Genomic DNA, 57127 nt, shown 5'->3' with positions numbered 1-57127 from the left:
CTCCCGTCTCGGCCACACCGACGAAAACAAGCCATGTGATTACGGGGAGTGCTCCGGCGCGTTCGGTCCGTATTCGATCGTGGTGAGTGCGTCACAGGACGTTGATTGGCCGGTTTCCGGTACAGGCCAATGGGGCATCCACACCGTGGCGTGGGGTGAAGGAGGTCTCGGGGGTGGCGTTGGTGGTGGCACAGGAGGTGCCCACGTCGTCGAGCATGGCCGTACCCCATGGCCCGGCGGGCGTGGGGAAAGCAAGGCATCGGATGCGTTCACAGTTGCGCAGCGGTGGCGTAGCGGATTCGGTCATCGACGACGCCGTTCTGATCCTTTCCGAACTTTTGAGCAACGCGTGCAAACACGGCCGACCGCTCGGCGACGCTCTGTCCGGTGACGGCGACGTCCTCGCCGCGTGGTGCGTGGACCCGGCCGGCCGGCTCATCGTCGAGGTCACGGACGGCGGTGGCCCGACCCGCCCCGCCCCGGCGACCCCGTCGGTCACGGCGCACGGCGGCCGCGGGCTGAACATCATCACCGCGCTGGCCGACGACTGGGGTGTCCGCGACGACATCGGCGGCGAGGTCACGGTGTGGGTCATCGTCCACGACGACGTGTACGACCCGGACGCCGGCCACCGCCGCGACGACTTCGTGACGCGCGTCGCCGCCCCGGCGGTGTCCCAGATACCGGGGCTCGACTTCGCGGACGCCTTCGACGACATGGACTGAAAACCGGACCGGGCGCGGGGACCGAGCGCCCGTACGCCGCGCTGGACCGAGTGTTGTCCACAGGATCCCGTCGCCCGAGGCCCGAACGGCTAGGCTCGCGACCGTACGAGACGAGCCGTAACCGGGAGACCATCGATGGCCAAGAAGCGACCCCAGACGAAGGCCAAGCGCCCGCAGATCACGGATGGCGAGGTCCCGGTTGTAGGCGCCCGCGAGCCCTGCCCCTGCGGCAGCGGCCGCCGCTACAAGGCCTGTCACGGCCGGGCCGCGTCCCACGCCGCGACCGAGCTGGTGCACCGCCCCTTCGAGGGCCTGCCCGGCGAGTGCGACTGGGTGGCCCTGCGCGAGCTGGTCCCGGCGGCCACGGTCGAACTGCCCCTCAAGGACGGCCTGCCCGAGGGCGTCCCCGCGGTCACGCTGGCCACGGTCCTGCCGATGGCCTGGCCCGCCCTGCGCCGTGACGACGGCTCGGTCCTGCTCGGCCTGCAGAACGACACCTCGTCGGGCGACATCAGCCGCGACCTCGCCGACACCCTCCAGCGCGCCCTGGAGGCCCAGCCCGGTACGCCCGTGCAGGGCCGCCGCGCCCCGGCCGACGGTCCGCGGCTGCAGGATCTGCTCGACCCGGAGGGCACCTTCGCGCCAGAAGTGCACAGCGGATTCGAGTTCTGGGTCCCGGACACGGAGAACGCCACGCCGGAGGTGACCGCCTCCCTGGAGCGGGCCAACGCCGCGGCCATCCCGACCGTCAAGCTCCAGAGCGTGGACGCCGCCTACTGGTGCGAGACGCCGGAGAAGAACCATTTGCGGTGGGTCATGCCGCACGCCGAGGAGCAGCTTCTGGACGCTCTCGCGCGGCTGCACGCGGCGGGCGGCTCCAGCCTCGGCGAGGGCACCCGCCTGGTGGGTTCCTTCCGCGCTCACGGGCTCACGGTGCCGGTGTGGGACCTGCCGAGCGGGGTCACCGCCGAGGACGTGGAGAAGCCGGCGGCGGAGTTCGCCGAGCGCCTCGCCACCGCCCTGGCCACGGAGACTCCGCTCACCCCGGACGAGCGCCGCGCCCGCGGCGGCCTCACCAACCGGCAGGTCACGCTCAGCTGACATTCGCCGACGGGTCCGGCCGGCCGCCACACCCCGGCCGGCCGGACCCGCGCGTCCCGGGACGGGTGACTGCCCTCACAACTCCCGCTGGAGACAAGCCAGTCGGTGACTGGAAAGGGCGAGATCGAATTTGCGAACCGCCGATCTCTTGTTACCGTTCCTGTAGCCCGGTTGCTGGTGCATCCCCCGTCGCCAGCAACCGGGTCTTTTCGTGCCCGCGACCGTTCACCGAACGCGGCCGTTCGTCAACTGCCTGTCCACGCCGGTGAGTTGCTTCCCGAGCGCAGCAGCAGCGGCCCCTGTCCCGCCCGCCGGGCGAACTCCGCGACCGCCGTGTACGCCGCCAGATTCCCCCGCACCGGCTCCCGGGGCGTCTCGCACGTCCGCGGCTCGTCCTCGGCGCTCACCGCGCACGTCATCCGCACGGTCCGGGCGCCGGGCTCCATCAGGGTCAGTACGGCGTCCAGCGCCTCGCCGGTCGCGTTGCGGTAGTAGGTCCGCGCCCAGGTCCGCGCACCCTGCGTCACGACACAGGTCTGCGCCTCGATGCCGTCGGGGGAGGAGACTTCGGGACCGCAGCGCACGGCGGTCGCCAGGCCCTGGCCGAGCGTGGGCAGGGTGGGAACGGCGGAGGGCGCGCTCTTCGACGCCCCGAGCGCCTTGTCGTCGGCGCCCGGGGAGGAGCCGCCCGGGGAGGGACCGCCCGGCAAGGGGCGTACCTCGTCCTGTGAAGGCCGATCGGAATGTACGGATCCCGCGGACGCCACCGCCAGCGGCAGTGCGACCGCACATACCGCCACGACGCCCGCGAGGGCGAGCAGTCTGGTCTTTCGGGGGTCCCGGGAGCGCCCCCGGGCATGACGCGGCATGAACCCGGAACTTAATGCCCCGGGGCCGACGCCGGGCCCGGCGCGCCCGACGCTCCTAGAACTCGGGCGCGCTCACACCCGTACGAGTGAGGGCTTCGACCACGGCGTCCACCACGGCCTCGACATCGGGCACCCACGGAGAGGCGGAGCCGGGCAGCGGCGCCCGCTCCCAGCGGATCTCGCCCTGGCCCGTCTCGGACGGCGGCAGGGCCAGATAGCCGCCCTCGCTGTGGAAGCGGAGGGAGCCGGGCACGAAGTCCTTGGCGTAGAGCAGTTCGCCGAGCTGCTCCATGGAGTACGGCTTCACGAGGATCGCCCAGCGGGCGGGGGAGGCGACGACCGGGCCGAGCCGCATGCCCATCCGGTCGAGCGCCTCGAGGGCGCGGGCGGCCGGCAGGGCGGGCAGCGACACCGCGCAGGGTGCCTTGCCGCCGGTGGCCATCACGATCGGCGCCGTCGGCCGGTTGCCCCACCACCAGCGGACCATGCGTCCGTCCGTGGTGGCCGCGAGGAGGCCGGGGTCGAAGGGGTGCGCGCCGGGCACCGTGCACTCGGGGTCGGGGCAGCCGCAACGGCCCGTCCCCTGCGGGTCCGCCGCCACGCCCGGGAGTACGGGCCACTGCCATTCCGTCGCGTAGGTCAGGGCCGCGCCGATCAGCTCAGGCGTCCCGTCACCGCGCTTGGACAGGAGCCTGCGTCGCCTTCCGAGGATCTCGCGCATGAGCGCTCGTTCCTTTCCGTTGCACGCCTGGCAACACCGTGGTCCACATCACAACATGTGTCGATCACTTCACTGTGCGTACCTGTTGGCGCATCACACCCCTGCCGTGAGCAGGGGGAACCCCTATGGGTCGAGCTTTGGCTGCCTCCGCGGCCGTCCCGCCCATACTGCGTGTATCAAAAGCACGGGCGTGGCGTAGGGGTGGCGAAGTATGGCGTTTGCCGTCGCGCGTATTTCTCTCCGCCTCCGCCACGGGAGGATGGGGCACGGTCGTCGGTGGATAGGACGCCCGGGTCCGTCGCCAGGTTCCGGGTGATTCCCAACCACCCCTGGCCTTCACCGAGTACGTACCCATCACGACCGTCGTGACGCTCCGTCGAGCAAGCCCAGTCGACCGCAATAAGCCGTCCAGTGCGGCAGTTTTAAGCCAACTTTGCATTTCAGCAAGAGGAAGGGGAGTTGTTCCCTCGGGGCTCACGGACACCAGGAATCCCGGCAGGACAATGCTGGACATCTCCTCACGAGTGCGTGTACATGTGGAGACACTGCTGGCGGCGCAGAATGACATGGGGGTTTGCGATGCTTTTGAGCAGTACGCGCCGGTCGGAAGGCCGGAGACCATGAACGCCCCGCACCCTCCGAAAGTGGCCGGAATCGATTCAACGGTTCCGGCACCCGCACACACTGTCGCGCCCAGCGCGTCGGGCACCTCCCCGGCTGTCCCCGCAAACGCCCCGGCCCCGCCCGGCGCGGTACTGCAGGACCGTCTCGCCGGCTGGGTCTCCGACCTCACCACTCTCCACGAACTGACCGAGCGCCTGGCCCGTACGGCCGCGCTCGACGAGGCGCTCCAGGAAGTGCTGCGGGCCGGCGCCGCCCTCGTGGGCGCCCGGCGCGGACTCGTCGTACTGGAACCCGGCGACGGCCTCGGCCCGGACACCACCATCGGCCTGGGCCTGGCCCGCGCCGACCTCGGCCACATCGAGACCGTGCCGCGCAGCGCCCTGTCCTACGGCCGGATCCTCGACGGGCTGCCGGGCGGCGAGGACGGCATCGTCGAGCCCGACCTGTTCGCCGCGGAGGGGCTCGACCCCCGCCACCGCGAGGTCGCGGCCCGTCTCGGCTGGGCCGCCAGCTACGCCCTGCCCCTGTGCACCGGGACCGCGGGCCGCCTCGGGGCCGCCGTCTGGCTCTACGACGAACCCGCCGAGCCGGACGAGCGCCGGCGCCACCTCGTGGGCCTCTACGCCAAGTACGCCGCCGAACACCTCGCCCGGCTCCTCGAGCTGGAGCGCACGCGCACGGCCATGGCGACGATGTCGGACGAGCTGCTCCCCTCACGCCTGCCGCGGGTGTCCGGCGTCCAGCTCGCCGCCCGGCACCGCACCGGCCCGCGCGGCGGCGGCGACTGGTACGACGCGCTGCCGCTGCCCGACGCCGCCCTCGGCCTCGCCGTCGGCTCCGTCACCGGGTCGGGTCCCAGCGCGGTCGCCGCGATGGGACGGCTGCGGGCTTCCCTGCGCGCGTACGCCGTGATGGAGGGGGAGGATCCGGTCGCGGTCCTGTCCGACCTGGAGCTGCTGCTGCGGCTGACCGAGCCGGCCCGCTCGGCCACCGCGCTGTTCGGCTACTGCGAACCGGCCGCCCGCAAGATCACGCTGGCCGGTGCCGGGCACAGTCCGCCACTGCTGATCGGACAGCGCCGCACGGAATTCGTGGAGACCTCGGTCTCCGCCCCGCTGGGCATGCTCGCCTGCTGGGAGGCGCCGAGCGTGGAGATCCTCGCCGAGCGAGGAGAGACGGTTCTGCTGTACACCGACGGGCTGCTGCACCGCACCGGCGAGGCCACCGACCGTGCCTTCGCCCGGCTGCACGCGGCGGCGGCCGGAGTGCCGAGGGCGCTGCGCTGCGACCCGGGCGCGATCGCCGACCACGTCCTGCGGAGCGTGCTGCCGGACGGGCTGGACGCGGCTGACGGTGCGGAGGATGTCGTGCTGCTGGCGGTGCGCTTCGAGTAACGCTCCTCGTCATCGCCCTGAGGCCTCTTCCGCGCCGCCGTACAGTGGAGGACGGTCCAGTGCCGTATCGAGGAGGATGACCGTGGCGGAGGAGCTCAACCCGGCAGTGCCTGATTCTGCTGCTGACGCAGCGGGCCCGGACGAGAGCGAAGAGCCGATCAAGCAGCGGAAGAACGGACTGTACCCCGGCGTGTCCGACGAGCTTGCCGAGAACATGAAGAGCGGCTGGGCCGACACCGAGCTGCGTGACCTCCAGCCCGTCGCCCAGGCCGCCGAGACCGCCGCCCGCCGGGCCGCGCTGTCCGCGCGCTTCCCGGGCGAGCGTCTGGTGATCCCCGCGGGCAACCTGAAGACCCGCTCGAACGACACCGAGTACGCCTTCCGCGCCTCCGTCGAGTACGCCTACCTCACCGGCAACCAGACGGAGGACGGCGTCCTCGTCCTGGAGCCCAAGGACGAGGGGCACGAGGCGACGATCTACCTCCTGCCGCGTTCCGACCGGGAGAACGGCGAGTTCTGGCTGGACGGCCAGGGCGAGCTGTGGGTCGGCCGCAGGCACTCCCTCACCGAGGCGGAGCAGCTGTACGGCATCCCCGCCTCCGATGTGCGCGAGCTGGCCGGGGCGCTGGGCGAGGCCACCGGTCCGGTGCGGGTCGTACGCGGGTACGACGCCGGGATCGAGGCCGCGCTGACCGACAAGGTCACCGCGGAGCGCGACGAGGAGCTGCGGGTCTTCCTCTCCGAGGCGCGGCTGGTCAAGGACGACTTCGAGGTCGGCGAGCTGCAGAAGGCGGTCGACTCGACCGTGCGCGGCTTCGAGGACGTGGTGAAGGTCCTCGACAAGGCCGAGGCGACCTCCGAGCGGTACATCGAGGGCACGTTCTTCCTCCGCGCGCGCGTGGAGGGCAACGACGTCGGCTACGGCACGATCGCCGCGGCCGGGCCGCACGCCTGCACGCTGCACTGGGTGCGCAACGACGGGCCCGTGCGCTCGGGCGATCTGCTGCTGCTCGACGCGGGTGTGGAGACGCACACGTACTACACCGCCGACGTCACGCGCACGCTGCCGGTCAACGGGCGGTTCAGCGAGCTCCAGAAGAAGATCTACGACGCGGTGTACGAGGCGCAGGAGGCCGGCATCGCGGCCGTGCAGCCGGGCGCGAAGTACCGGGACTTCCACGATGCCGCGCAGCGGGTGCTGGCGGAGAAGCTGGTCGAGTGGGGGCTCGTCGAGGGGCCGGTGGAGCGAGTCCTGGAGCTGGGGCTGCAGCGGCGGTGGACGCTGCACGGCACGGGGCACATGCTCGGGATGGACGTGCACGACTGCGCTGCCGCGCGGACCGAGACGTATGTCGACGGTGTGCTGGAGCCGGGGATGTGCCTGACCGTCGAGCCCGGGTTGTACTTCCAGGCCGACGATCTGACCGTGCCGGAGGAGTACCGGGGGATCGGGGTGCGGATCGAGGACGACATCCTCGTGACCGAGAGCGGTAACCGGAACCTGAGCGCGGCGCTGCCCCGGCGGTCGGACGAGGTGGAGGCTTGGATGGCCTCCTTGAAGACCGACTAGAGCAGACGGTCCAGGAACAGCGCGCCTGCAAGTAGAGGGGCGCTGCCCCTGGGAGTCCAGGCGCGTGCCTGAAGGTCTGTATCCAGGGCTGTCAGGGCCTCAGTGCCCTGCCTCGTCGCCGTGCCGCCCGCCTCCAGCACACCCCGCGCTCCCGCCTGGACATGGCGCAGGCCGATCGGTCCCGCCGTGTGGAGCAGTTCGGTGTCCTGGAGCGTGGACATCACCGTGAGCAGGGCGTTCAGGCGGGCCTCGGGCTCGTCGGCGCCCTGGGCGCGGGATGTGGCGAGGGTGGTCAGGGCGCGGCGGACGTGGGGGAAGCCGGCCCTGGCCTCTCCCCTCGCGCCGGCCGCGCCGTAGCGGGCCGACACCGTGGAGCCGCGTGAGGGGCGGCGCGGGGCGCGGCGGTCCGGGTGGGCGGCGATCTGCTTGGCCAGGGCCGTCGTGTCGGCCGGTCGCACCCCCGGCTTCAGGGCCGCCGCCGCGACCAGCAGGCCGAGTGTCCACAGGGCGCCCCGGTGGCCGCCGCCCGTCAGCCCCACGGTGTGTTCGGTGGAGCGGCCGATCGCGCCCAGTTCCGCGCGGAGCCGGGCACTGGGCTCGCCCGTGCGGCGGGCCGCCGCGGCCATCGCCGTGAGGCCGGGCAGCAGCGCCCTGGCCGACCAGCGCAGGGCGCTGTGGTCCCGGCGGGTGGCCCGGGCGGTCAGATCGCGCGGGTCGGGCAGGCCCGGCTTGGGGGCCAGGGCCAGTTGGCCGACCAGCGCGTCCACGGCGGCCTGCGCGAGCGCCTCGTCCTCACGGCTGTTCATCGCCGTACCTCAGGAAGAGGCGGAGGACGAAGGGCTGGGGGCGCCCGTCGGCGGCTCGCCCGTGGGGGCGCCGCTCGGGGGTGTGCCGCCGCCTCCGCCGCCGCTGCCCGCACCCGTGCTCTCCGCGTCGGGATCGATGCCCAGGGTGAGGAAGCCCTTGTAGCCCTTGGACGGGTCCTTCTTGTGCACCGCTTTGAGCGTGAGCAGACCGCTGGAAGCGCCGCCGCCGTCGTAGACCATGTCGTCGGCGAGCTTGGTGTAGCTGCCGGTGTGCTTGCTGTACGGCTCCAGGGCGAAGATCGACTCGGCGATCTCGTCGTCGAAGAACAACTGGCCGGTGTAGTTGACCTTGCCGCCCTCGTAGGTGCCGTCCTCCTTCGCGCCGCCGGTGTGGACCTTCAGGTGGATATGGCAGGTGCGCGGGGTGTACCAGCCCGGCACGATCGTCTCGAACTTGACGACCCCGTTGGCGTTGGCGACCTGGTAGCCGCGCAGATAGGTCTTGTCGTTCGCGGTGGAGCCGTCCTCGCTCTCGGCGGGGGCCGAGCCGCCGGGGTTGGCCGTGGTGTAACCGGAGTAGTAGCCCCAGGCGTCGCAGTGCCAGATCTCCACGGCCGCGCCGGGGACCGGGGTGCAGCCGTCGGTGGCGTCCACGACGGTCAGGCGCAGGGTCAGCGGGACGCCGCTCTTGCCCTCGGTGATGTTCTTGCGGACCAGCGCGCCGTCGAGGTAGTACGGCCCCTCCGTGACACTCGACATCAGCTCCATGCAGGTGCCGGAGCTCATGGAGGAGCCGGCCGTCGCCTCGGTCGTGGACGACGTCGTGTCCGCGAAGGCCGACTGGTAGCCGGCCGCGGCCAGGCCGCCCGCGGCGACCGTGCCGCCCGCGACCGCGAGGGCGCGGCGCCGGGTGATGGTGGTGTTCTTGTGGTTTCCCGTCATGGACGTGGAACCTAAGGACGCCGGCCGTCAGGTTCATGAGGCTGGGCTGAGAGCCCGCTGTGAATCGACCGGAGGCATCCGGCCAACGAGGCCGCAGGTCAAAAAGGACCAGGTCAGAGGTAGTTGGCTTATGAGATCATGGCCGACCTTGCCGGGCCGACTCGGGGAACAGGCGATTCGATCATGAAGAACGTCCAGACGGCGCTGACCATGCAGGACGCCGTCCTCACCCTGCAGAAGTACTGGAGCGACAACGGCTGCATGATCACGCAGCCGTTGAACACCGAGGTCGGAGCCGGTACGGCCAACCCGGCCACGGCGCTGCGCGTGCTCGGTCCCGAGCCCTGGAGCGTGGCCTATGTGGAGCCGAGCGTGCGGCCGGACGACTCGCGCTACGGCGAGAACCCCAACCGGCTCCAGACGCACACCCAGTTCCAGGTCATCCTCAAGCCCGACCCCGGCAACCCTCAGGAGCTGTATCTGGGCAGCCTGCGGGCGCTCGGCGTCGACCTCGGCGCGCACGACGTGCGGTTCGTCGAGGACAACTGGGCCTCACCCGCGCTCGGCGCCTGGGGGCTGGGCTGGGAGGTCTGGCTGGACGGCATGGAGATCACCCAGTTCACCTACTTCCAGCAGGTCGGCGGTGTCGCCCTGGACCCGGTGTCGGTGGAGATCACGTACGGCCTCGAACGCATCCTGATGAACCTTCAGGGCGTGTCCCACTTCAAGGACATCGTCTACGCGCCGGGCATCACGTACGGCGAGGTGTTCGGCCAGAACGAGTACGAGATGAGCCGCTACTACCTCGACGACGCCGACCTCGACACCAACCACCGGCTCTTCGAGGCGTACGCGGCCGAGGCCCGGCGCCTGCTCGACCTGGAGCTGCCGGTGCCGGCGTACCTGTACGTGCTCAAGTGCAGCCACACCTTCAACGTGCTCGACGCGCGCGGCGCCATCAGCACCACCGAGCGGGCCAAGGCGTTCTCCCTGATGCGCTCGCTGACGCACGAGTCGGCGAAGCTGTGGGAGCGGCGGCGGGCCTCGCTGGAGTATCCGCTCGGCGTGGCGGCCGCACCGGCCCCGGCCGAACGACCGGCACTGCCCAAGGTGCCCGGCGTCGAGACACTGCTGTTCGAGATCGGCGTGGAGGAACTGCCGTACGCCGACGTGCCCGCAACCACCGAGGCGGTGCGCGAGTCGGTCACCGCCAAGCTGGCCGCGACCCGGCTGGGGCACGGCGCGATCACCGTGATGGCCACACCGCGCCGGATCGTCATCACGGTCGACGGTGTGCAGCCGCGCGAGCGGGACACCATGCGGACCGTACGCGGCCCCAAGGCCGCCGCCGCCTACAAGGACGGCGCCCCCACCCCCGCGCTGCTGGGCTTCGCCCGCAGCCAGGGCGCCGAACCGGCGGACGTGCGGGCCGTCGACGTCAACGGCGTCGAGTATGTTGCGGTCACCCGTCACGAGGAGGGGCGCACGGCCGTCGAGGTGCTCAGCGAGCTGCTGGCCGAGGTCGTGTCCGGGCTGCGGGCCGGGCGCAACATGCGCTGGAGCGACCCGGGGCTGTCGTTCTCGCGTCCTGTGCGCTGGCTGCTCGCCCTGCTGGGGCGCACTCCCCTGCCCGTGGTGGTCTCCTCCCTCTCCGCGGGCGACACGACCCGGGTACAGCGTCAGGCCCCGTATCCGGAAGTACGCGTGACCGCCGCCGAGGGCTACCCGCACTTCCTGCACATGCACGGCATCCTGCTCGACCGCGATTCCCGGCGCGGCGCGGTGGTCCGCGGTGCCGTGGAAGCGGCGGCCGAGGTCGGCGGGCGGATCGACGTGGAGGGCCAGGCCGGTCTGATCGACGAGATCACCGACATCCTGGAGTTCCCGTACGCCGTGCGGGGGTCGTTCGACGAGCGCTATCTCGAACTGCCCGCGAGCGTCCTGACCACCGTGATGCGCAAGCACCAGCGCTATCTGCCGGTGCTGGACGGCGACCGCCTCATGCCGCACTTCGTCACCTTCGCCAACGCCCTGTGCGACGACGACGTGGTGCGGGCGGGCAACGAGGCGGTGCTGCGGGCCCGTTATGAGGACGCCGCGTTCTTCTGGCGGGCGGACCTGAAGGTGCCGCCGGCGGAGTTCCGGAGCCGGCTGGACAAGCTGACCTTCGAGGACCGGCTCGGTACCGTCGCCGACCGCGCCGAGCGTCTCGCCGTCCTTTCCCTCGATCTCGCCGCGCGGGCCGGGCTGGCTCAGGAGGCGGTGGACGTCGTCCGGCGCGCCGGTGCGCTGGCGAAGTTCGATCTGGCGTCCCAGATGGTGATCGAGTTCTCGGGACTGGCCGGGGTGATGGCCGAGGAGTACGCCCGCCGGGCCGGTGAGTCCGCGGAGGTCGCCCGGGCCCTCGCCGAGATGGAGTTGCCGCGCTCCGCCGGCGGTGCCCTTCCCGCCGGGGACGCGGGTGCCGTGCTGTCGCTCGCCGACCGGTTCGACCTGGTGACGGGCATGTTCATCATCGGGGCCGCACCGACCGGGAGTTCCGATCCGTACGGGGTGCGCCGGGCCGCGATCGGGCTGCTCAACGTGCTGCGGAGCCTGCCCGCCGTGGCCGGGATCCGGGTGCGCGACGGCCTGCGCGCGGCGGCCGTACGGTACGCCGCGCAGGGCGTCGAGGTGCCCGCCGAGCGGGTCGCCGAGGCCGCCGAACTGATCACCCGGCGCTATGAGCAGCAGCTCACCGACGCCGGGCACGAACACCGGCTCGTCCAGGCCGTCCTGGTGTGGGCCGACCGGCCCGCCCACGGCGACCGGACGCTGGCCACGCTGGAGCGGCACATCGACACGGAGGCGTTCGAGGCACTCGCCGCCGCGTTCCAGCGGGTCGTACGCATCCTCCCCGAGGGCGGCGTCGAGGCGGCGGACCTGTCCCTGCTGACCGCGCCCGCCGAACTGCGCCTCGCCGAGAGCGCCGAGGCCGTACGCCAAGCGCTGCACGGCCGCGAGGACGACCTCGGGGCACTGATCGAGGTCTCCGGGTCGCTGGTCGAGGCGATCAGCGCCTTCTTCGACGAGGTTCTGGTGATGGACCCCGACCCGGCGGTCCGTGCGGCGCGGCTGGCGCTGCTCACGCAGGTGGCGGGGCTGGCGCGGACGACGCTGGACTGGGGTGCGCTGTAGGGGCGGCCGACACGGCAGCAGACGTTTCACGTGAAACACGGCGGTGGTGTTTCACACGGCGGTGGTGTTTCACGTGAAACACCACCGCGGGGTCAGACCGCCATCAGCGGAGCGGCGCCCTCGCGCCACTTGAGGACCTTGTCGAAGCTCACCACGGCCCCGCCCCGGCCCGGCTTGTTGCCGATGTGAACGTGGTCGGCGAGCTCCTGGATGAGGCACAGTCCTCTGCCGTCCTCCGCGTCGGAATGCGCGTGCCGGATCGGCGGGCGGGACCGGGAGACGGAGGACACGGGGAAACCCGGGCCCGCGTCGGCGACCTCGATCCGGCACTTCTCGCCGTCGAGGTAGGCCGTGACCCGGTACGCCTCGGAACCAGGGCCGCGTGCCATGTCCCCGCCGTGCTCCACGGCGTTCGCGCAGGCCTCACTGAGGGCCACGGAGAGGTCGTAGGAGATGTCCGGGTCGACGCCCGCTGATTCCATCGTGCCGATCAGCAGGCGCCTGGCGAGGGGCACGCTGGCAGCTTCGCGCCGCAGATGGAGTGACCACCAGATGCTCATGCTCCAGCCTCCTGGCTGCGGCTCGACATACCGTTACGTATTGCCCCGAGCCCCCGCATGTAAGCGTGAAGTTGACGTGATGCCGCCCATACGGCGGATGCGCGCTGGTCCTGATCGGTGTATGCGGGAGCGAACATCGGTGCAAGTGGGGGCGGGCGGGGCCAGAGGGTGACGTTCCGGTCGTACGGCATCTTGCGGACCTGCCGCACGAGGCCCGCGGGGCCAGTGCGATGATGAGCCCGCCATGACTGCCCCCCACGCGCGCGTGACGCGCTCCGGACACCCGGTCCGGGTCCTGCGGGCCGCGGTGTTCGCCGCGGTCTGCGTCGTGCTGGCCGGGGCAGGTCACGCGCTGGCGTCGTGCGAGGGCATTCCGCTGTGGACGCTGGGCGCCGGGTTCCTCGGGGTGGTCGCGGTGGCGGCCCCGCTCGCGGGACGCGTGCGCTCGCTGCCGGGCATCGCGGCTTTGCTCGCCCTCGGCCAGACGGTGCTGCACACCCTGTTCGGACTGGGCCAGCACGGTACGGCCGCGGCCACCACGTCCTCGGTGCCGGCGGGCGCGAGCGACGCCGCGCTGGTCCAGCAGGCCGCGCGGCTCCTGTGCGGCACCACGGCGGCGGCGATCAGCCCGGCGCAGGCCCACAAGATCCTCACCGACGCCCGGCTCCAGCCGGCGGGCGGCGCCCACACGCATGTGGCCACCGACGCCGCACCGGCCTCGCTGTGGCCGTCCCTGCCGATGCTGCTCGGCCATGTCCTCGCGGCGATCGCCGCCGGCTGGCTGCTGCGCCACGGCGACCTGGCGCTGCTGCGGCTCACCGAACTGTCGGCGCAGGGCGTCACCGAAGGGGCGCTGATGCGCTCCCTGCGGGCGGCGTTCGCGCTGGTGCGCGCCCTGCGGGCCGGCCTTCCGGGAGCGCCGGAGGCACGTCCGTGCCCCGCGCCCGCCGTGCGGCCCGTGCCGGAGACGCCGTGCACCACCGCACTGCAGCACACGGTGATCCGGCGCGGCCCGCCCTCCGTCACGTCTCCCGCATCCGCACTCGCCCTCGCCGCCTGACGCGACGCGACCGCCACTCCGCTTCTTCGGATTCGAGGAGGGGCCGCCGTCGTGCGGCACGCGCGTGTGCGTGTATCCCTCTTCCTCATCCCGACCCGACTCACAGCGGAGTGCCCCTTCCATGAAGGCTTCCCGTATCGCCGCGGCCGGTGCCGCCGCCGGCGTCGCCGTTCTCGCCCTGTCCGCCCCCGCCTTCGCGCACGTCACCGTGCAGCCGGAAGGGGAGGCCGCCAAGGGCGGCTACGCGGTCGTGGACTTCAAGGTCCCCAACGAGCGCGACGACGCCTCGACCACCAAGCTCGAGGTCAACTTCCCCACCGACCACCCGCTGGCCTCCGTCATGCCGGAGCCGGTGCCCGGCTGGGACATCAAGGTCACCAAGTCCAAGCTGGACAAGCCGCTGGAGATGCACGGCGAGAAGATCTCCGAGGCCGTCACCAAGGTGACCTGGACCGCCGACGGCGACGGCATCAAGGCCGGCTTCTTCCAGAAGTTCCCGGTCTCCATCGGCACCCTGCCCGAGGACGCCGACGAACTCGTCTTCAAGGCCCTGCAGACGTACTCCAACAAGGAGGTCGTCCGCTGGATCGAGGTGCCGCAGGAGGGCAAGGAGGAGCCCGACAACCCGGCCCCGGTGCTGGAGCTGTCCGCCGCCTCCGAGGACGGGCACCACGGCTCGTCGGGCGACGAGGCCTCCGACTCCGAGCACGCCGAGAAGGCCTCCGCCAAGACCGCCGCCGCCGACACCGGCTCCTCCGACGGCACCGACACCACCGCCCGCGTCCTGGGCCTCGTCGGCATCGTGGTCGGCGCGGCGGGCGTCGCCTACGGCGTGCTCGCCGGGCGTCGGCGCTCCAACGCCTGACGCTGCTTCCGTTGTACGGCGCGCACCGGGTCCTCGCCCCTCGGGCGGGGGCACTCCGGTGCGCGCCGGGTCACCGACATCTGGGATTCCTTTCTATGCGCACCAAGACCTTCGCCGCGGCCGCTCTGCTCGCCGCCGCTTCTCTGACCCTGACCGCCTGCGGCAGCGGCGGCGACAGCGACCAGCCCGTCGCCGTGGTGTCGGAGGAGGCCGGCACCGAGAAGGCCGCCACCGTCCTCGACAAGCCGTTCGAGAAGCCGGACCTGGTCCTCACCGACACGCAGGGCAAGAAGTACGACCTCCGCAAGGAGACCGAGGGCAAGCCCACCCTGATCTACTTCGGCTACACCCACTGCCCCGACGTGTGCCCGTCGACCATGAGCAACATCGCCGTGGCCAAGAAGCAGCTGCCCAAGTCCGAACAGGACGACCTGCGCGTCGTGTTCGTCACCACCGACCCCGACCGCGACAACCCGGCCGAGCTCGGCAAGTGGCTCAAGGGCATCGACCCCCAGTTCATCGGCCTCACCGGCGACTTCGCGACCATCCAGGCCGGCGCCCGCACCCTCGGCATCTCCCTGGACGCGCCGCGGAAGGACAAGAACGGCAAGATCATCTCCGAGCACGGCACCCAGGTCATCGCGTTCTCGCCGAAGACCGACGGCGGCTATGTGCTCTACGGCGAGAGCGCCTCCGTCGACGACTACACCAAGGACCTCCCCAAGATCGTCAAGGGAGCGAACCCGTGAGGCGTCGACTCGGCCCACCGGCCCTCGTCCTGGCCGGGGCGCTGGCCCTGGCGGGCTGCGGCGGCTCGGACTCCGGCGGTGACTCCGCGGACGGCAAGGCGGAACTCTCCGTCGGCTCCGCGTACATGCCGCAGCCGGTCTCCGACGAGATGGCGGCCGGCTTCTTCACCGTCACCAACAAGGGCGGCGCCGCCGACGAACTGACCTCGGTCACGAGCGATGTCGCCGGGCAGGTCACCGTGCACGAGACCGTCGGCGGAGCCATGCAGGAGGTCAAGGACCTGAAGGTCCCGGCCCACGGTGAACTGGTGCTCAAGAGCGGCGGGGACCACCTGATGTTCGAGCAGCTGAAGCGCAAGCCGAAGGAAGGCCAGACGGTCACCCTCGAGCTGCGCTTCGCCGACTCCGGCCCCGTCAAGGTCGAGATGCCGGTGAAGTCGGCGACCTACAGCCCGAAGACCGGACACTGAGGGAGGGATCCCCGTGACTCAGACCATCGCCCCCCGCGTCCGGACCCTGGTGCTGCTGCTCCTGGCCGCGGCCTGCGCACTCCTCGCGGGAGCCGGGCCGGCCTCCGCGCACGCCGCGGTGACCGGCAGCGACCCCGGGCAGGGGGCGGTGGTCCAGGAGGCCCCGGCCCGGATCTCGCTCACCTTCTCCGAGCAGGTCGCGCTGTCCGACGACTCGCTGCGTGTGCTCGACCCCGACGGCAAGCGCGTCGACACGGCCGAGCCGTCCAACGTCAGCGGCACGACGTATGCCGTGGGACTGAAGCCCGGCCTGCCCGACGGCACGTACACGGTGGCCTACCAGGTCGTCTCCGCCGACAGCCATCCCGTCGCCGGCGCCTACACCTTCTCCATCGGCGCCCCCTCCAAGACCTCCGCGACGGTCTCCCAGCAGGCAACCGACGACGGGGTCGTCGGCTGGCTCTACGGCACCGGTCGGTATGTGTCCTACGCCGGGTTCATCGTGATGGCCGGCGGCGCCGCGTTCGTCCTCGCCTGCTGGCGACGCGGCTCCGGGGTGCGGCCGGTGCAGCGGTTCGTCGTCTCCGGGTGGCTCGCGCTCACCGCCGCGACCCTCGCCCTGCTCCTGCTGCGCGGCTCCTACACCGGCTCCGGGAGGGTCGCCGACGTCTTCGACCTGTCCCTGCTCGGGCAGGTGCTGGAGACCAAGACCGGCGCGGCCCTGGTGTCCCGACTGCTGCTGCTCGCCGCGGCGGCCCTGTTCATCTCCGTGCTGTTCGGGGCGTACGACAAGCGTGAGGACCCCCAGGAGAAGCGCGACCTGACCTTCGGTCTCGCCATCGGCGGCGTCGTCGTGGCGGCCGGACTCGCCGCGAGCTGGGCGATGTCGGAGCACGCCTCGGTCGGGCTCCAGGCGGCCGTCTCCATGCCGGTCGACGTCGTCCATCTGCTGGCGGTCGCCGCGTGGCTCGGCGGACTCGGCGCGCTCCTGGTCGCCCTGTACCGGGCCCCCGCCGACACGCCTGTGGACGCGTCGGCCGTACGCAACTTCTCCCGTGTCGCCTTCGGCAGCGTGCTCGCGCTGATCGCGACCGGGACGTATCAGTCCTGGCGCCAGCTCGGCTCCTGGTCGGCCTTCACCGACACCCGGTACGGGCAGCTGCTCCTGGCCAAGATCGCCCTCGTGGTCGTCCTGGTCGGGGTCGCGTGGATCTCGCGGCGCTGGACCGGGCGGCTGGTGGAGGCGGTTCCGGCATCGGCGGAGCGGGAGTTGGCGCGCGTGGGTGCGGGGGCTGATGCCTCCGGCGCCACAGACGCCGACGCCGACGCCTCCGGCGATGACCGGACCGGCACGGGCACCGGCCGTGACGCCGACGAGCAGCCTGCCCCCGAGCCCGACAGCCCTGGGCCTGACGACACGGAGTCCGACGAAGCCGACCCCGCCGACACCGAGCGCGCCGCGCAGCTCGCCCGGCAGCGGGCCGCTCGGGACACCGCCCGGCAGAAGCAGCTGCGGGACGCCGACCCGAACCGCTTCGGCCTGCGCCGCTCCGTGCTGGCCGAGGCCGGCATCGCGGTCGTCCTGCTCGCCGTCACCACCGTGCTGACGCAGACCGAGCCGGGCCGTACGGAGCAGGAGGCCAAGGCGGCCGCATCGTCCTCCGCAGCCGCCTCCGCCGACGCCGGAGCGTCCGGGGCGCTGACCCTGAACATGCCGTTCGACACCGGCGGCGAGGACGGCAAGGGCATCGTCACGGTCGACCTCGACCCCGCGCGCGTGGGCGACAACGAGATGCACGTCTACGTGGAACGGCCCAACGGCCGGGCCTTCGACATCCCCGAGGTGAAGGTCGACTTCACCCTGAAAGCCAAGGACATCGGGCCCCTGCCCGTCACCCCCGACCACATCGCTACCGGACACTGGTCGGCGAACGGAGTGCAGATCCCCATGGCCGGCGACTGGCAGGTCGACGTGACCGTGCGGACCTCCGACATCGACGAGGTGACCGTCTCCAAGAACGCTCAGATCGGCTGAACGACCATGGTTGACCATTCCGTTCCGGAGGCCCGCACTCCCGCCACCACCCCGGGGGAGACCGAAGCGGCCTCCTCCGGCGGCATCTCACGGCGCCGGATGCTCGGCACCGCCGGCGCGACCGGGCTCGTGCTCGGTACGGCGGGCGCGGCCGGAGGATACGCCGCCGCCCCCTCCGAGGCCGCCGCACCGCTCACCTCGCTCGGCACCGACCGGGCGATGTTTCACGGGAAACACCAGCCCGGTATCACCGACGCCCTCCAGGCCCGCGGCCACGTCGTCGCCTTCGACCTGGCGGCGGGCGCCGGCCGCAAGGAGGCCGCCGCCCTGCTGCGCCGCTGGTCGGAGACGGCCCGGCGGCTGATGGCGGGCGAGCCGAGCGGGCACGACGACACCGACGTGGCCCGGGACGCCGGACCCTCGTCGCTGACGATCACCTTCGGCTTCGGCCACAGCTTCTTCGCCAGGACGGGCCTGGAGAAGCAGCGCCCGGCCTCCCTCGACCCGCTGCCCGAGTTCTCCTCGGACCACCTCGACAAGAACCGCAGCAACGGCGACCTGTGGGTGCAGATCGGCGCCAACGACTCCCTGGTCGCCTTCCACGCCCTGCGCGCGATCCAGAAGGACACCGGCTCGGCGGCTCGGATCCGCTGGCAGATGAACGGCTTCAACCGCTCGCCGGGCGCCACCGCCCACCCCATGACGGCCCGCAACCTGATGGGCCAGATCGACGGCACCCGCAACCCGAAGCCGGCCGAGTCCGACTTCGACCAGCGGATCTTCGTGCCGGAGAAGGGCGAACCGGCCTGGATGGCGAACGGCTCCTACGCCGTCGTGCGCCGGATCCGCATGCTCCTCGACGACTGGGAGAAGCTCTCCGGCAAGGCGCAGGAGGACGTGATCGGGCGCCGCAAGTCCGACGGGGCGGCACTGTCCGGGGGCACCGAGAAGACCGCGATGGACCTGGAGAAGACGGACGCCAGGGGCAATCTGGTCGTCCCGATCAACGCCCACGCCCGGATCACCCGGCCCGACCAGAACGGCGGCGCGGCGATGCTCCGCCGTCCGTTCTCCTTCCACGACGGCATCGACACCGACGGCGTGCCCGACGCGGGTCTGCTCTTCATCTGCTGGCAGGCCGATCCGCTGCGCGGCTTCGTGCCGGTGCAGCGCAAGCTCGACCGCGGCGACGCCCTGTCGCAGTACATCCGGCACGAGTCGAGCGGGCTGTTCGCGGTGCCGGGTGGGGCCGCGGAGGGCGAGTACGTGGGGCAGAAGTTGCTGGAGGGGTGAGAGTCCGCCTCTGGGGGGTCTTGTGGGGGATGTCGGTTCCGCGCGCCCATTAGGGTGAGGTCATGCCAGCGAGCTATGCGTATCTCGGCCCTGAGGGCACCTTCACCGAAGTCGCCCTGCGCACGCTTCCCGAGGCCGCCACCCGGGAACTCACCCCGTACGTCTCCGTCCAGTCCGCGCTCGACGCCGTACGCACCGGCGAGGCCGAGGCCGCGTTCGTGCCGATCGAGAACTCCGTCGAGGGCGGCATCACCACCACCCTCGACGAGCTGGTCGCCGGCGCCCCGCTGATGATCTACCGCGAGGTGCTGCTGTCGATCACCTTCGCGCTGCTGGTCCGCCCGGGCACCAAGCTGTCGGACATCAAGACGGTCTCCGCACACCCGGCCGCCCAGCCGCAGGTGCGCAACTGGCTGAAGAAGCACCTCCCGGACGCGCACTGGGAGTCGGCCGCCTCGAACGCGGACGCCGCCCGGCTGGTCCAGGAGGGCCAGTACGACGCCGCCTTCGCGGGCGAGTTCGCGGCCGCCCGCTACGGCCTGGAGGCCCTGGAGACGGGGATCCACGACGCGGAGAACGCCCAGACACGGTTCGTGCTGGTCGGCCGGCCCGCCCGGCCCGCGGCGCCGACCGGCGCGGACAAGACGTCCGTCGTGCTGTGGCAGCGCGACGACCACCCCGGCGGTCTGCGCGACCTGCTGGGCGAATTCGCCACGCGCGGCATCAACCTGATGCTGCTCCAGTCCCGGCCCACCGGCGCGGGCATCGGCAATTACTGCTTCTGCATCGACGCCGAGGGCCATATCTCCGACCGCCGGATGGCCGATGCCCTGAAGGGTCTGAAGCGGATCTGCCTCCAGGTGCGTTATCTCGGCTCCTATCCGCGCGCGGACATGGGGCCCGGGGATGTCCAGCCGCCGCGGCTGGGGACGTCGGACGAGGAGTTCGTGGAGGCGGCGGACTGGGTGGCGCGATGCCAGGACGGCCGGTTCTAGGCAGGTTCCAGGCAGGTTCTAGGCTGTCGTACCTGCTGATTGTCGTTATCCACAGAAGTTATCCACAGGTGAGCTTCTCGACCTGGGGACAAGTCGACAACGAAGCGTGAGTCAGTCGACAAATCGCCCTACAGGCCCCTGATGCGTCCATCGACGGGCAGGTCACCCTTCGTCCACCGTTTTCCTTTGCGTAACTCTTCGGGGTGACCTGATTCCACTCGAAAGTGAGGATAGAGCGGGTTTACACCGGGAATTCTGAGGGGCGGGCAGACCTTCCGGAGTGATCAATTCCGAAGTCCACAGATCTTCCACACAGCCTGTGGATAACTCTTCGCCGGGTGTGGATCCCTGTGGACAACTGAACCCCAAGTCCCTTCCCCCGCAAGGGATTCGAGTCAACGCTGCGCCCCGCGGATGCCTCGTTCCGGGGAGAGGTGGGCTTTTTATTGACACTGCGCGCATTTCCCCCATAACGGTACGTAATGCGCAGCCGGAATAGTGAGTCGTGAACGGTCACCCCACACCGGTAGCCTTGGGCGCGTGATTGACCTTCGCCTGCTCCGTGAGGACCCCGACCGTGTGCGCGCCTCCCAGCGCGCCCGTGGAGAGGACGTCGCGCTCGTCGACGCCCTCCTCTCTGCCGACGAGCGGCGCAGGTCGTCCGGCGTCCGCTTCGACGAGCTGCGCGCCGAGCAGAAGGCGCTCGGCAAGCTCATCCCCAAGGCGGCCGGGGACGAGAAGGCCGAGTTGCTGAAGAAGGCGGGCCAGCTCTCCGCCGACGTCAAGGCGGCCGACGCGGACCGCGACGCGGCCGACACCGAGACCCAGGAGCTGCTCCAGAGGCTCGGCAACCTCGTCCACCCGGACGTGCCCGTGGGCGGCGAGGAGGACTTCGTCACGCTGGAGACGCACGGCACCATCCGTGACTTCGGCGCCGAGGGCTTCGAGCCCAAGGACCACCTGGAGCTCGGCCAGATCCTCGGCGCGATCGACGTCGAGCGCGGCGCCAAGGTCTCCGGCTCGCGTTTCTACTTCCTGACGGGCGTGGGCGCGCTCCTGGAGCTCGCCCTGGTGAACGCGGCGATGGCCCAGGCCACCGCGGCCGGCTTCACCCCGATGCTCACCCCGGCCCTGGTCCGCTCCCAGTCCATGGCGGGCACGGGCTTCCTCGGCCAGGCCGCCCAGGACGTCTACCACCTCGCCGACGACGACCTCTACCTGGTCGGCACGTCCGAGGTGGCGCTGGCGGCGTACCACATGGACGAGATCCTCGACGCCGACCGCCTCCCCCTGCGCTACGCGGGCTTCTCGCCCTGCTTCCGCCGCGAGGCCGGTTCACACGGCAAGGACACCCGGGGCATCTTCCGCGTGCACCAGTTCGACAAGGTCGAGATGTTCTCCTACGTCGCTCCGGAGGACTCGCAGGCCGAGCACCAGCGGCTGCTGGAGTGGGAGAAGCAGTGGCTGACCTCGCTCGAGCTGCCGTACCGCGTGATCGACGTGGCCAGCGCCGACCTCGGCTCCTCGGCCGCCCGCAAGTTCGACTGCGAGGCGTGGATCCCGACCCAGGGCAAGTACCGCGAGCTGACCTCGACCTCGGACTGCACCGAGTTCCAGTCCCGCCGGCTGTCGATCCGTGTCCGTGACGGCAAGCAGGTCAAGCCGCTGGCCACGCTCAACGGCACCCTGTGCGCCGTACCGCGCACGATCGTGGCGATCCTGGAGAACCACCAGCAGCCCGACGGCTCGGTGCGCGTGCCCGAGGTGCTGCGCCCGTACCTGGGCGGCCGGGAGGTCCTGGAGCCGGTGGCCAAGTGACCACAGGTTTCCCCTACAAGCTGGTCGCCACCGACCTCGACGGGACGCTGCTGCGTTCCGACGAGTCGGTGTCGCACCGCACCCGTGACGCGCTCGCGGCGGCCACCGCCGCGGGCGCCGCGCACATCGTCGTCACCGGCCGCGCGGTCCCGTGGACCCGGCACATCCTCGACGACCTGGGCTACCAGGGGCTGGCCGTCTGCGGCCAGGGCGCGCAGGTGTACGACGCCGGTGCCCACCGCCTGCTGACGTCGGTGACGCTGGACCGGCAGCTGGCCGGGGTGGCGCTGGCCAAGATCGAGGCGGAGGTCGGCCCGCTGTATCTGGCGGCGAGCCGCGACGGTCTCGACGGAGAGATCCTGGTGGGCCCCGGCTACGCGGTCCAGGGCACCCTCCCCGCGACCCCCTTCACGGACGCGTCGGACCTGTGGACCGCGCCCCTGAACAAGATGTACATCCAGCACCCGACGCTGTCGGACGACGAACTGTGCGAGGTGGCCACGCGCACCGCCGGCGGTTTCGTCACCGTCGTCATGGCGGGCGAGGGCATCGTCGAACTCCTCCCCCTGGGCCTGTCCAAGGCCACCGGCCTGTCCCTGGCGGCCCGTCGGCTCAAGGTGAAGGCGGCCGACACGATCGCCTTCGGCGACATGCCCAACGACATACCGATGTTCGCCTGGTCCTCCTACGGCGTCGCCATGGCGGACGCCCACGAGGAGTTGAAGGCCGTGGCGGACGAGGTGACGTCCTCGAACGAGGAGGACGGGATCGCTGTGGTGCTGGAGCGGTTGCTGGGCTGAGCCTTCGGGGCTTACGTGGGGCGGAGGATGCACGGATCGAACGTGCGCGGGCTCTGAAGCCCGACCGCGACTCGCTTCTGATCAAACACAGCGCAAGCCGGTGCCTTACCGCTCGGCCAATCCTCCGGGTGGGCGGCCCACGCGAGTGCGAATTCGCGTGCTCGAAGCGGCCGCCCCGGGCAGCTCCCCGTATGGGGCGAGCTCTACGGAGTGGGGTAGCGACTACTCCGGAACCCGCCGCGGGCTGCCCTGAAGGGAGCTGGACGTACTGCCGTGCATGGGCATCGTCCCGCTCCTCTCCCAGAACTCGGCGCCGGACTTCCTTGCCCGGCGGGGTGAACACAACCACTCTGCCCGCCGGGCGAATTGGACGCCACCGATTAAATCGCCCGGCCTCAGCGCCTGCGCCACCTGCGCCGCCGGACCTTGCTGAAGAACCAGCCCGCGGGCGGCTCGTCGGAGCGCCAGGGCTGCGGCTCCGGCTCCTCACGGCGCCAGCGCTCGGCGAGCATCCGGGCCCGGGCGGACGGCTCGGAGGTCTCGGCGGAGCGTATGAAGTCGTCGTCCAGAACGAGGTCGTCCCAAGCGTCGTCCTCATGCTGAGCCTTGTCGCCCGCCATCCCGGTCTCCTCCCAGCCGTCCAACTCCCGTGTGGTGCCCCTACATCCCGTTTGCCCAGTGTGCCCCGACCGAGGTGAAGCCCCCGTCAAGGCCCGGGCCCGTCACTCCTCGCCGGCGAGCTTCAGCGAGCGCAGCTTCTGGCCGGCGTACCAGGTGGCCAGGACGGTGACGCCCACCAGCAGCACCGTCGCCGTGGTCAGGCCGACGTCCGAGGTCACCAGGTCCCCGCCGGACACCTTCTGGGCCACGGCCAGCGACCACTGCTGGACGCTCAGCGTGCGGGCGCCCGGCACCAGGGAGCCGAACAGGGCCTCCCAGACCAGCGCGTAGACGAGACCGAACACCACCGCGTGCCGGGAGACCGTGCCGAGCAGCAGGAACATCGCCGCGTACGCGATGGAGGCGACCAGGGCCGCGACCGTGTAGGCCACGGCGATCTGCTGGCCGTTGCCGTTCAGGATGAACCCGGCGATGAGCGTCGGCACCGCGGAGAACACCATCGTCACGGCGACGGCGACGATCAGCTTGGTGAAGATGATGGTCGGCCGCTTGATCGGCTTGGACAGCAGGTACACCACCGAGCCGTCGTCGATCTCCGGGCCGATCGCGCCGGTTCCGGCGATGACGCCGATCAGCGGCACCATCGTGGCGAGGGCGAGGCCGCCCAGCAGGTCCGAGGCCGTCTGGTCGTCCGCCCCGGCGAGACCGCGCACCGCCACGGCGATGGCGATCAACAGCAGGGGCAGGGCACCGAGGATGAGGGCCCGGCGCCTGCCGAGCAGGGCCCGGTAGGTGAGCCGGGCGACTGTGGGGTCATACATCAGGGCCTCCTACGCCGCGACCAGGTACGAGAAGACGGACTCGAGGGACTCGTCGGACGGCGAGACCGTGAGCAGGCGGATGCCGTGCTCGCGCGCCACACGCGGCAGCAGAGCCGTGAAGCGGCCGAAGTCGACGGCCTGGATGCGCAGCGCGCCCTCGGCGTGGTCGACCTCGATCCCGGACGTCGACGGGTCGGCGATCAGCGCGGCCGCGAGGGCGCGGTCGTCGCTGGAACGCACCAGGTAGCGGTGCGGCCGGTCGGTCATCAGGCGCCGGATCTTGCGGAAGTCACCGCTCGCGGCGTGCCGGCCGGCGACGACGACCTCGATGTGCCAGGCGAGTTGCTCGACCTCTTCGAGGATGTGGGACGAGAACAGCACCGTGCGGCCCTCGTCGCCCATGCGGCGCAGCAGGTCCATCAGCTGCATGCGCTGGCGCGGGTCCATGCCGTTGAAGGGTTCGTCCAGCAGGAGCAGGGACGGGTCGTGGACCAGCGCGGAGGCCATCTTCACGCGCTGGCGCATGCCCTTGGAGTACGTCTGGATCTTGCGGTCCTGCGCGTACTCCATCTCGACCGTGGCCAGCGCCTTCTGGGCCGCCTTCGCGCCCAGGCCGTGCAGTTCGGCGTTGGCCAGGACGAACTCCTTCCCGGTGAGGAAGTCGTACATCGCCTCGCGCTCGGGGACGACGCCGATGTGCCGGTAGATCTGCTCGTTGCGCCACACGGGCTGTCCGTCGAGGGTGACCGTGCCGGTGGAGGGGGCCAGGAAGCCGCCCATCATGTTGATGAGGGTGGACTTTCCGGCGCCGTTGGGGCCGAGGAGGCCCGTGACGCCGGGGCCGATGGTCATGGTGATGTCGTTGACGGCGACCACGTTGCCGAACCAGCGGGAGACATGGTCGATGGAGAGCGTGGTCACAGTCCCACCTTCTTGTAGCGGCGCATCAGGAGGCCGTAGCTCGCCGCGATCAGGCCCAGGGCGACGAGGACGAAGACCACGCCCTCGGCGTTGCTCGGGCCCACCCCGCCGGGGAAGGCGGAGGTCGCGCCCAGGAACGCGGACTGCACCCCGTCGACGAGCGTGATCGGCGAGAACAGCCCGATCAGCGGCACGGCGTCGCTGCTGCCCTGGACGTCGGCGATGGCCTGCAGGGTGGAGACCGCGCCGTAGGTGATGGTCAGCACGGCGATCACGGCCGCGATGCCGAAGCCGCGGCGCGGGGTGAAGGACGCGATGACCAGGCCGATGCCGGCGAACAGCAGTGAGAGCAGTGCCACGGAGACGAGCCCCTGTGCGAATCCCTTGGTCTGGTCGGCGAAGTCGAGCTCGGCCAGCAGCGCGCCCACATAGAGCACGAGCAGGGGAGCGGCCGTGAGGACGAACAGCGCCGAGGCCAGCGCCGCGAACTTGGCGCGGACGTAGTCGGCGGTCTCGATGGGCCGCGAGAAGTACAGCGGCACGGTCTTGAAGCGCAGGTCCCGCGAGACGGACTGGGGTGCCTGCGAGGCGACGTACAGGCTGATGACCGCCTGCATGACGATCGCGTAGCGCGTGTAGTCCACGGGCAGGGCGTTGGCCTTGGTGGCGACCGCGACGGCGACCATGATGGCCGCGGGCACGCACATCACCACGAACAGCAGCATCGGCAGCACCTTGGACTTCACCGAGCGGCCGAGGCCGTAGGAGCCGCGCAGGGACTGCGAGTACAGGGAGCGGCGGGCGTAGGCGCGGCCCAGGCGGGGGCCGTCGTAGCTGCGGTAGCCGATGTTGTGGATGCGGGTCTGGTCACCCGGTGCCGGGGCGGATGTCCCCGTGGAGTGCTCAACCGCCATGGCCGACCGCCTCCTTCCGCTGCTCGCGCTCGTCGCTGCTCGTGAAGACCTCGGAGATGTGGTGCCGGCGCTGCTCCATGCGCACCAGGCCGAGTCCGAGGTCGGCGATCACGTCCCGGACCAGGTCGTACGTCTCCTCGCCCTGGGCGGTGAGCAGCAGGACGTGGCCGGCGCCCGGCAGGCCGCTGCCGTCCTCGACGCTCACCCCGCGCGCGTGCAGCGCGTCGCGCACCGCGCGGGTGCCGTCGGGGTGCTCGTCGGTGTCGGTGACCTCGATCGCGAGGGTCGTGGTGATCTGCGTGAAGTCCGTGGTGGAGCTGGAGCGCAGGAGCTTGCCGCCGTCGATGACGACGACGTGGTCGCAGGTGCGCTCCAGTTCGCCCAGCAGGTGCGAGGTGACCAGGACCGAGATGCCGAAGTCGGTGTGGATCCGGCGGATCAGGCCGAGCATCTCGTCGCGGCCGACCGGGTCGAGGCCGTTGGTCGGCTCGTCCAGGAAGACCAGCTGCGGGTCGTGCACCAGGGCCTGGGCGAGCTTGACGCGCTGTTTCATGCCGGTCGAGTAGCCGCCGATGGGGCGGTAGCGCTCCTCGTACAGGCCGACGTGGCGCAGGGTGTCGGCCGTGCGTTCGCGCGCCGCGGTGGGCGGCAGGCCGGACATGCGCGCCATGTGGACGACGAACTCGGTGGCCGAGACGTCCGGCGGCAGGCAGTCGTGCTCGGGCATGTAGCCGACCCGCTCGCGGATGTCGGCACCCTTGGTGGCGACATCCAGGCCGAGCACGTCGGCGCGGCCCTCGGTGGCGGGGGACAGACCCAGCAGGATCTTGATCAGTGTGGACTTGCCGGCTCCGTTGGCTCCGACGAGTCCGGTCACACCGGGCCCGACGTCCACGGAGAGCCGGTCAAGCGCGGTCACCCTCGGGAACCGCTTGCTCAGGCTTTCGGTCGCGATCACAGTCACCCTTCGAAGGTAGGGGCCGCGGGCGTGGCGGTCGTCACTCCGCAGAGCTGTATTCGGGTCACCCTCGAGTAGTACGCGCCCTTAGGGGACCTGCTGCCTGAGAGTTACCACGACCGGGGAGCAGCCCCTCCACGCTATTGACGATTTCTCTAACAACTGTCAGATTCGCCGGATGACGTTGCTCACGGGCGCGCGGGAGCGCTGGGTACGGACCGGCGAAGTCGAGCTGTGCGTGGCCGAGCTGGGCGATCCCCGTCGCCCGACGGTCGTCCTCGTGCACGGCTACCCCGACAGCAAGGAAGTGTGGTCCGAGGTCGCCGCCCGTCTCGCCGGGCGATTCCACGTGGTGGCGTACGACGTCCGCGGCCACGGCCGGTCGACGGCGCCGCGGCCGCTGCGGGGCGGGTTCACGCTGGAGAAGCTGACGGACGACTTCCTGGCCGTCGCGGACGCGGTCAGTCCGGACCGGCCCGTGCACCTGGTCGGGCACGACTGGGGCTCGGTGCAGGCCTGGGAGTTCACCACCGTCCGGCGCACCGAGGGCCGCGTCGCCTCCTTCACCTCCATGTCCGGGCCGTCCCTGGACCACTTCGGACACTGGATCGACCGGCGTATGAAGCGGCCCACCCCGCGCCGGGTCGGCCAGCTCCTCGGGCAGGGCGCGAAATCCTGGTACGTGTACCTGCTGCACACGCCCGTGCTGCCCGAGCTGGCCTGGCGCGGCCCGCTCGGCAAACGTTGGCCGAAGGTCCTGGAGCGGGTCGAGAAGGTCCCGCGCGGCGACTACCCGACCTCGTCCCTGCCGTCGGACGCGGCGCACGGCGCCTGGCTGTACCGGGACAACGTGCGGCCCCGGCTGCGCAGGCCGCGCCCGGACGCGCACGCCCACGCGCCCGTGCAGCTCATCACGCCCCTGGAGGACCGGTTCCTGTCGGAGCAGCTCCACGACGAGCTGGAGCAGTGGGTTCCGCGGCTCACCCGCAGGACGCTCCCGGCGGGGCACTGGATCCCGCGCACCCGTCCGGATCAGCTCGCTTCGTGGATCGGGGATTTCGTGACGTCCGTCGAGGACGGCCGGTCCCCGGCGGTAGCGGACGGGAAGCACGCCGAGCGGTTCGCCGGGCAGCTCGTACTGGTCACCGGGGCGGGCAGCGGCATCGGTCGGGCGACGGCGCTCGCCTTCGCGGAGTCGGGCGCGCGCGTGCTGGCCGTCGACCGGGACGCGGAGGCGGCGGCCCGCACCGCCGAATCGTCCCGTCTCATGGGCGCCGCGGCGGCCTGGGCGGAGACGGCCGACGTCTCCGACGAGCAGGCCATGGAGAAGCTCGCCGAGAAGGTCACCCTCGAGTACGGGGTGGTGGACGTCCTGGTGAACAACGCCGGGATCGGGCTGTCCGGGTCCTTCTTCGACACCACGCCGGAGGACTGGAAGAAGGTCCTCGACGTCAATCTGTGGGGCGTGATCCACGGCTGCCGGCTCTTCGGCCGGCGGATGGCCGACCGCGGGCAGGGCGGCCACATCGTCAACGTGGCCTCTGCGGCGGCGTACCTGCCGTCCCGGGCCCTGCCCGCCTACAGCACCTCCAAGGCGGCCGTGCTGATGCTCAGCGAGTGCCTGCGCGCGGAGCTCGCCGGGCAGGGGATCGGCGTCACGGCGGTCTGTCCCGGCATCGTCAACACCGCCATCACGTCGACGGCGCACTTCGCCGGGGCCGACACCCAGGAGGAGGCGAAGCTCCAGCGGCGCGCCGCCCGTCTGTACGGGCTGCGGAACTATCCGCCGGAGAAGGTGGCCGCCGCGATCCTGCGTGCGGTGGTACGTGACGAGGCGGTGGTTCCGGTCACGCCGGAGGCACGGGGTGCGCGGGTGCTGTCGCGGCTGGCGCCGGGGGTGTTGCGGGGGATCGCGCGGATGAAGCCGCCGATGTGAAAGGCTGCGCGGCGGGACCAAGGCCCTTGTTTTGAGGGCCTGTTGTCCACAGAACCGCCAATTTCCCTGTGGATAACCATACTTGGCTGTGGATCAAACCTCGGAAGCAATACTCGATCGCGTGATTCCCGTCTCTCCCGCACTCTGGTGGGATGGACGAAAGACGCACCGTCAAGGTGTCGAAGTATCTCTCGAAGCATCTGCGCCACCAGCCGGAGCGGATCGGGCTGGCGCTCGACGAGGGCGGCTGGGTGGAGATCGACACACTGATCGCAGCGGCCGCCGCGCACGGCTTCCGGTTCACCCGCGATGAACTGGACCATGTCGTCATCACCAACGACAAGCGCCGTTTCGCCGTCGAGGGCACCCGGATCCGCGCCAGCCAGGGCCACAGCGTCGAGGTCGACCTCGGGCTGCCGCCGGCGACCCCGCCCGCGCACCTCTACCACGGCACCGTCGCCCGCCACCTGGACGCGATCCGGGTCGAGGGGCTCAGGCCGATGAACCGGCACGACGTGCATCTCTCACCCGACCGCGAGACGGCGACGCGCGTCGGTGCCCGGCGGGGCCGGCCGATCGTGCTGACGGTGGACACGGCCGCCATGCACCACGACGGCCATGTCTTTCGCGTGAGCGCGAACGGCGTGTGGCTGACCGCGGCCGTACCGCCGCGCTATCTCCGCTTCCCCGCACCCCACTGACCTGCTGAGCGTGACCAGCCGCCCACCGTGACTTGTTTCACGTGAAACACGGGTGGCCCGCAGGGCTCCTTTAGTCTCGATGCCATGAGTCTGCATCTGAGCACCGTGATCCTCCCGTACCGCCGCTGGAACGAAGGCGGCCGTACGGCCTGGACGCGCGCCGAGCAGCTCGGCTTCCACACCGCCTACACCTACGACCATCTGTCCTGGCGCAGCTTCCGGGACGGCCCGTGGTTCGGTGCCGTGCCGACCCTCACCGCCGCCGCGGCCGTCACCGAGCGGCTTCGGCTCGGCACGCTGGTGACCTCGCCGAACTTCCGGCACCCGGTGACCCTCGCCAAGGAGCTGATCTCCCTGGACGACATCTCCGGCGGACGGGTCACGCTGGGCATCGGCGCGGGCGGCTCCGGCTTCGACGCCACCGCGCTCGGCCAGGACCCGTGGACCCCGCGCGAGCGCGCCGACCGCTTCGCCGAGTTCGTCCCGCTGCTCGACCGGCTGCTCACCGAGGACACGGTGTCGTACGAGGGCGACTTCTACTCGGCTCACGAGGCACGGAACATCCCCGGCTGTGTGCAGCGCCCCCGGCTGCCGTTCGCAGTCGCCGCGACCGGTCCGCGCGGGATGCGGCTCGCCGCCCGGTACGGCCAGGCCTGGGTGACCACCGGCGACCCCAAGCTGTACGAGAACGGCACCCCCGAGCAGTCGATCCAGGCCCTGCGCGGGCAGGCCGAGAAGCTGGCCGACACCTGCGCCGAGGTCGGCCGGGACATGACCGGCCTCGACCGGGTCCTGCTCACCGGGTTCACGCCGGACCGCACCGGCCCGCTCCAGTCGCTGGACGCCTTCGTCGACTTCGCCGGCCGGCACGCGGAACTGGGCTTCACGGAGCTGGTGATCCACTGGCCGATCCCGGACTCGCCCTTCGCGGCGGACGAGAAGGTCTTCGAGCAGATCGCCATGGAGGCACCGGCGCAGTTGCGCTGAGGCCTCTGAGGGCTCCTTCCGGGGCTCCTGCCTCGGGAAAGCCCTGGTGGGAGCGGCATCCACTCACCTGTGCGGAGCCCCGCACGACCGTGCGGGCATCTGCGGGACAATGACCCGGTGACCTCAGCGACCCGACAGCCCGATACCGCGGCCGAGACCCTCCCGCCGCGGCTGATCGCCACCGACCTCGACGGCACCCTGCTGCGCGACGACAAGTCGGTGTCCCCCCGCACGGTGGCCGCGCTGGCCGCCGCCGAGGAGGCGGGCATCGAGGTCTTCTTCGTCACCGGCCGCCCGGCCCGCTGGATGGACGTCGTCAGCGACCATGTGCACGGCCACGGACTGGCGATCTGCGGCAACGGCGCCGCCGTGGTCGACCTGCACGGCGGCCCCGGCACCCACAAGTTCGTGAAGGTCCGGGAGCTGGAGCGGGAGAACGCGCTGGACGCCGTAGGGCTGCTGCGCGAGGCGGCTCCGGGCACGGTGTACGCGGTGGAGCAGACCTACGGCTTCTACCAGGAGCCGGCGTACCCGAAGCTGCACATGGAGATCCCCGACAGCCTCGCCCCGGCGGAGGAACTGCTGGGCCCGGACCACCGGGCGGCCGGGGAGCCGGTGCTGAAGATCCTGGCCTACCACCCGGACATCGACCCCGACGCCTTCCTGACCCTGGCCCGGCTCGCGATCGGCGACCGCGCCAGTGTGACCCGCTCCAGCCCCAGCGCCCTGCTGGAGATCAGCGGCCCGGGGGTGTCCAAGGCCAGCACGCTCGCCCTGTGCTGCGCCGAGCGCGGGATCTCGCACGAGGAGGTCGTCGCCTTCGGCGACATGCCGAACGACGTCGAGATGCTGACCTGGGCCGGCCGGTCGTACGCGATGGGCAACGCCCACCCGGACGTGATCGCCGCGGCCTCGGGACGGACGGTCGCGAACAACGAGGACGGGGTCGCGGTCGTGATCGAGCAGCTGGTGGCCGAGCGGGTGTAGCTGTCGCCCGCTGTTTCGGAAGCGGTCGAGCCGCTCCGTCAGAGCGACACCCCGCGCGCCTCCAGCCAGGACACCGGGTTCACCGCCGAGCCCATCTCCGGTGTGACCCGGGTCTCGAAGTGCAGATGCGGTCCGGTGGAGTTGCCCGTGGTGCCCGACTGGCCGATCCACTGGCCGGGGCTGACCTCCTCCCCCTGGTCGACCGCGACGGACGCGAGATGGGCGTACTGCGTGTAGTAGCCGCCCGCGTGCTTCAGCACGATCTCGATGCCGAAGGGGCCGCCGCAGGACACCCTCACCACCCGGCCCGTACCCACGGAGCGTACGGGCGTGCCGATCGGCACCGCGAAGTCCTGCCCGGTGTGCCGGCTCGACCACCGCGCCCCGCCGCTGCCGTAGGACGCGGACAGCTCGTACGTCTCCACGGGCGCGACCCACGCACTCGTGAACCCGGTCTCCGGCTGGTCGAGCCGGACGGCCCCACGGCACGCCCCGGCGGCGACCGAGGCGTCCGCCTGCCCCTGGAGCTTTGAGCGGGCCTCCTCGAGCTTCTGCTCGATGCCCGCCTTCAGATCGGCCAGTTGGACGTTCCGCTTCTCCAGCGCCTCCCACGCGGCGGCGGCCTTGGCCTCGTCCGCGGTGAGCCGTGCCTCGGCCCGGCGGCTCTTGGAGATCGCGTTGTTCACGGCGAGGTTCGTCTGCGAGAAGGCGTGCTGACCTCGCATCAGGTCGTCGGGGCTGTTCGCGAGGATCATCTGCGCGGCCACCGGCAGACCACCACTGCTCCGGTACTGGGCACGGGCGATCCGGCCCAGGTCCTCGTTCAGGCCCGCGATGTGCCGCCGCTGCGTGTCCAGGAGAGCCTCCGCCCGCTGCGCCTTGGCCCGCTGCCCGTCGGCCTCCTTGCGACCGGCCTCGTACAGCTGCGTCGCCACCGCCGCGTCCTCGTACAACCGCGCCACCTGGGCGCTGATGCCCGTGTCCTCGCCGCCCCCGGGCTCCTTGTCCGCCGCCGTCGGCCGGGCCGCGAGAACCGCCAGCCCGCACAGCAGGACCGGAACCAGCAGGCGATAGCGGCGATATGAGCGCATGTCAGCGATCCTCGCCCAGCATCGCGGGCCCGGTCCTGTTCACGTCGTACGGCTGGGGGACCGGCTGCTCCGAATGGATCAGTGCGCGCCGACGCTTCAGGGTTGACGCCCCTACCGCGCTCCTGCCAGTTCCTCCGACGCCGCCTCCCGCTCCGCCATCTCCCGCAACGGCCCGTCCACCGCCACCAGCTCCGGGTACGAACCGCGCTGCACCACCCGTCCCTGATCCAGCACGAGCACCTCGTCGACCGCCTCCAGGCCCGCCAGCCGGTGTGTGATGAGCAGGGTCGTACGGCCCTCGGTGGCGGCCAGCAGATCGGCGGTGAGCGCGTCCGCCGTGGGCAGGTCGAGGTGCTCGGCGGGCTCGTCGAGCACCAGGACGGGGAAGTCGGCGAGCAGCGCGCGGGCCAGCGCCAGCCGCTGCCGCTGCCCTCCGGACAGCCGCGCCCCGTGCTCGCCGACGAGCGTGTCGAGCCCGTCGGGCAGACCCTCGGCCCAGTCCAGCAGCCGGGCCCGGCCGAGCGCGGCACGCAGCTCGTCCTCGGTGGCGTCCTTCTTGGCGAGCAGCAGGTTCTCGCGCAGCGAGCTGTCGAAGAGGTGCGCGTCCTGCGCGCACAGCCCGACGAGCTTGCGTACGTCGTCGCTGTGCAGCGCGTACGCGTCCACGCCCGCCAGCGTGTACGCACCCGCCCGCGCGTCCAGGAACCGCAGCAGCAGCTGCGCCAGCGTCGTCTTGCCGGAGCCGGACGGTCCGACCACGGCGACCCGACGGCCCTCCTCGAGGGTGAGGTCGAGCCCGGCGAGCGCGTCCCGGTCCTGACCCTCGTACCGCGCGGTCAGCCCCTTGACGGCGACCGGGAACGGCGACGCGGGCGCCTGGCGGCGCCGCTCCGGCTCCCCCACGGGCTCCGGGGCGTCCAGCACCTCGTACACCCGCTCGGCGCTCCGGCGCACCCGCTGCCGGTACTGCACGGCCAGCGGCAGCCCGAGCACGGCCTCGAAGGCGGCCAGCGGGGTGAGGACGACCACGGCCATGGTCACGCCGTCCAGCCGCCCGGCCACGACCGCCTGTGCGCCGACCAGGGCGGCGGTCGTGACGGTCAGGCCGGAGATCAGCGCGGTGAGTCCGTCGCCGAGGGCCGTGGCGGTGGCGGCGCGCGAGGCGATCCGGGTGAGCGCCCCGTCGGCCTCGCGTGCCCGGGCGGTCCGCGCGGGCAGGGCGCCGGCGACGGTCAGCTCCGCGGTGCCGGTGAGCAGATCGGCCACCCGTGTCGCCAGTACGCCGCGGGCGGGGGCCAGCCGGTGCTCGGCCCGCCGCGCCACGGCACCGGTGATCAGCGGCACGCCCACGCCCGCCGCCAGCAGCCCGGCCGCGAGCACGGCCCCGGCCTCCGGCAGCAGCCACGCCGTGAAGCCGACGGACGCGGCCGACACGACGACGGCCGCTCCGGCCGGCAGCAGCCACCGCAGCCAGTAGTCCTGCAGCGCGTCCACGTCCGCGACGAGCCGGGAGAGCAGATCACCCCGGCGGGTCCGGCGCAGCCCGGCGGGCGCCAGCCGCTCCAGCCTGCGGAACACAGCGACCCTGGTGTCCGCCAGCATCCGCAGCACGGCGTCGTGCGAGACCAGCCGCTCGGCATACCGGAACACGGCCCGCCCGATCCCGAAGGCCCGCGTCGCCGTGACGGCCATCATCAGATAGAGCACGGGCGGCTGCTGCGAGGCCCGCGAGATCAGCCACCCGGAGGTGGCCATGAGCCCCACGGCACTCCCGAGCGCGAGACTGCCGAGCAGCAGCGCGAGTCCCAGCCGCCCGCGCCGGGCACCGGACATGGCGCGAACGCGTGTGAGGACGTTGCCCGAGGCCGATTCCCCGGTGGGCTCGGCCGGATCGGCCGGGACGAGCAGCTCGCCCTCGACGGAACCCGGCTTGGGGACCGAGGCCGGCGCGACCGGCACGGCGGCCGTCTCGGGCTCGGCCAGGCGCACCACCCGGTCCGCCACCCCCAGCAACGCCGGCCGGTGCACGACCAGCAGCACCGTCCGCCCGGCCGCCAGCCGCCGTACCGCGGCCACGACCTCGGCCTCGGTGGCCCCGTCCAGCGCGGCCGTCGGCTCGTCGAGCAGCAGCACCGGCCGGTCCGCGAGGAACGCCCGGGCCAGCGCGAGCCGCTGCCGCTGCCCGGCCGACAACCCGGCCCCGTCCTCCCCGAGCACGGTCTCCGCGCCCTGGGGCAGGGCGTCCACGAACTCCAGCGCCCCGGCGTCCCGCAGCGCCCGCCGTACGGCGTCGTCATCGGCCTCGGGCCGCGCCAGCCGTACGTTCTCGGCGATCGTCCCGGCGTACAGATGCGGCCGCTGCGGCACCCACGCGATCCGGGAGCGCCACTGCTCCAGGTCGGCATCAGCCAGGTCGACTCCCCCGGCCCGCACCCGCCCCTCGGCCGGCCGCACGAAGCCCAGCAGCGCACTGAGCAGCGTCGACTTTCCCGCCCCGCTCGGCCCGACGAGCGCGACCGTCTCCCCGGGCTCGACGGTGAAGGAGACGTCCGACACGGCGTCCGCCGAGCGCCCCGGGTACCGGACCGTCACGCCCTCGAACGCCAGCGCACCCGCGGGCACGGCCTCGGACCCGGGCGTCGGAACGGGCGTCTCCATGACCTCGAAGATCTCCTCGGCCGCGGCGAGCCCCTCCGCCGCCGCGTGGTACTGCGCCCCGACCTGCCGCAACGGCAGATACGCCTCCGGAGCCAGGATCAGGATGACCAGGCCGATGTACAGGTCCATCTCGCCGTGCACCAGCCGCATGCCGATCGTCACGGCGACCAGCGCCACCGAGATCGTCGCGAGCAGCTCCAGCGCGAAGGAGGAGATGAAGGCGATCCGCAGCGTCCGCATGGTCGCCTGCCGGTACTCGCCGGTGATCCGCCGGATCGACTCGGCCTGCGCCTTGGCACGGCCGAAGACCTTCAGCGTCGGCAGCCCCGCGACGACGTCCAGGAAGTGCCCGGACAGCCGGGACAGCAGCCGCCACTGACGGTCCATCCGGGACTGGGTGGCCCAGCCGATCAGGACCATGAAGACCGGGATGAGCGGCAGGGTGCCCACGATGATGGCCGCGGAGACCCAGTCCTCGGTGACGATCCGCGCCAGCACCGCCACCGGCACGACCACCGCGAGACCCAGCTGCGGCAGATACCGCGAGAAGTAGTCGTCGAGGGCGTCGACGCCCCGGGTGGCCAGGGCGACCAGCGAACCGGTCCGCTGCCCGCTCAGCCACCCGGGACCGAGCCGCACGGAGCGCTCCAGCAGCCGCCCCCGCAGTTCGGACTTCACCGCCGCGCTCGCCCGGTGCGCGGCGAGTTCGGTGAGCCAGCCGACCAGCGCCCGGCCGGCCGCGACGGCAGCCAGCAGGAGCAGGGGAGTGCCGAGTTCCGACACCGGCATGCGGTGCTGGAAGGCGCCGACCACCACCTCGGCGATGAGCATCGCCTGCGCGATGACCAACCCCGCCCCGACGGCCCCCAGGGCGACGACCGCCCCCAGGAAGACCCGGGTGGCACGGGCGTACCGGAGCAGACGCGGATCGATCGGTTTCACGTGAAACACACCTCAGTGCGCGGGGTCGGCGATGTGCTGCGTACCGATCCGCTTGCGGAACACCCAGTACGTCCAGCCCTGGTAGAGCAGGACGATCGGGGTGGCGATCCCGGCACACCAGGTCATGATCTTCAGTGTGTACGGGCTGGACGAGGCGTTGGTGACCGTCAGGCTCCACTCCGGGTTAAGCGTCGACGGCATGACGTTCGGGAACAGCGTCAGGAAGAGCATCGTCACCGTGGCCACAATGGTGAGCCCCGACAGGGCGAACGCCCAGCCCTCACGCCCGGCCCGTGCCGCGACCAGCGCGACGAGGAGGGACGCGACGGCCACGACGACCGCGACGAGCGACGCCGTGTCGCCGTGGTCGGCCTGCGTCCACAGCAGGAAGGCGAGGGCCAGCAGGGCGGTGACCAGCCCGACGCGCAGCGCCAGCGTCCGTGCCCGCTCCCGGATCTCCCCGACGGTCTTGAGACCGACGAACACCGTCCCGTGGAAGGTGAACAGCGCCAGTGTGAGCAGCCCGCCCAGCAGCGCGTACGGGTTGAGCAGATCCAGGACGCCGCCGGCGTAGTTGAAGTCCTGGTCGATCTTCACGCCCCGCACGATGTTGCCGAAGGCGACACCCCACAGGAACGCGGGGAGCAGCGAGGTCCAGAAGATCGCCGTCTCCCAGTTGCGCTGCCAGCTCTCCTCGGGCCGCTTGACGCGGTACTCGAAGGCCACACCCCGGACGATCAGGCAGACCAGGATGAGCAGCAGGGGCAGATAGAAGCCGGAGAAGAGCGTCGCGTACCACTCGGGGAAGGCGGCGAAGGTGGCACCGCCCGCCGAGAGCAGCCAGACCTCGTTGCCGTCCCAGACGGGCCCGATCGTGTTGATCAGCACCCGCTTCTCGGGCCGGTTGCGGGCGAGCAGCTTCGTGAGCACGCCGACTCCGAAGTCGAAGCCCTCCAGGAAGAAGTAGCCGGTCCACAGGACGGCGATCAGGACGAACCAGACGTCGTGCAGTTCCATGACTGTGCAGCTCCCTCGGCCTAGTACGAGAAGGCCATCGGCTTGTCGGCGTCTCGGGAGTCGCCGCCGATCTTCGTGGGCGGGTTGAGGTCGGCCTCGGTGAGCTCGGGCGGGCCCGCCTTGACGTACTTGACCAGCAGCTTGACCTCGACGACGGCGAGGATCGCGTACAGCGTGGTGAAGACGACCATCGAGGTGATGACCTCGGCCTGGGAGACACCGGGGGAGACCGCGTCACGCGTCTGGAACAGGCCGTAGACGACCCACGGCTGGCGGCCCATCTCGGTGAAGATCCAGCCCCAGGAGCTGGCGATCAGCGGGAACCCCAGGGTGAGGATCGCCATGCGCCAGTACCACTTGGTGAGGGTCGGGCCGAGCGCCTTCTTCGGCAGGAGCACGAGATGCGGCACCTCGGCCTCGCCCACCCTCAGGTGCTGTGGCAGCAGGAACTTCTTCCGGGTCAGCCACAGCCCGGCCAGGCCGATGGCGAACGACGTCATGCCGAAGCCGATCATCCAGCGGAAGCCCCAGTAGGCGACCGGGATGTTGGGCCGGTAATCGCCGGGGCCGTACTTCTCCTGCTCGGCCTTGTTGACGTCGTTGATGCCGGGGACGTACGAGGTGAAGTCGTCCTTGGCGAGGAAGGACAGCAGGCCGGGGATCTCGATGGCGACCTTGTTGTGCCCCTTGTCGACGTCGCCGACGGCGAAGATCGAGAAGGGCGCGGGCTTCTCGCCGTCCCACAGCGCCTCGGCCGCGGCCATCTTCATCGGCTGCTGCTCGTACATGATCTTGCCGAGGACATCGCCGCTGATCGCGGTGAGCATGCCGCCGATGACGACGGTGACCAGGCCCAGCCGCAGCGAAGTCTTCATCACCGGCACGTGCTTCTTGCGGACCAGGTGGAAGGCGGCGATGCCGACCATGAAGGCGCCGCCGGTCAGGAAGGCCGCGGTGAGCGTGTGGAAGACCTGGGCGAGCGCGGTGTTCTGGGTCAGCACCAGCCAGAAGTCGGTGAGCTCGGCGCGCCCCTTCGCCTCGTTGATCCGGTAGCCGACCGGGTGCTGCATCCAGGAGTTGGCCGCGAGGATGAAGTACGCCGACAGGATCGTGCCGATCGAGACCATCCATATGCAGGCCAGGTGGATCTTCTTGGGCAGCTTGTCCCAGCCGAAGATCCACAGGCCGATGAAGGTGGACTCGAAGAAGAAGGCGATCAGTGCCTCGAAGGCGAGTGGCGCGCCGAAGACGTCACCGACGAAGCGCGAGTAGTCGGACCAGTTCATGCCGAACTGGAACTCCTGCACGATGCCGGTGACCACGCCCATCGCGATGTTGATCAGGAAGAGCTTGCCCCAGAACTTCGTCGCCCGGAGGTACTTCTCCTTCTCCGTCCGCACCCAGGCGGTCTGCAGTCCGGCCGTGAGGGCGGCCAGCGAGATCGTCAGGGGGACGAACAGAAAGTGATAGACGGTGGTGATGCCGAACTGCCATCGCGCCAGGGTCTCCGGCGCCAAAGCCAGGTCCACGTCGCCGCTCCTTACATACGCTTGTGAAAGCGTTCACATTCACAAGCCATTATGCAGCACGGACTTTCGAGACCCAAAGGGGGCCCCTCCCGGCGGCCCCAGAGGGGACCCTCCTGGCCCGCTCCGCATCTCACCACGGGCGGCCGTTTCACGTGAAACGGCCGCCCGGCAGGTCGTAGAGCCGCCTGGCTCAAGGCCTGGCTCACGGAGCACTACAGCTCCTTGCGGAACCCTTCCGCCACCTTCAGGAAGATGTCGTTCGCCTCGGTCTCCCCGACCGTGACCCGCACACCCTCACCCGGGAACGGCCGGACCACCACGCCCGCCTGCTCACACGCCTGCGCGAAAGCGACCGTGCGCTCCCCCAGCCGCAGCCACACGAAGTTGGCCTGGGTCTCGGGCACCGTCCAGCCCTGGGCGCGCAGCCCGTCGACCACGCGCGTGCGCTCACACACCAGCGAACCGACCCGACCGAACAGTTCGTCCTCGGCACGCATCGAGGCGATCGCCGCCTCCTGTGCGAGCTGGCTCACCCCGAACGGCACCGCGGTCTTGCGCAGCGCAGCGGCCACCGGCTCGTGGGCGATGGCGAACCCGACACGCAGACCGGCCAGGCCGTACGCCTTGGAGAAGGTCCGCAGGACGCAGACATTGGGCCGGTCGCGGTAGAGCTCGACACCGTCCGGCACCTCGGGGTCACGGATGAACTCGCGGTAGGCCTCGTCGAGCACCACCAGCACGTCGCCCGGCACCCGGTCGAGGAAGCGCTCCAGCTCCGCCCGCCGCACCACCGTGCCGGTCGGGTTGTTGGGGTTGCAGACGAAGATCAGCCGGGTCCGGTCGGTGATCGCGTCGGCCATCGCGTCGAGGTCGTGGACGTCACCGGCGGTCAGCGGCACCTGGACCGAGGTCGCGCCGCTGATCTGCGTGATGATCGGGTACGCCTCGAAGGACCGCCAGGCGTAGATCACCTCGTCGCCGGGGCCGGAGGTGGCCTGGATCAGCTGCTGGGCGACACCGACCGACCCGGTGCCGGTGGCCAGGTGGGTGAGGGGAACGCCGAACCGCTCGGACAGCTCGTTCATCAGCGCCGTACAGGCCATGTCCGGGTAGCGGTTGAAGTTGCCGGCCGCCGCCGTCACGGTCTCCATCACGCCCGGCAGCGGCGGGTACGGGTTCTCGTTGGAGGACAGCTTGTAGGCCACCGGCCCGCCTGCCGCAGCGGGCTTGCCCGGCTTGTAGGTGGGGATTCCCTCCAGCTCGCCGCGCAGCTTGGGGCTCGTCTCGCTCACCGCAGTCCTCCTCGCGAAGACCGGCGGCCCATGACCGCCGCCGACATCCAATACTCCTCACCTTATGAGGATTCGGCGCCGCTGCGTACACCCGCGGCGGAGCGGTGAACGCCGGACTCCCGCGTCCCACCGGCATCAGGGGCATCGCCGCACGAAGGCGTACGAATCCGGGGGCGCGCCCTACATATATCTACGCGCCGGTGGTGTACGCCGTGGCGCGCATCCCCCGTGCAGGTGAGTTGAGACCTCTTCGCAACCTCGCCCCCTTGGCAGGCTCGTGCGGGCCGACAAGCCACGTACTGGCATGAGAGCGCTTAACTCCCTTGGTTTCCTAGGTAATTGGGGGTAAATGATCATGCAGAAACGTACCTGTCAACGTCTGCATATGCGTCCGCACTACCCCACCGCATGAGCCCTACTATCGGCTCGCCATGACAGCAGCAGGGAAGCACCAGGTGAGCCGCGCGGAAACCTCACGTCGAGGCAGTCGGCCGGGTCGGGCGGGTATCAGAGACGTGGCCGCCGCCGCCGGAGTCTCCATCACGACCGTCTCCGACGCCCTCAACGGCAAGGGCAGGCTCCCGGACGCCACCCGGCGCCATGTCCGTGAGGTGGCCGACCGGCTGGGCTACCGGCCCTCGGCCGCCGCCCGGACACTCCGTACCGGCAAGTCGGGACTCATCGGCCTGACCGTGACGACGTACGGGGATGAACCTTTCACCTTCACGGAGTTCGCGTACTTCGCCGAGATGGCCCGGGCCGCCACCTCCGCCGCGCTCGCCCGCGGCTACGCCCTCGTCATCCTGCCCGCGACCTCCCGCCACGACGTGTGGTCGAACGTCGCCCTGGACGGCACGGTCGTCATCGACCCCTCCGACCAGGACCCGGTCGTCAGCGAACTCGTCCGGCAGGGTCTGCCGGTCGTCTCCGACGGCCGCCCGGCCGGCTCCCTGCCGGTCACGGCCTGGGTCGACAACGACCACGAGGCCGCCGTCCTCGGCATCCTCGACCACCTGGCCGACGCCGGCGCCCGCCGCATCGGCCTGCTGACCGGCACGACGACGGACACCTACACCCACCTGTCGACCACCGCCTACCTGCGCTGGTGCGAGCGCGTCGGCCAGGATCCGGTGTACGAGGCCTATCCGGCGCACGATCCGTGCGCGGGCGCCGTCGCCGCCGACCGGCTCCTCGCCCGCCCCGACCGGCCCGACGCGGTCTACGGGCTGTTCGACCCGAACGGCACCGACCTGCTCGCCGCCGCCCGCCGCTACGGCCTGCGCGTACCGGAGGACCTGCTGCTGGTCTGCTGCAGCGAGTCCACCGTGTACGCCAACACCGAGCCCCCCGTCACCACGCTCTCCCTGAAGCCGCGCCGCATCGGCACGGCGGTGGTGCAACTCCTCATCGACGCGATCGAGGGAGTGGAATCCGACCGCCCGGTGGAGCAGGTGATACCGACGGAGCTGATCGTGCGCACCTCGTCCCAGCGACGCCCGCCGCGCACGACGGTCAGCCCGCCGCGATCCCCCGAAGGGGCGTAGTTCCGGTCCCAGGGAATCCCCGGGTCCGGTACCTCGGACCCGGTCCGGAGAAAAGTCCCGCCCCTGAGGAGAAACAGGGCCGGTCCCCCGGAGAGAAGGGATCGTTCTCGCGAAGAGAAGGAAAGCGAGGACGGTCACACGGTGGTCAAAGCCCGGCCCAATCGGGGCGAAAGCCGCGGTGAACTGGACTCTTGCTCTGATTCACCACCCCTGGGTCATCACATGGCGCGATCCGCATTCCTATGATGGGCCCACGACACCGGCGGGCCGCTACGACCAGGCAGTCCGCTGCGGTGCAGATGCGGCTTGATGGTGGAGGGGTCGATGACTCAGGGGGCCGGTCAGGGACCCGAGGTGGAGCGCACGGCGACGTTGCGCGACTTCCGGGTGCCCGCGTACGTCCACGAGACCGGTCCGTACGTCCAGAGCGCGAGCCCCGGCGAGGTCGCTCCGCCGCCCGAGGAGACCTATCCCGAGGGATACACGCCGACCCAGCGCGACCTCCCCGTGGTCAACCGGGGTGACACTGTCCAGGTGACCGTCGACCCGGAAACCGCCGCGGCCCCGCCCCCGAACACCGGACAGGGCCCGCTGTACGTCGTGGGCGACGTACACGGCTATCTCGACCAGCTGGTGGCCGCTCTGCAGGAGAAGGGCCTCCTCGACACCGAAGGCCGCTGGTGCGCGGGCACCGCGCGGCTGTGGTTCCTCGGCGACTTCACCGACCGCGGCCCGGACGGCATCGGCGTCATCGACCTGGTGATGCGGCTGTCCGCGGAGGCCGCGGCGGCCGGCGGCTACTGCAAGGCGCTCATGGGCAACCACGAGCTGCTGCTGCTCGGCGCCAAGCGGTTCGGCGACACCCCCGTCAACTCCGGCGCGGGCACCGCCACCTTCCAGGCGGCCTGGCTGCTCAACGGCGGCCAGAAGACCGACATGGACCGCCTTCAGGACCACCACCTGCAGTGGATGTCCCGGCTTGACGCCGTCGAGGAGGTCGACGGCCATCTGCTCGTCCACTCCGACACCACCGCCTACCTCGACTACGGCCGCTCCATCGAAGAGGTCAACGACACCGTCCGCGAGACGATCACGCGCAACGACGCGGACGAGGTCTGGGACCTGTTCCGCAAGTTCACCAAGCGGTTCTCCTTCCGCGACGAGGGCGGCGCGGACGCCGTGCGCTCCCTGCTCGATACGTACGGGGGCACCCGCATCGTTCACGGGCACAGCCCGATTCCGTATCTGCTGGGCGAGGTCGGCTCCGAGGAGGACGAGGACAGCGGCGACCCGGTGATCGAGGGTCCGCACGTCTACGCCGACGGACTCGCCATCGCGATGGACGGCGGCGTGACCATGGCCGGAAAGCTGCTGGTCCAGCAACTGCCGCTGGATACGTGAACGTTCACCGGGCAGGCGTTTCCCGTCATGGGACCGGACGGGTGAAGGGCCAATTTCGGTAAACCCCCTGTCACCGCCTACCTCCACGGCTCTACCATCGGCTTATCCGTAGCAGGCTCCCCTCCGTTTCTGCCCGACGGCTCGTCAGCATGCCGAGCCCCAAGCCCTACGGAGCATCGGGGGATGCACATGAACAGCGTTCCGCAGCACCTGCTGAGCGAGGACCGCCAGGAATACGAGCGGATCCTCGACGAGGTGCTGCGCTCCGCCCCACACCGTCCGGAACTGACCGCTGTCGGACAGCGGCTGAACTCGGAACAACTGCGCACCATGGCGCTGAACGCCACCGCACTCATCACGGCGGCCGCGTCGACCGAATACCAGCACTACGTCAAGGTCCGTGAGGAACTGCGCCAGCCGGCGTCGTCCAGCACGCCGGCCGTGCGCGAGTCCGGCTCTTCCGAGTCGGGCACGGGCCCGGCGGGGCTGGCCGCCGCCATGGGAGAGGTCGCGGAGACCGCCGGCGCGGGTGCCGTCGCCGTGGTCGCCGTCCTCGCTCCCGTCCTGGCCGGAACCGCCGCCGCGATCTTCCTGCTCGTCGGCTACATCCTGCAGATGCTCGACCCTCAGCAGGCGTTCGCCCGGACCATGCTCACCACGGGCTGGGTGTTCGGCGCCGTGACCGCGGTGGCGATCCTCGTCGCCGCGGTGGGACTGCTGCTCACCGCCCTGCGCAACAAGCCGACGGCCGAAGGCGGTCCGCACGGCGAACTGCAGGGGGAGGTGGCCCTGGCCAGGGACGCCTGGCACGAGGCCCTGCTGGAGCGGGGCATCCTGCCGTTCCTGCGCGAGGCACTCGTCAGCCCGGACACGACCGCCGCGCTGCACCACACCTCCTCGTCCACGCCGATCAGCCGCATCCCGCATCTCGGCTACGACCGCCCGGGTTTCACCAGCCCGGACGAAGGCCATCGCGGCTCGCGGCCGAGCTACAGCAGCCCGGACTACAGCAGCCCGGACTACGGAGGACCGGAACACCAGCCGGAGTAGCCGGACCCCTCAGGCCGAGGGACCAGAGGCCGGGGCCAGGGGACCAGAGGCCGGGGCCGAGGGCCAGGAGCCAGGAACCATGTGTCCCCAGCCCCCGGCCCCCAGTCCTCGGCCCCTCGCGGCCTGTGTGCGTCCGGCCTTGCGGCCTCTGTACGTCCGGATCAGTCCGCGATCGGCAGATACACCCGGTTCCCGCTCGCCGCGAACTCCTTCGACTTCTGAGCCATGCCCTCCTCGATCTCGGTCCGTGTGCCGCCGTGTTCACGGCGGATGTCCTGCGAGATCTTCATGCTGCAGAACTTGGGACCGCACATCGAGCAGAAGTGAGCCGTCTTGGCGGGCTCGGCCGGCAGGGTCTCGTCGTGGAACTCCCGTGCCGTGTCCGGGTCGAGGGCGAGGTTGAACTGGTCCTCCCACCGGAACTCGAAGCGGGCGTCGGACAGCGCGTCGTCCCATTCCTGGGCGCCCGGGTGTCCCTTGGCGACGTCGGCAGCGTGGGCGGCGATCTTGTAGGTGATGACGCCGGTCTTGACGTCGTCACGGTTCGGCAGGCCCAAGTGCTCCTTGGGTGTGACGTAGCACAGCATGGCCGTGCCCCACCAGGCGATCATCGCGGCACCGATGCCGGAGGTGATGTGGTCGTACGCCGGCGCGACGTCCGTGGTCAGCGGGCCGAGCGTATAGAACGGAGCTTCATCGCAGATCTCCTGCTGAAGGTCGATGTTCTCCTTGATCTTGTGCATCGGGACATGGCCCGGGCCTTCGATCATGGTCTGTACGTTGAAACGCTTGGCGATCCGGTTGAGTTCCCCGAGGGTGCGCAGTTCCGCGAACTGCGCCTCGTCGTTGGCGTCCGCGATGGACCCGGGCCGCAGGCCGTCGCCGAGCGAGTACGTGACGTCGTACGCGGCGAGGATCTCGCAGAGCTCCTCGAAGTTCTCGTAAAGGAACGACTCCCGGTGGTGCGCGAGGCACCAGGCGGCCATGATCGAGCCGCCGCGGGAGACGATGCCCGTCTTGCGGTTGGCCGTCAGCGGCACATAGGCCAGGCGCACCCCCGCGTGGACCGTCATGTAGTCCACGCCCTGCTCGGCCTGTTCGATGACCGTGTCCTTGTAGACCTCCCAGGTCAGATCCTCGGCGCGGCCGTCGACCTTCTCCAGGGCCTGGTAGAGCGGCACGGTGCCGATGGGAACGGGGGAGTTGCGCAGCACCCACTCACGCGTGGTGTGGATGTTGCGGCCGGTGGAGAGGTCCATGACCGTGTCGGCGCCCCAGCGGGTCGCCCAAGTCATCTTCTCGACCTCCTCCTCGATGGAGGACGTCACGGCCGAGTTGCCGATGTTGGCGTTGACCTTCACCAGGAACCTCTTGCCGATGATCATCGGCTCGATCTCCGGGTGGTTGACGTTGGCCGGCAACACGGCCCGGCCCGCGGCGATCTCGTCGCGGACCACCTCGGGCGCGACGTTCTCCCGGATGGCCACGTACTCCATCTCGGGCGTGATCTCGCCCCGACGGGCGTACGCGAGCTGCGTGACCGCCTGGCCGTCCCGGCTGCGACGCGGCTGGCGCGGGCGGCCGGGGAAGACGGCGTCGAGGTTGCGGAGGCCGCCGCGGGGCGAGGTGTGCTTGATGCCGTCGTCCTCGGGACGGACGGGACGGCCCGCGTACTCCTCGGTGTCACCGCGGCTGATGATCCAGTTCTCGCGCAAGGGCGGCAGGCCCCTGCGGACGTCGGTGTCGACGAGTGGATCGGTGTACGGGCCCGACGTGTCGTACAGCGTGACCGCCTGGCCATTGGTGAGATGCACCTGACGAACCGGCACGCGCAGGTCGGGGCGGGTGCCCTCGACGTACGCCTTGTGCCAGCCGATGGACTTCCCGGCCTCCTGGGACTGTGCGTCCTGAACGGAGGCAGGCGTGCGTGCGTCCTTGTCGGTCATGAGACCTACTCCCTACGCCGGCATTACCCGGTAACAGGTTCGGCGGTCGACGCAGCGGCTTCCGTCTGCCGACGTTCCGTGTGAAACATCACTCGACTTCGGTGATGTTTCATGTGAAACATCGCTGGGACGGAGGTCAGCGCCCTCTCAGCCCGGTGCTCCGAGCTCCCGCGTGTACAAAAGGTGCCTCCACGCTAGCGGCAATTCTGGCGCGGTGAACAGAGGGCCCCCCTCGTTCTTGCGATGATCGGTCGGTGACCACGACGCAGCGTCCCCCTTACCCACCGCCCGAGCCGCCTCGCGGATCCGGCGCCGGAAACGGCAACGGCCGGGGAGACGGCCACGATTTCGTCCCCGGGGCCGGGTATGGGCCCGGGGCGGGTTACGGGCCCGGCGCCGAGGTCGGCGGTGAGCGTGGTTCAGGCTCTGCCGGGGGATACGGGCCGGGCAACGGCCATGCTGGCGGCTCAGCCGGTGGGTATGGAGCCGGTCCCGGCGACGGGCAGGGTCCGGGCCCCGGAGGCGGCCACGGGCACGGTTCCGGAACCGGCGGAGGCGACGGCCACGGACACGGCCCCGGTCCCGGTCCCGCGCCAGGCGGCGGACACGGGCACTCGCACAGTCACGGTCCGGCCGCGCCCGTCTCCATGCATCTGCGCAAGATCATCGCGGCGATCCTGATCCCGTTCGGCGCGGCCGTGCTGGTCGGTCTCGTCGTGCTGTGGCCGGGCGGCGCCCCGGGGCACGAGCGCACCGGCGTCGGCTTCGACCGGCAGACCGAACAAGCCTCGGTCACCAAGGTCGTGGAGATCAGCTGCAAGGAGGCCGGCGCCTCAGGGGTCCCGCCCACCGGCGACACCTCCACCGCCGAGGGCTCCTCCGCGCAGCAACAGGAGAAGGGCACCTGCAAGCGGGCGACGATCCGGGTCGACAGCGGCAAGGACAAGGGCCGCACCTTCACCGAGATCATCCAGCCGGACCAGTCCCGCCAGTTGCACGATGGCCAGAAGGTCGTGGTCGCCTACGAGCCCTCCGCGCCGAAGGACCTGCAGTACTCGGTCACCGACATCAACCGCCGTCTGCCCCTGGCCCTGCTGGCCGGCATCTTCGCACTCGCCGTCGTGGTCGTCGGGCGGCTGCGAGGGGTCATGGCCCTCGTCGCACTGACCATCAGCTTCCTGGTGCTGACCTTCTTCATCCTGCCCGCGATCCTGCAGGGCTCGAACCCGCTGGTCGTGGCGGTGGTGGGCGCGAGTGCCATCATGCTCATCGCCCTGTACATGTGTCACGGACTGTCCGCACGGACCTCCGTGGCGGTGCTCGGCACCCTCATCTCCCTGCTGCTGATCGGCGTTCTCGGCTCGCTGTTCAACAGCTGGGCCGCACTCACCGGCAACACCGACGACAACACCGGCCTGATCCACGGTCTCTATCCGACGATCGACATGAGCGGTCTGCTGCTCGCCGGCATCATCATCGGTTCGCTCGGTGTGCTCGACGATGTGACGGTCACACAGACCTCGGCGGTCTGGGAGCTGCACGAGGCCAATCCGTCGATGGGCTGGCGCGGGCTCTACCGCGCGGGCATCCGGATCGGCCGCGACCACATCGCCTCGGTCGTCAACACGCTCGTCCTCGCCTACGCGGGTGCCGCCCTGCCGCTGCTGCTGCTGTTCTCCATCGCGCAGAGCGGTGTGGGGACGGTCGCCAACAGCGAGCTGGTCGCGGAGGAGATCGTGCGCACGCTGGTCGGTTCGATCGGACTGGTCGCCTCGGTGCCGGTCACCACCGTTCTGGCCGCGCTCGTGGTCTCGGCCGACCGCACCGGGGAGGAGCGCGCCGTGGAAGCCTCGGCGGTCCCGGCCCCGGCACGCGCAGGGAGGGGCCGGCGGCGTAAGCGCTGACGTCTCTGAGCCAGACGTCCCAGCGCCACAACGCCGAAGCACTCCCGCACGGCCCGGCGGCATCCGGTGAAGCGTTACTCCACCGTGCCGCCCGAGGGGTGTCTCACCCGGCGCCCTGTTCCGCCAGGATGCGGTCCAGCGCCTCGTCGAGGTGGGCGTCGAAGTCGGCGAGCGAGCCTTCCTGGCCCAGCGGCACCAGCTTGTCGGTACGGTCGAGGAAGGCGACGAGCGGTGCCGTGGAGGACCGGAACAACGCCTGGTCGCTGCCCACCTGAAGGCGGATCAGCACCTCGCCCAGCGTGTCCGGTTCGACGGGAGTGACCCGCACATCGCCCTCGCCGCACGGCCGTCCGACGCCGTCGATCAGCAACTCCCGGCCGAAAGCCCACGTCACCGGGGCGTCACCGGGCAGGTGGAACGTCAGCCGGACGGCATAGGGATCACCGGTCTCATAGCGCAGCTCCACCGGAATGCGGAAGGAGAGCTCCTCGGACACGAGGAAGCTCATCATGACCTCTGCTTGTACGGACTCGCGCATCGCTAACCCCGTCATTCGCCGTGACTGGCCGGGAACGAACCTCTGACACTTGATGGAATCTTGCTGAACGTACACAGCAGATCACAAGGAGTGAGTTTTCACATACTGATAGAGAGCGCCAACGTCCCGAGTCGCCGCCCGATCTCGCTCTGCAACTGCCGGGCCGCGGGCAGCAGCCGGTCCTCCTGGTGGGCGGGCAGGGAGATGGCCATCGTCGCGGCCGTGGTGCCCAGAGTGAGCGGAACGGCAGCGCAGACCGCGCCCAGGGCGTACTCCTGACGTTCGGTCACGGGTTCCATCCGCCGCATCCGCTCCAGACGCCGCAGCAGGCTGTGGTTGTCCCGCACCGTGTACGGCGTGAGGGGCTGCACCGGGTAGCGGTCGAGGTGGTCGCGGCGGGCCTCCCCGTCCAGCTGGGACAGCAGGCACTGCCCGATGGCGTGCGCGTGCCCGGTCTCCCGGAAGTCGGCCCACTCCTCGACCGCCGGGGTGCCCGGGGTCTGGGAGACGCACATGACCTCGATCTCACCCTCGCGGTACGCCGCGTAGTAGACGGGGACGCCGAGCAGGTCTCGCCACTGCGCGAGCGTGTCGACCACCGTGCTGCGACGTTTCTGCCGCGCCCCGCTGCTGCTCAGCCGCTCGGCGGCCTCGCCGAGGAAGAACAGGCCCTTGTCCCGGCGCAGATAGCCCTCGTGCACGAGGGTGCGCAGCAGGTGGTAGGTCGTGGGAAGCGCCAGCCCGGTCTCGCGGGCCAGTTGCTTGGCGGGGGCGCCGTAGACGTGCCCGGCGACGGTTTCCAGCAGGCGCATGGCGCGCTGCACGGATCCGATGAGGGTCGCCGGAGGCGGGGGCCCTGCGGGAGGGGGCGGTGTGGTGGGGGGCGGTGATGCGGAGGGTGCCGCCGAGCGCGGTTGCGCGGGAACGCTGCGCAGGTGGGCCGGTGCGGTGTCAGCCGGGGCCAAGGGTCACTCCCGAAGCGCGAGGGGCCGACCCGTGCGGAGGAACACGGGTGGGGGTGTATGCCGCTCGCGGGGATGTCCCCGCGTCGAGCCGGACTCTATTCGCCTGCCACCGCACGCAGACGGCCCGGCCGGGAAACTTCCCCCGCCCGAGGGAACGGGTGATTCCCAGTGTTCCCCGCTACCCCCACCGGTTTCCCACCGGTCTCACCAGTCGCTGCGCGACGAGGAGCTCGACGTGAACTTCCGTACGACGTAGATCAGTCCGCCGACCAGCGCCACGAAGACCAGCACCTTGAAGAGCAGTCCGATGACGAACCCGACCACACTGGCGATCAGCCCGCCGAACACGACCAGGGCGATGACCGGCACCGCGATCCACTTCACCCACCACGGCAGTCCCGTGAAGATCTCTCGCATCGCCCTCGTCCTCATCTCTCCACCCGTTCGAGTGCCGGGTCCTGTCGGTCTCCTGATGTTCTGCACTCGATGCTAGGTCCGGGAGGGGGTCGGGCGGGGGCTTCGCACCCCTTGTCCTCCCCTGACCGAACCCCTAGGGAACCCCGAGGCGATGCGTCAGCTCTCGGGCGGAGAGAACACCACCAGCACCCTGAGGTCCTCGGTGATGTGGTGGAACTTGTGGGCGACGCCCGCCGGCACGTAGACCACGCTGCCGCGTGCCACCTGGGTCGTCTCCAGGCCGACGGTGATCGCGGCACGGCCGCTCACAACGAAGTAGACCTCGTCCTGATTGTGCGGCTTCTGTGGATCCTGCTCGCCCGCGTCCAGGGCGTACAGACCGACCGACATGTTCTGCGCCCGCAGAAACTGCAGGTAGGCGCCCTCGTTGGCGGCGCGCTCCGCCTCCAGTTCATCCAGCCGGAATGCCTTCATCGCCGAGTCCGCCCCTGCCTCTAGTGCCCGTGCCCGATCAGGTCTGCCACGATCAGACACATGAAGAATTTCGTAGTCAAGACGATCGCCAACGCCGGTGCCCTGGCGGTCGCCGTATGGCTGCTCGACAAGATCACCCTGACCGGTGACAGCACGGGCAAGAAGATCGGCACCCTGATAATCGTCGCGCTGATCTTCGGCCTGGTGAACTTCCTGGTCAAGCCGCTCGTCAAGCTGCTCAGCCTCCCGCTGCTGATTCTGACGCTCGGCCTGTTCACCCTGGTCGTCAACGCGCTGATGCTGCTGCTCACCTCGTGGCTTGCCGACCAGTTCGACCTGAGCTTCCAGGTGGACGGCTTCTGGACGGCCGTCCTGGGCGGCCTGATCATCTCTGTCGTCTCCTGGGCCCTGAACGTCGTCCTGCCCGACGGGGACTGAGCGCGTATGACCTACCGAGTCTGCTTCGTCTGCACGGGCAACATCTGCCGTTCCCCGATGGCCGAGGTCGTCTTCCGGGCCCGCGTGGCGGAGGCCGGACTCGACGGCCTGGTCGAGGTCGACAGCGCCGGCACGGGCGGCTGGCACGAGGGCGACGACGCCGACCCGCGCACGGTGGCCGTCCTGGAGGAGAACGGCTACGACACCGGCCACGCGGCCCGGCAGTTCCAGCCGTCGTGGTTCTCCCGCCTCGACCTGGTCATCGCCCTCGACTCCGGCCACCTCCGCGCCCTGCGCCGCCTCGCGCCCACGGAAGAGGACGCGCGGAAGGTGCGGCTGCTCCGCTCGTACGACCCCGCCGCCGGCGACGACCTCGACGTACCGGACCCCTACTACGGGGGCACGGACGGTTTCGAGGAGTGCCTTGAGATGGTGGAGGCGGCGAGCACCGGTCTGCTTGCCGCAGTGCGTGCGGACGTGGAAGGACGAGTGGCATGAGTGAATCCGCGACGGGTGACCAGGGCGGATCGACGGGCGGGACGGCCCGGGCGTCGGGCGAGGCGGCCCTGGTCGCCGCCGATGCCGGTGACGGCACGCGGGCGGTGCGGGCCGGGCTGCCCGAGGCGGTCAAGTACGAGCCCACGCTGCCCGGACCGGTGTTCGCCGCCCACTTCCATCTGCCGGGCGACCCGACCGGCCCGTACACCTACGGCCGTGACGAGAACCCGACCTGGACCCTGCTGGAGCGCGCCGTCGGCGAGCTGGAGGCGCCCGGCCGGGACGATGCCGAGACGCTCGTCTTCGCGTCGGGCATGGCCGCGACCTCGGCGGTGCTCTTCTCCCAGCTGCGCGCCGGCGATGTGTGCGTCCTGCCCGACGACGGCTATCAAGCACTGACCCTGGTCCGCGCCCAGCTGGAGACCTACGGCGTCGAGGTGCGCACCGCGCCGACCCGGGGCGACGCCCAGCTCGACGTCCTGGACGGCGCGAAGCTGCTGTGGATCGAGACGCCGTCGAACCCCGGGCTCGACGTGTGCGACATCAGGCGGCTCGCCGAGGCGGCACACGCGCGTGGTGCCCTGGTGGCCGTCGACAACACCCTCGCGACACCGCTCGGCCAGCGTCCGCTGGAGCTCGGCGCCGACTTCGCGGTGGCCAGCGGCACCAAGCAACTCACGGGGCACGGCGACGTCCTCCTGGGCTATGTCGTCGGCCGTGACGCCGAGGCCATGGCCGCGGTACGCCGCTGGCGCAAGATCGTCGGAGCGATTCCCGGGCCCATGGAGGCCTGGCTCGCGCACCGTTCGATCGCGACGCTGCAGCTGCGGGTCGACCGGCAGAGCACGACCGCCCTGGCGGTCGCCGAAGCGCTGCGCGAGCGTCCCGAGGTGACCGGACTGCGCTATCCCGGGCTCCCCGACGACCCCGCGCACAAGATCGCGGCTCAGCAGATGCGGCGCTACGGGTGCGTGGTGTCGTTCACCCTGCCCACGCGCGAGCGGGCCGACCGTTTCCTCGACGCGCTGCGGCTCGTGGACGACGCGACGAGCTTCGGGGGAGTACGGTCCACGGCCGAACGACGCGGCCGCTGGGGCGGCGACGCGGTCCCGGAGGGCTTCATCCGCCTGTCGGTCGGCGCCGAGGATCCGCAGGACCTGGTGGCGGACGTGCTGCGCGCGCTGGACACGTCGACGGCCTGACCATCCCCCACGGACGGTCCGAGCCTCCCCCCTCGTGGCTCGGACCGTCCTCCGGTTCCGCGCGCAAGAACCGCGCGACCAAGGCTAGTTGACTCTCTGTCAGTGTCCAATCACAGTAGCGACAGAGACCTATCGACTTATTTATAGTTGAGCGCGGCCGGAAGGCCGGGAGCGGGGCCGAAGAGGGGAGAGCGTGCGGTGGATCTGGCCTTGCTGCGGACCTTCGTGACCGTGCACCGGGCCGGCTCGTTCACCCGCGCAGCCGCTCTGCTCGGCCTCTCCCAGCCCGCCGTCACCTCGCAGATACGGACACTGGAACGGCAGCTGGGCCGCCCCCTGTTCCTGCGGCAGGCCCGCGGCGTGACCCCGACGAGCATCGGCGACGAACTCGCCCACAAGGCCGCACCGCATCTCGACGCCCTGGTGGAGATAACGGAGACCGGCCTCGACGACGACTCCTCCTTACGGACGCTGCACCTCGCCGGACCTCCGGAGTTCACCGCCGAACGAGCCCTGCCCGCGCTCACGGAGCTGATCGGCGAGGACGGTCAGGGCTTCGCCCTGCGCGCTTCCTTCGGGAATGCCGAGGAAACGCTGGAAGGACTGTCCGCCGGGCATCACGATCTGGCCATCAGCACGGCCCAGCCCAGGGGCGCCCTGCTCACGGCGACTGCGCTCTGCGACGAGGAGCACGTCCTGGTCGCGGCCCCGCGCTGGGCCGAACAGATCGGCGCCGGGCAGCCGGACCGCAAGCCGGAACCGTCCCTGGAGCAGGTGCCCGTGGTGGAGGTGCACGAGTCCCTGCCCTTCGTCTCCCGCTACTGGGCCTCCGTCTTCGACTCGCGCCCCGCCGCCCCGGGCACGGTCATCGTTCCCGACCTGCGCGCGGTCCTGGCGTGTGCGGTCGCCGGGGCGGGCCTGGCGGTGCTTCCGCGCTATCTGTGCGCGGCCGCGCTGGAGCGGGGTGACGTCGTCGCCCTGCACGAGCCGGCGGTGCCGCCGCTGCGGACATACTTCCTGGTGGTCCGCACCGGGACGCTCGCGATGCCCCATATAGCGCGTGCCCACGAGTGGTTGCAGCGTGCCTCGACCGACTGGTGCTGAGGCGCCCGGGACCGTGTCTCACTCTGAGGGCTCGGCCGGTGACGGTTCGCGATGTTTCACGTGGAACCAGCCGGGCCACATTTCACACATGACCGTCCGACCCGTGGTCAAGCGCACCGCCCGTGCCATTCTGCTGGACGGTGACGACCTGATCTTGATCAAGCGCACCAAGCCGGGCATGGATCCCTACTGGCTGACTCCCGGCGGCGGGGTCGAGCCCGATGACTCGACCGTCGTCGACGCCCTGCACCGAGAGGTGTACGAGGAGCTCGGCGCCAAGATCACCGACGTGGTGCCCTGCTTCGTGGACACCGTGGAGCACATCGGGGAGGACGGCGGCGCGACCGGTGTGAAGGTGCAGCACTTCTTCGTCTGCCACCTGGAGTCCATGGACCCGTCCCTCCGCCACGGCCCCGAGGTGGACGAACCCGTCGGCGAGTACGAGATCGTGCGCGTGCCCTTCACCCGCGTCGGGATCGCCTCCGTCCATCTGGTGCCGCTGGCGCTGCGGCACTACCTGGACGGCAACATCGAGGGCGTACGGGCCATGCACTCCCCCGACCTGGGCTGACACGGGCAGCGGGTCAGGGCCCGGCCGCGACCAGTTCCTCCACGGAGTCGTGCCGAATGCGGTCCGACGGGATACCGACGTCCCTCAGGGCGTGCACACCGCTGCGGATCATCCCGGGCGGGCCCGAGAGATACGCGTCGAACTCGTCCCAGGGTCCGTAGGCGCGGATCGCGTCCGGCAGCTGCTGGTGCGCCTGCTGGTCGATGATCGCGCGGACCGCGAGCCAGGGATGGCTCTGCTGGAGGCGGAGCATGGTGTCGATGTCGTACAGGTCGTGATCGGTGCGGGCCCCGTAGAAGACCTCGACCGACCGGCGGTCCCCGTGCTCGGCGACGTCTTCGACCAGTGCCTTGATGGGCGCGATGCCCGTGCCGCCGCCCACGCAGAGCAGGCCGCTGTCCGTGGTGTGGTCGATGGTCATGGCGCCGGCGGGCGGGCCGAGCCGGATGATGTCGCCGGGGCGAGCGCGGTGCACCAGGGCGTTGGAGACCCAGCCCGCCGGGACGGCCTTGACGTGGAAGGACAGCAGGCCGTCGGAGCGGGGCGCCGAGGCGAAGGAGTAGTGCCGCCAGATCCGGGGCCACCAGGGCGTCTCCACGCTCGTGTACTGCCCGGCGAGGAAGGGGTACGGCTGGTCGGGGCGGACCGTGATGACCGCGACGTCCGGAGTTCTGAGGTCGTGCGTGACGACCTCGGCGTACCACCAGGCCGGGGCACGCAGTTCGTCCGTGGCCGCCGCGTCGATCATGACCTGCGAGATGGTGGTGTACGTCCGGATCCAGGCCGCCTCCATCTCCTCGTTCCAGACTCCGGCGGCGTACTTGCTGAGCGCGCCGATGAGGCATTCGCCGACGGCCGGGTAGTGCTCGGGCCGCGTTCCGTACTTCCGGTGGCCCCGGCCGAGGTTCTGCAGGTAGTCGACGAGGACCTCGGTGTTGTCGATGTGCTCGGCGGCCGTGAGCAGCGCCTTGAGCAGCCGGTCCCGCTGGGTGTCCATCGCGGCCGGGAACAGCGGCCGCAGGTCCGGATGGCGGACGAAGAGCAGGGCGTAGAAGTACGACGTGACCTTCTCGGCCACGGGTGCGACCTCGGCCATGGCGCGGCGGATGAGGATGGCGTCCGGGGACGCTGCCCCGGCCGGGGCGGAGGCGGCTTGGCCCGGCGCCGACACGGGGGCGGGCGGCTGGACGGGAACCCGCGGCTCGTCGGGGCCGGTTGCGGAGGGAGCGGTGGAGGCGAAGGGCGCCGGTGTGAGCGTCGTGGGCGCGGGGCCTGCCGACGAGGCCGCGGCGACGCCTGCGGCCGCGGGAGACGAGGCGTGCTGGGCCGCCATGGGGGCGGGCGTGGATATCGCTTCCGGGGGCTCACGCCGCTGCTCCGGCCCACCGGTGCCCGCGCTGCCGGTCGTCGGAGCGGGCGGCACCGCCGTGCCGTCGGCGGGAGTCTCCGGACCGGCCGCTGGCCTGCCCACGGGGCGTATCGCGGCCGGGCGACGCGCCTCTGGCGTACCGGCTTCGCTGTCCGGCGTCGTCGTCGGCTTCTTGCGGGGCGTGAACCAGCCGCCTCCGCCGCCGGAAGTGCCGTTGTCGGCCGACGTGGTGGTCGGAGCGTCCATGGTGTGCCTCGCCTCGAGCATCTTTCGGTCGGTCTGCGCACTTCCCTCTCGGAAGGTGCCTGCTTTCCCCCGTGGACGGTCTGCGTTCCCATCCATGTCGTGGCCAATGCGGCCACATTCAACCCGTATTTCGGCTCCGTACGGACAAGTAGGCAAGAGTGTGACATTGCCCGCAGTGCTCTCACCCGAGCTTCCCACTCGTCTGGACGGCTCAGTCGCGTAACCGAAAACGCGGGTCTTCGATCTCTCCGTCCCATTAGGCTGCATTGCCCTGCGCTCGGCCCGCACGGAACAGGTCACCCGCCCCGAATGCGAACCGGAGTCGACCCTACCGGCCACCGCCGTGCACACAAGTCCCCCCTTCCCTCGTCACGAATGAGGGCACCGCGCGAATCATCAGTACCGCCAAGTACTGGACATCGCGCCCGTGTTTCACGTGAAACGTCCGGTGTCTGACCCCTCTCTGTGCAGACGGCTACAACTGGCCAAAAGCTCGCATGGGTCCGGGGAAAGAGGTGGACGCCAGGGGCCCCCGTCGGACAGCCTGACCTGCGTGCCGACTCCTTCCCTTGCCTCTCTGCCCATCCGCCGTCTGACGCTCCGCGATCTCGCCGCCTGCGCCGACTTGTCTCAGGACCGGGGGTGGCCACGGGAGGAGCACAAGTGGGGCTTCCTCCTCACAGCGGGGAAGGGCTACGGCATCGACGACCCCGACGGCGGCCTTGTGAGCGCCTGCGTCGTCACCGAGTACGGACCGCACGAGCACCCCGCCCTCGCGGCGATCGGCATGGTCCTGGTCGCCGAAGGGCATGCGCGACAGGGCGTGGGACGCCGGCTGATGCGCCATGTCGTCTCGGCGATGGGCCCCACGCCCCTCACCCTGCACGCGACCCCGAACGGCCGGCCCCTCTACGAGGAACTCGGCTTCAAGGTCACCGGGCGGGCGGAGATGGTGCGCGGCCACTTCACTCCCGGCGGACCGGAGCCCGAGGTCGCCACCCGTGCCGCTACCGCCGAGGACCTCTCCGCCATCCTCCGGCTCGACGAGCAGGCGTTCGGGACCGATCGCACGCACATCGTCACGCGACTTCCCGCCTTCGCCGACCAGTTGCGCGTGGCCGAGGAGAACGGGCGGATCATCGGGTACGCGGCCGCCTGGCCCAACATGGACACCCATGTCGTCGGCCCGCTCATCGCCCGCGACACGGCGGTCGCCCAGGCACTCATCGCCTCCCTCGCGGCCCACACCGACCGCCCTCTGCGCACCGACATCGACGTGCGGCACGAAGAGCTCCTCGCGTGGGCGAAGGAGCGCGGCCTGGCGTCCATCGCCTTCAACTCGGTGATGTCGTACGGGATCACCGAACTGCCCGGAGACTGGACCCGCCGGTTCGCGCCGGTCACGGTCGCGGCGGGCTGAGGAGCCCCAGACACGCGGGCTGAAGGGCCGAAGAGCTGAAGGGCCCCGCAACGCGACGACGCCGGCTCCCCCCGGGGATGGGGGAGCCGGC

At 70.8% G+C, this 57127-nt stretch carries 49 protein-coding genes, 1 tRNA gene and 1 riboswitch; of the genes, 28 read left to right on the top strand and 22 right to left on the bottom strand.

Going from position 1 to position 57127, the window contains the following annotated elements; genetic code table 11:
* Positions 1-86 precede the first annotated feature (86 nt).
* Positions 87-725: an ATP-binding protein gene (locus ACFT4A_RS27670; protein WP_382834904.1), complete on the top strand. Its 639-nt coding sequence runs from the start codon at positions 87-89 to the stop codon at positions 723-725.
* A 135-nt stretch (positions 726-860) separates the two neighbouring features.
* Entirely contained in the window at positions 861-1826 is a 966-nt protein-coding gene (locus ACFT4A_RS27665; RefSeq protein WP_382834901.1) for a DUF5926 family protein, read from the top strand.
* Between the two features lie 245 nt (positions 1827-2071).
* Here the strand turns inward: ACFT4A_RS27665 and ACFT4A_RS27660 are convergent, their stop codons facing one another.
* Both ACFT4A_RS27660 and ACFT4A_RS27655 read right to left on the bottom strand, forming a co-directional pair.
* Positions 2072-2695, bottom strand: a complete 624-nt coding sequence (locus ACFT4A_RS27660; protein WP_382834898.1) for a hypothetical protein — start codon at positions 2693-2695, stop codon at positions 2072-2074.
* Between the two features lie 55 nt (positions 2696-2750).
* A complete protein-coding gene (locus ACFT4A_RS27655) occupies positions 2751-3416 on the bottom strand; it encodes a bifunctional DNA primase/polymerase (RefSeq protein ID WP_184593751.1) in 666 nt (221 codons plus the stop codon).
* 503 nt (positions 3417-3919) lie between these two features.
* Here ACFT4A_RS27655 and ACFT4A_RS27650 point away from each other — a divergent pair.
* Together ACFT4A_RS27650 and ACFT4A_RS27645 are read left to right on the top strand one after the other, a co-directional pair.
* Positions 3920-5434, top strand: coding sequence for a PP2C family protein-serine/threonine phosphatase (locus ACFT4A_RS27650; protein WP_382834895.1), 1515 nt, complete (start codon positions 3920-3922; stop codon positions 5432-5434).
* A 76-nt stretch (positions 5435-5510) separates the two neighbouring features.
* Positions 5511-7004: an aminopeptidase P family protein gene (locus ACFT4A_RS27645; protein ID WP_382834892.1), complete on the top strand. Its 1494-nt coding sequence runs from the start codon at positions 5511-5513 to the stop codon at positions 7002-7004.
* Here the strand turns inward: ACFT4A_RS27645 and ACFT4A_RS27640 are convergent.
* Both ACFT4A_RS27640 and ACFT4A_RS27635 read right to left on the bottom strand, forming a co-directional pair.
* Positions 7001-7810 carry a triphosphoribosyl-dephospho-CoA synthase gene (locus tag ACFT4A_RS27640; protein WP_382834889.1) on the bottom strand — a complete coding sequence of 270 codons (810 nt, stop codon included), beginning with the start codon at positions 7808-7810 and terminating at the stop codon, positions 7001-7003. The genes ACFT4A_RS27645 and ACFT4A_RS27640 overlap by 4 nt on opposite strands.
* A gap of 9 nt (positions 7811-7819) precedes the next feature.
* Positions 7820-8752: an intradiol ring-cleavage dioxygenase gene (locus ACFT4A_RS27635; protein ID WP_382834886.1), complete on the bottom strand. Its 933-nt coding sequence runs from the start codon at positions 8750-8752 to the stop codon at positions 7820-7822.
* Positions 8753-8935: 183 nt separating this feature from the next.
* Here ACFT4A_RS27635 and ACFT4A_RS27630 point away from each other — a divergent pair, with 183 nt between their 5' ends.
* A complete protein-coding gene (locus ACFT4A_RS27630; protein ID WP_382834883.1) occupies positions 8936-11929 on the top strand; it encodes a glycine--tRNA ligase in 2994 nt (997 codons plus the stop codon).
* Positions 11930-12021: 92 nt separating this feature from the next.
* Here the strand turns inward: ACFT4A_RS27630 and ACFT4A_RS27625 are convergent, their stop codons facing one another.
* Complete coding sequence (locus tag ACFT4A_RS27625) at positions 12022-12489, bottom strand: ATP-binding protein (RefSeq protein ID WP_382834881.1); 468 nt, start codon at positions 12487-12489, stop codon at positions 12022-12024.
* A gap of 244 nt (positions 12490-12733) precedes the next feature.
* Here ACFT4A_RS27625 and ACFT4A_RS27620 point away from each other — a divergent pair, with 244 nt between their 5' ends.
* The 9 genes from ACFT4A_RS27620 to ACFT4A_RS27580 all read left to right on the top strand — a co-directional run bounded on the left by ACFT4A_RS27620 (position 12734) and on the right by ACFT4A_RS27580 (position 22574).
* The gene (locus tag ACFT4A_RS27620; RefSeq protein ID WP_382834879.1) at positions 12734-13549 is read left to right on the top strand and encodes a hypothetical protein; all 816 of its coding nucleotides are present in this window, start codon (positions 12734-12736) and stop codon (positions 13547-13549) included.
* Between the two features lie 121 nt (positions 13550-13670).
* Positions 13671-14414 carry a YcnI family protein gene (locus ACFT4A_RS27615; protein ID WP_382834876.1) on the top strand — a complete coding sequence of 248 codons (744 nt, stop codon included), beginning with the start codon at positions 13671-13673 and terminating at the stop codon, positions 14412-14414.
* Positions 14415-14509: 95 nt separating this feature from the next.
* Positions 14510-15163 (top strand): SCO family protein, encoded by a 654-nt coding sequence (locus ACFT4A_RS27610; protein ID WP_382834873.1) that lies wholly within the window; start codon positions 14510-14512, stop codon positions 15161-15163.
* Entirely contained in the window at positions 15160-15633 is a 474-nt protein-coding gene (locus ACFT4A_RS27605; RefSeq protein WP_382834870.1) for a copper chaperone PCu(A)C, read from the top strand. Before ACFT4A_RS27610 ends, ACFT4A_RS27605 begins: the two co-directional genes overlap by 4 nt.
* 13 nt (positions 15634-15646) lie before the next feature.
* Complete coding sequence (locus ACFT4A_RS27600; RefSeq protein WP_382834867.1) at positions 15647-17668, top strand: copper resistance CopC/CopD family protein; 2022 nt, start codon at positions 15647-15649, stop codon at positions 17666-17668.
* A gap of 6 nt (positions 17669-17674) precedes the next feature.
* A complete protein-coding gene (gene efeB, locus ACFT4A_RS27595; protein WP_382834864.1) occupies positions 17675-18961 on the top strand; it encodes an iron uptake transporter deferrochelatase/peroxidase subunit in 1287 nt (428 codons plus the stop codon).
* Positions 18962-19023: 62 nt separating this feature from the next.
* Positions 19024-19956 (top strand): prephenate dehydratase, encoded by a 933-nt coding sequence (pheA, locus tag ACFT4A_RS27590; protein ID WP_382834861.1) that lies wholly within the window; start codon positions 19024-19026, stop codon positions 19954-19956.
* 540 nt (positions 19957-20496) lie between these two features.
* Positions 20497-21774 (top strand): serine--tRNA ligase, encoded by a 1278-nt coding sequence (gene serS / locus ACFT4A_RS27585; protein WP_382834858.1) that lies wholly within the window; start codon positions 20497-20499, stop codon positions 21772-21774.
* Complete coding sequence (locus ACFT4A_RS27580) at positions 21771-22574, top strand: HAD family hydrolase (RefSeq protein WP_382834855.1); 804 nt, start codon at positions 21771-21773, stop codon at positions 22572-22574. Before serS ends, ACFT4A_RS27580 begins: the two co-directional genes overlap by 4 nt.
* A 21-nt stretch (positions 22575-22595) precedes the next feature.
* On the opposite strand, the gene ACFT4A_RS27575 is transcribed toward ACFT4A_RS27580, so the two are convergent.
* From ACFT4A_RS27575 to ACFT4A_RS27550, 6 genes are all read right to left on the bottom strand, one after another.
* Positions 22596-22700 (bottom strand) — tRNA-OTHER (locus tag ACFT4A_RS27575).
* 269 nt (positions 22701-22969) lie between these two features.
* On the bottom strand, positions 22970-23194 hold the full coding sequence (locus tag ACFT4A_RS27570) for a hypothetical protein (protein ID WP_382834852.1): 225 nt from the start codon (positions 23192-23194) through the stop codon (positions 22970-22972).
* Positions 23195-23296: 102 nt separating this feature from the next.
* Positions 23297-24016 (bottom strand): ABC transporter permease subunit, encoded by a 720-nt coding sequence (locus tag ACFT4A_RS27565; protein WP_382834849.1) that lies wholly within the window; start codon positions 24014-24016, stop codon positions 23297-23299.
* A gap of 9 nt (positions 24017-24025) precedes the next feature.
* A complete protein-coding gene (locus ACFT4A_RS27560; protein WP_184593781.1) occupies positions 24026-24937 on the bottom strand; it encodes an ABC transporter ATP-binding protein in 912 nt (303 codons plus the stop codon).
* A complete protein-coding gene (locus tag ACFT4A_RS27555; RefSeq protein WP_261681004.1) occupies positions 24934-25851 on the bottom strand; it encodes an ABC transporter permease in 918 nt (305 codons plus the stop codon). The genes ACFT4A_RS27560 and ACFT4A_RS27555 overlap by 4 nt, the downstream gene beginning before the upstream one ends.
* Entirely contained in the window at positions 25841-26809 is a 969-nt protein-coding gene (locus ACFT4A_RS27550) for an ABC transporter ATP-binding protein (protein WP_382835016.1), read from the bottom strand. The genes ACFT4A_RS27555 and ACFT4A_RS27550 overlap by 11 nt, the downstream gene beginning before the upstream one ends.
* A gap of 178 nt (positions 26810-26987) precedes the next feature.
* Here ACFT4A_RS27550 and ACFT4A_RS27545 point away from each other — a divergent pair, with 178 nt between their 5' ends.
* From ACFT4A_RS27545 to ACFT4A_RS27530, 4 genes are all read left to right on the top strand, one after another.
* Entirely contained in the window at positions 26988-28745 is a 1758-nt protein-coding gene (locus ACFT4A_RS27545; protein WP_382834845.1) for an SDR family oxidoreductase, read from the top strand.
* Between the two features lie 152 nt (positions 28746-28897).
* Entirely contained in the window at positions 28898-29446 is a 549-nt protein-coding gene (locus ACFT4A_RS27540; RefSeq protein ID WP_382834842.1) for an RNA 2'-phosphotransferase, read from the top strand.
* An 84-nt stretch (positions 29447-29530) separates the two neighbouring features.
* Positions 29531-30433, top strand: a complete 903-nt coding sequence (locus ACFT4A_RS27535; RefSeq protein WP_382834839.1) for an LLM class flavin-dependent oxidoreductase — start codon at positions 29531-29533, stop codon at positions 30431-30433.
* Between the two features lie 117 nt (positions 30434-30550).
* Entirely contained in the window at positions 30551-31420 is an 870-nt protein-coding gene (locus ACFT4A_RS27530) for a Cof-type HAD-IIB family hydrolase (RefSeq protein WP_382834836.1), read from the top strand.
* Between the two features lie 38 nt (positions 31421-31458).
* Here the strand turns inward: ACFT4A_RS27530 and ACFT4A_RS27525 are convergent, their stop codons facing one another.
* The 5 genes from ACFT4A_RS27525 to hisC form a co-directional block, all read right to left on the bottom strand.
* On the bottom strand, positions 31459-32511 hold the full coding sequence (locus tag ACFT4A_RS27525; protein ID WP_382834833.1) for a M23 family metallopeptidase: 1053 nt from the start codon (positions 32509-32511) through the stop codon (positions 31459-31461).
* Positions 32512-32622: 111 nt separating this feature from the next.
* Positions 32623-36111 (bottom strand): thiol reductant ABC exporter subunit CydD, encoded by a 3489-nt coding sequence (cydD, locus tag ACFT4A_RS27520; protein WP_382834830.1) that lies wholly within the window; start codon positions 36109-36111, stop codon positions 32623-32625.
* 12 nt (positions 36112-36123) lie between these two features.
* Positions 36124-37128, bottom strand: a complete 1005-nt coding sequence (gene cydB / locus ACFT4A_RS27515; protein WP_382834827.1) for a cytochrome d ubiquinol oxidase subunit II — start codon at positions 37126-37128, stop codon at positions 36124-36126.
* A 20-nt stretch (positions 37129-37148) separates the two neighbouring features.
* Positions 37149-38657 carry a cytochrome ubiquinol oxidase subunit I gene (locus ACFT4A_RS27510; RefSeq protein WP_382834824.1) on the bottom strand — a complete coding sequence of 503 codons (1509 nt, stop codon included), beginning with the start codon at positions 38655-38657 and terminating at the stop codon, positions 37149-37151.
* A 212-nt stretch (positions 38658-38869) separates the two neighbouring features.
* A complete protein-coding gene (gene hisC / locus ACFT4A_RS27505; protein WP_382834821.1) occupies positions 38870-39949 on the bottom strand; it encodes a histidinol-phosphate transaminase in 1080 nt (359 codons plus the stop codon).
* Positions 39950-40380: 431 nt separating this feature from the next.
* On the opposite strand from hisC, the gene ACFT4A_RS27500 reads away from it, so the two are divergent.
* From ACFT4A_RS27500 to ACFT4A_RS27490, 3 genes are all read left to right on the top strand, one after another.
* The gene (locus ACFT4A_RS27500) at positions 40381-41493 is read left to right on the top strand and encodes a LacI family DNA-binding transcriptional regulator (RefSeq protein ID WP_382834818.1); all 1113 of its coding nucleotides are present in this window, start codon (positions 40381-40383) and stop codon (positions 41491-41493) included.
* 309 nt (positions 41494-41802) lie between these two features.
* Positions 41803-42894: a metallophosphoesterase gene (locus ACFT4A_RS27495; protein ID WP_382834815.1), complete on the top strand. Its 1092-nt coding sequence runs from the start codon at positions 41803-41805 to the stop codon at positions 42892-42894.
* A gap of 183 nt (positions 42895-43077) precedes the next feature.
* The gene (locus tag ACFT4A_RS27490) at positions 43078-43944 is read left to right on the top strand and encodes a hypothetical protein (protein WP_382834812.1); all 867 of its coding nucleotides are present in this window, start codon (positions 43078-43080) and stop codon (positions 43942-43944) included.
* 161 nt (positions 43945-44105) lie between these two features.
* On the opposite strand, the gene thiC is transcribed toward ACFT4A_RS27490, so the two are convergent.
* Entirely contained in the window at positions 44106-45890 is a 1785-nt protein-coding gene (thiC, locus tag ACFT4A_RS27485; protein ID WP_382834809.1) for a phosphomethylpyrimidine synthase ThiC, read from the bottom strand.
* Positions 45883-46072: riboswitch (TPP riboswitch) on the bottom strand. (Overlaps the previous gene by 8 nt.)
* A gap of 72 nt (positions 46073-46144) precedes the next feature.
* On the opposite strand from thiC, the gene ACFT4A_RS27480 reads away from it, so the two are divergent.
* A complete protein-coding gene (locus tag ACFT4A_RS27480; RefSeq protein ID WP_382834806.1) occupies positions 46145-47794 on the top strand; it encodes a YibE/F family protein in 1650 nt (549 codons plus the stop codon).
* 103 nt (positions 47795-47897) lie between these two features.
* Here ACFT4A_RS27480 and ACFT4A_RS27475 read toward each other — a convergent pair whose 3' ends face one another.
* The 4 genes from ACFT4A_RS27475 to ACFT4A_RS27460 form a co-directional block, all read right to left on the bottom strand.
* Complete coding sequence (locus ACFT4A_RS27475) at positions 47898-48332, bottom strand: SsgA family sporulation/cell division regulator (RefSeq protein ID WP_193479121.1); 435 nt, start codon at positions 48330-48332, stop codon at positions 47898-47900.
* A 98-nt stretch (positions 48333-48430) separates the two neighbouring features.
* Entirely contained in the window at positions 48431-49156 is a 726-nt protein-coding gene (locus ACFT4A_RS27470; protein WP_382834804.1) for an IclR family transcriptional regulator, read from the bottom strand.
* A 345-nt stretch (positions 49157-49501) separates the two neighbouring features.
* Positions 49502-49714, bottom strand: a complete 213-nt coding sequence (locus tag ACFT4A_RS27465; RefSeq protein WP_020271174.1) for a DUF5326 family protein — start codon at positions 49712-49714, stop codon at positions 49502-49504.
* A 156-nt stretch (positions 49715-49870) separates the two neighbouring features.
* The gene (locus tag ACFT4A_RS27460; RefSeq protein WP_184593813.1) at positions 49871-50188 is read right to left on the bottom strand and encodes a cupin domain-containing protein; all 318 of its coding nucleotides are present in this window, start codon (positions 50186-50188) and stop codon (positions 49871-49873) included.
* A gap of 60 nt (positions 50189-50248) precedes the next feature.
* Between ACFT4A_RS27460 and ACFT4A_RS27455 the strand changes: the two genes are divergently transcribed.
* The 5 genes from ACFT4A_RS27455 (at position 50249) to ACFT4A_RS27435 (ending at position 54001) form a co-directional block, all read left to right on the top strand.
* Positions 50249-50626 (top strand): phage holin family protein, encoded by a 378-nt coding sequence (locus tag ACFT4A_RS27455; RefSeq protein ID WP_189727216.1) that lies wholly within the window; start codon positions 50249-50251, stop codon positions 50624-50626.
* Between the two features lie 6 nt (positions 50627-50632).
* On the top strand, positions 50633-51124 hold the full coding sequence (locus tag ACFT4A_RS27450; protein WP_382834801.1) for a low molecular weight protein-tyrosine-phosphatase: 492 nt from the start codon (positions 50633-50635) through the stop codon (positions 51122-51124).
* Positions 51121-52326, top strand: a complete 1206-nt coding sequence (locus ACFT4A_RS27445) for a cystathionine gamma-lyase (protein WP_382834798.1) — start codon at positions 51121-51123, stop codon at positions 52324-52326. Before ACFT4A_RS27450 ends, ACFT4A_RS27445 begins: the two co-directional genes overlap by 4 nt.
* 198 nt (positions 52327-52524) lie before the next feature.
* On the top strand, positions 52525-53430 hold the full coding sequence (locus ACFT4A_RS27440; RefSeq protein ID WP_184593822.1) for a LysR family transcriptional regulator: 906 nt from the start codon (positions 52525-52527) through the stop codon (positions 53428-53430).
* 88 nt (positions 53431-53518) lie between these two features.
* A complete protein-coding gene (locus tag ACFT4A_RS27435; RefSeq protein WP_382834795.1) occupies positions 53519-54001 on the top strand; it encodes an NUDIX domain-containing protein in 483 nt (160 codons plus the stop codon).
* Between the two features lie 13 nt (positions 54002-54014).
* On the opposite strand, the gene ACFT4A_RS27430 is transcribed toward ACFT4A_RS27435, so the two are convergent.
* Positions 54015-55616: a globin domain-containing protein gene (locus tag ACFT4A_RS27430; protein ID WP_382834792.1), complete on the bottom strand. Its 1602-nt coding sequence runs from the start codon at positions 55614-55616 to the stop codon at positions 54015-54017.
* Between the two features lie 553 nt (positions 55617-56169).
* On the opposite strand from ACFT4A_RS27430, the gene ACFT4A_RS27425 reads away from it, so the two are divergent.
* Positions 56170-57036 carry a GNAT family N-acetyltransferase gene (locus tag ACFT4A_RS27425; RefSeq protein ID WP_382834789.1) on the top strand — a complete coding sequence of 289 codons (867 nt, stop codon included), beginning with the start codon at positions 56170-56172 and terminating at the stop codon, positions 57034-57036.
* Positions 57037-57127: the final 91 nt, after the last annotated feature.

Source organism: Streptomyces sp. NPDC057099 (assembly GCF_042671245.1).
GTDB classification, from domain to species: Bacteria; Actinomycetota; Actinomycetes; order Streptomycetales; family Streptomycetaceae; genus Streptomyces; species Streptomyces purpurascens.
Note: the sequence above shows the minus strand (reverse complement) of the source record. Positions and strands in the feature narration are given on the sequence as shown.

What these genes read in the sequence shown, in the direction of transcription:
- ACFT4A_RS27665 (WP_382834901.1), top strand. Translation starts at nt 861, where the DNA reads ATGGCCAAGAAGCGACCCCAGACGAAGGCCAAGCGCCCGCAGATCACG.
- ACFT4A_RS27660 (WP_382834898.1), bottom strand. Translation starts at nt 2,695, where the DNA reads ATGCCGCGTCATGCCCGGGGGCGCTCCCGGGACCCCCGAAAGACCAGA.
- ACFT4A_RS27655 (WP_184593751.1), bottom strand. Translation starts at nt 3,416, where the DNA reads ATGCGCGAGATCCTCGGAAGGCGACGCAGGCTCCTGTCCAAGCGCGGT.
- ACFT4A_RS27650 (WP_382834895.1), top strand. Translation starts at nt 3,920, where the DNA reads ATGCTGGACATCTCCTCACGAGTGCGTGTACATGTGGAGACACTGCTG.
- ACFT4A_RS27645 (WP_382834892.1), top strand. Translation starts at nt 5,511, where the DNA reads ATGACCGTGGCGGAGGAGCTCAACCCGGCAGTGCCTGATTCTGCTGCT.
- ACFT4A_RS27640 (WP_382834889.1), bottom strand. Translation starts at nt 7,810, where the DNA reads ATGAACAGCCGTGAGGACGAGGCGCTCGCGCAGGCCGCCGTGGACGCG.
- ACFT4A_RS27635 (WP_382834886.1), bottom strand. Translation starts at nt 8,752, where the DNA reads ATGACGGGAAACCACAAGAACACCACCATCACCCGGCGCCGCGCCCTC.
- ACFT4A_RS27630 (WP_382834883.1), top strand. Translation starts at nt 8,936, where the DNA reads ATGAAGAACGTCCAGACGGCGCTGACCATGCAGGACGCCGTCCTCACC.
- ACFT4A_RS27625 (WP_382834881.1), bottom strand. Translation starts at nt 12,489, where the DNA reads ATGAGCATCTGGTGGTCACTCCATCTGCGGCGCGAAGCTGCCAGCGTG.
- ACFT4A_RS27620 (WP_382834879.1), top strand. Translation starts at nt 12,734, where the DNA reads ATGACTGCCCCCCACGCGCGCGTGACGCGCTCCGGACACCCGGTCCGG.
- ACFT4A_RS27615 (WP_382834876.1), top strand. Translation starts at nt 13,671, where the DNA reads ATGAAGGCTTCCCGTATCGCCGCGGCCGGTGCCGCCGCCGGCGTCGCC.
- ACFT4A_RS27610 (WP_382834873.1), top strand. Translation starts at nt 14,510, where the DNA reads ATGCGCACCAAGACCTTCGCCGCGGCCGCTCTGCTCGCCGCCGCTTCT.
- efeB (WP_382834864.1), top strand. Translation starts at nt 17,675, where the DNA reads ATGGTTGACCATTCCGTTCCGGAGGCCCGCACTCCCGCCACCACCCCG.
- pheA (WP_382834861.1), top strand. Translation starts at nt 19,024, where the DNA reads ATGCCAGCGAGCTATGCGTATCTCGGCCCTGAGGGCACCTTCACCGAA.
- ACFT4A_RS27570 (WP_382834852.1), bottom strand. Translation starts at nt 23,194, where the DNA reads ATGGCGGGCGACAAGGCTCAGCATGAGGACGACGCTTGGGACGACCTC.
- ACFT4A_RS27565 (WP_382834849.1), bottom strand. Translation starts at nt 24,016, where the DNA reads ATGTATGACCCCACAGTCGCCCGGCTCACCTACCGGGCCCTGCTCGGC.
- ACFT4A_RS27555 (WP_261681004.1), bottom strand. Translation starts at nt 25,851, where the DNA reads ATGGCGGTTGAGCACTCCACGGGGACATCCGCCCCGGCACCGGGTGAC.
- ACFT4A_RS27545 (WP_382834845.1), top strand. Translation starts at nt 26,988, where the DNA reads ATGACGTTGCTCACGGGCGCGCGGGAGCGCTGGGTACGGACCGGCGAA.
- ACFT4A_RS27540 (WP_382834842.1), top strand. Translation starts at nt 28,898, where the DNA reads ATGGACGAAAGACGCACCGTCAAGGTGTCGAAGTATCTCTCGAAGCAT.
- ACFT4A_RS27535 (WP_382834839.1), top strand. Translation starts at nt 29,531, where the DNA reads ATGAGTCTGCATCTGAGCACCGTGATCCTCCCGTACCGCCGCTGGAAC.
- ACFT4A_RS27525 (WP_382834833.1), bottom strand. Translation starts at nt 32,511, where the DNA reads ATGCGCTCATATCGCCGCTATCGCCTGCTGGTTCCGGTCCTGCTGTGC.
- cydB (WP_382834827.1), bottom strand. Translation starts at nt 37,128, where the DNA reads ATGGAACTGCACGACGTCTGGTTCGTCCTGATCGCCGTCCTGTGGACC.
- ACFT4A_RS27500 (WP_382834818.1), top strand. Translation starts at nt 40,381, where the DNA reads ATGACAGCAGCAGGGAAGCACCAGGTGAGCCGCGCGGAAACCTCACGT.
- ACFT4A_RS27495 (WP_382834815.1), top strand. Translation starts at nt 41,803, where the DNA reads ATGGTGGAGGGGTCGATGACTCAGGGGGCCGGTCAGGGACCCGAGGTG.
- ACFT4A_RS27490 (WP_382834812.1), top strand. Translation starts at nt 43,078, where the DNA reads ATGCACATGAACAGCGTTCCGCAGCACCTGCTGAGCGAGGACCGCCAG.
- thiC (WP_382834809.1), bottom strand. Translation starts at nt 45,890, where the DNA reads ATGACCGACAAGGACGCACGCACGCCTGCCTCCGTTCAGGACGCACAG.
- ACFT4A_RS27475 (WP_193479121.1), bottom strand. Translation starts at nt 48,332, where the DNA reads ATGCGCGAGTCCGTACAAGCAGAGGTCATGATGAGCTTCCTCGTGTCC.
- ACFT4A_RS27465 (WP_020271174.1), bottom strand. Translation starts at nt 49,714, where the DNA reads ATGCGAGAGATCTTCACGGGACTGCCGTGGTGGGTGAAGTGGATCGCG.
- ACFT4A_RS27460 (WP_184593813.1), bottom strand. Translation starts at nt 50,188, where the DNA reads ATGAAGGCATTCCGGCTGGATGAACTGGAGGCGGAGCGCGCCGCCAAC.
- ACFT4A_RS27455 (WP_189727216.1), top strand. Translation starts at nt 50,249, where the DNA reads ATGAAGAATTTCGTAGTCAAGACGATCGCCAACGCCGGTGCCCTGGCG.
- ACFT4A_RS27450 (WP_382834801.1), top strand. Translation starts at nt 50,633, where the DNA reads ATGACCTACCGAGTCTGCTTCGTCTGCACGGGCAACATCTGCCGTTCC.
- ACFT4A_RS27445 (WP_382834798.1), top strand. Translation starts at nt 51,121, where the DNA reads ATGAGTGAATCCGCGACGGGTGACCAGGGCGGATCGACGGGCGGGACG.
- ACFT4A_RS27435 (WP_382834795.1), top strand. Translation starts at nt 53,519, where the DNA reads ATGACCGTCCGACCCGTGGTCAAGCGCACCGCCCGTGCCATTCTGCTG.
- ACFT4A_RS27430 (WP_382834792.1), bottom strand. Translation starts at nt 55,616, where the DNA reads ATGGACGCTCCGACCACCACGTCGGCCGACAACGGCACTTCCGGCGGC.